Origin of the sequence: Bacillus nitratireducens, assembly GCF_036320425.1 — a bacterium.
Taxonomy (GTDB): domain Bacteria; phylum Bacillota; class Bacilli; order Bacillales; family Bacillaceae_G; genus Bacillus_A; species Bacillus_A nitratireducens.
In genome coordinates, this window is record NZ_JAUMJO010000010.1 from 1 (window position 1) to 57,671 (window position 57,671).

General features: G+C 36.0%; 27 protein-coding genes and 7 pseudogenes (1 of these 34 running past the window's edge). 24 read left to right on the forward strand and 10 right to left on the reverse strand.

Features of this window, described 5'->3' with window-relative positions; all coding sequences use genetic code 11:
* Positions 1-382: 382 nt before the first annotated feature.
* Positions 383-1,729, reverse strand: coding sequence for a SpaA isopeptide-forming pilin-related protein (locus tag Q3V31_RS26450; protein ID WP_097871409.1), 1,347 nt, complete (start codon positions 1,727-1,729; stop codon positions 383-385).
* Between the two features lie 620 nt (positions 1,730-2,349).
* Between Q3V31_RS26450 and Q3V31_RS26455 the strand changes: the two genes are divergently transcribed.
* Positions 2,350-3,279, forward strand: coding sequence for a GNAT family N-acetyltransferase (locus Q3V31_RS26455; protein WP_097871411.1), 930 nt, complete (start codon positions 2,350-2,352; stop codon positions 3,277-3,279).
* Positions 3,280-3,576: 297 nt separating this feature from the next.
* Here Q3V31_RS26455 and Q3V31_RS26460 read toward each other — a convergent pair whose 3' ends face one another.
* The gene (locus Q3V31_RS26460) at positions 3,577-4,521 is read right to left on the reverse strand and encodes a tyrosine-type recombinase/integrase (protein WP_097871413.1); all 945 of its coding nucleotides are present in this window, start codon (positions 4,519-4,521) and stop codon (positions 3,577-3,579) included.
* Positions 4,522-5,052: 531 nt separating this feature from the next.
* The gene (locus Q3V31_RS26465; RefSeq protein WP_000589781.1) at positions 5,053-5,367 is read right to left on the reverse strand and encodes a hypothetical protein; all 315 of its coding nucleotides are present in this window, start codon (positions 5,365-5,367) and stop codon (positions 5,053-5,055) included.
* Positions 5,368-5,596: 229 nt separating this feature from the next.
* On the opposite strand from Q3V31_RS26465, the gene Q3V31_RS26470 reads away from it, so the two are divergent.
* Positions 5,597-5,740 carry a hypothetical protein gene (locus Q3V31_RS26470; protein ID WP_329767514.1) on the forward strand — a complete coding sequence of 48 codons (144 nt, stop codon included), beginning with the start codon at positions 5,597-5,599 and terminating at the stop codon, positions 5,738-5,740.
* Between the two features lie 67 nt (positions 5,741-5,807).
* Positions 5,808-6,041 carry a hypothetical protein gene (locus tag Q3V31_RS26475; protein ID WP_329767515.1) on the forward strand — a complete coding sequence of 78 codons (234 nt, stop codon included), beginning with the start codon at positions 5,808-5,810 and terminating at the stop codon, positions 6,039-6,041.
* A 264-nt stretch (positions 6,042-6,305) separates the two neighbouring features.
* On the opposite strand, the gene Q3V31_RS26480 is transcribed toward Q3V31_RS26475, so the two are convergent.
* Positions 6,306-7,202 (reverse strand): VanZ family protein, encoded by an 897-nt coding sequence (locus Q3V31_RS26480; protein WP_255260657.1) that lies wholly within the window; start codon positions 7,200-7,202, stop codon positions 6,306-6,308.
* Positions 7,203-7,722: 520 nt separating this feature from the next.
* Between Q3V31_RS26480 and Q3V31_RS26485 the strand changes: the two are divergent.
* The 3 genes and pseudogenes from Q3V31_RS26485 to Q3V31_RS26495 all read left to right on the forward strand — a co-directional run.
* Positions 7,723-7,890, forward strand: a pseudogene (locus Q3V31_RS26485) (Holliday junction resolvase RecU); the annotation flags it as partial.
* Positions 7,891-8,493: 603 nt separating this feature from the next.
* Positions 8,494-8,769: an FtsX-like permease family protein gene (locus tag Q3V31_RS26490; protein WP_071734989.1), complete on the forward strand. Its 276-nt coding sequence runs from the start codon at positions 8,494-8,496 to the stop codon at positions 8,767-8,769.
* A gap of 340 nt (positions 8,770-9,109) precedes the next feature.
* Positions 9,110-10,919 (forward strand): annotated as a pseudogene (locus Q3V31_RS26495) (acyltransferase family protein).
* 32 nt (positions 10,920-10,951) lie between these two features.
* Here the strand turns inward: Q3V31_RS26495 and Q3V31_RS26500 are convergent.
* A pseudogene (locus tag Q3V31_RS26500) lies at positions 10,952-11,200 on the reverse strand (hypothetical protein); the annotation flags it as partial.
* Between the two features lie 1,005 nt (positions 11,201-12,205).
* Between Q3V31_RS26500 and Q3V31_RS26505 the strand changes: the two are divergent.
* The 4 genes and pseudogenes from Q3V31_RS26505 to colA all read left to right on the forward strand — a co-directional run bounded on the left by Q3V31_RS26505 (position 12,206) and on the right by colA (position 17,010).
* A complete protein-coding gene (locus tag Q3V31_RS26505; protein ID WP_002094895.1) occupies positions 12,206-12,385 on the forward strand; it encodes a CDI toxin immunity protein in 180 nt (59 codons plus the stop codon).
* Between the two features lie 8 nt (positions 12,386-12,393).
* Complete coding sequence (locus tag Q3V31_RS31025) at positions 12,394-12,606, forward strand: CDI toxin immunity protein (protein ID WP_425332961.1); 213 nt, start codon at positions 12,394-12,396, stop codon at positions 12,604-12,606.
* 58 nt (positions 12,607-12,664) lie between these two features.
* Positions 12,665-13,814 (forward strand): annotated as a pseudogene (locus Q3V31_RS26510) (ABC transporter permease).
* Between the two features lie 292 nt (positions 13,815-14,106).
* Complete coding sequence (gene colA / locus Q3V31_RS26515; RefSeq protein WP_090814168.1) at positions 14,107-17,010, forward strand: collagenase ColA; 2,904 nt, start codon at positions 14,107-14,109, stop codon at positions 17,008-17,010.
* Between the two features lie 37 nt (positions 17,011-17,047).
* On the opposite strand, the pseudogene Q3V31_RS26520 reads toward colA, so the two are convergent.
* Both Q3V31_RS26520 and Q3V31_RS26525 read right to left on the reverse strand, forming a co-directional pair.
* Positions 17,048-17,512 (reverse strand): annotated as a pseudogene (locus tag Q3V31_RS26520) (IS6 family transposase); the annotation flags it as partial.
* Positions 17,479-17,580 (reverse strand): annotated as a pseudogene (locus Q3V31_RS26525) (2-thiouracil desulfurase family protein); the annotation flags it as partial. The pseudogenes Q3V31_RS26520 and Q3V31_RS26525, both read right to left, overlap by 34 nt.
* A gap of 258 nt (positions 17,581-17,838) precedes the next feature.
* Here Q3V31_RS26525 and Q3V31_RS26530 point away from each other — a divergent pair.
* The 4 genes from Q3V31_RS26530 (at position 17,839) to Q3V31_RS26545 (ending at position 22,350) form a co-directional block, all read left to right on the forward strand.
* Entirely contained in the window at positions 17,839-18,606 is a 768-nt protein-coding gene (locus Q3V31_RS26530) for an ABC transporter ATP-binding protein (RefSeq protein WP_090814169.1), read from the forward strand.
* Entirely contained in the window at positions 18,596-20,578 is a 1,983-nt protein-coding gene (locus Q3V31_RS26535; protein WP_097872346.1) for an FtsX-like permease family protein, read from the forward strand. The genes Q3V31_RS26530 and Q3V31_RS26535 overlap by 11 nt, the downstream gene beginning before the upstream one ends.
* Positions 20,579-20,659: 81 nt before the next feature.
* Entirely contained in the window at positions 20,660-21,331 is a 672-nt protein-coding gene (locus tag Q3V31_RS26540) for a response regulator transcription factor (RefSeq protein ID WP_090814171.1), read from the forward strand.
* Positions 21,328-22,350, forward strand: a complete 1,023-nt coding sequence (locus Q3V31_RS26545; protein ID WP_090814172.1) for a sensor histidine kinase — start codon at positions 21,328-21,330, stop codon at positions 22,348-22,350. Before Q3V31_RS26540 ends, Q3V31_RS26545 begins: the two co-directional genes overlap by 4 nt.
* Before the next feature lie 131 nt (positions 22,351-22,481).
* Here the strand turns inward: Q3V31_RS26545 and Q3V31_RS26550 are convergent.
* Positions 22,482-22,751, reverse strand: a pseudogene (locus tag Q3V31_RS26550) (cation efflux transmembrane domain-containing protein); the annotation flags it as partial.
* Between the two features lie 15 nt (positions 22,752-22,766).
* Entirely contained in the window at positions 22,767-23,759 is a 993-nt protein-coding gene (locus tag Q3V31_RS26555; RefSeq protein WP_090814173.1) for a DUF4046 domain-containing protein, read from the reverse strand.
* Positions 23,760-23,984: 225 nt separating this feature from the next.
* Here Q3V31_RS26555 and Q3V31_RS26560 point away from each other — a divergent pair, with 225 nt between their 5' ends.
* The 3 genes from Q3V31_RS26560 (at position 23,985) to Q3V31_RS26570 (ending at position 26,849) form a co-directional block, all read left to right on the forward strand.
* Positions 23,985-25,478: a peptide MFS transporter gene (locus Q3V31_RS26560; RefSeq protein ID WP_097872347.1), complete on the forward strand. Its 1,494-nt coding sequence runs from the start codon at positions 23,985-23,987 to the stop codon at positions 25,476-25,478.
* A 382-nt stretch (positions 25,479-25,860) separates the two neighbouring features.
* On the forward strand, positions 25,861-26,052 hold the full coding sequence (locus Q3V31_RS26565; RefSeq protein WP_090814175.1) for a hypothetical protein: 192 nt from the start codon (positions 25,861-25,863) through the stop codon (positions 26,050-26,052).
* 74 nt (positions 26,053-26,126) lie between these two features.
* Positions 26,127-26,849: a DUF6843 domain-containing protein gene (locus tag Q3V31_RS26570; RefSeq protein ID WP_329767517.1), complete on the forward strand. Its 723-nt coding sequence runs from the start codon at positions 26,127-26,129 to the stop codon at positions 26,847-26,849.
* Positions 26,850-27,849: 1,000 nt separating this feature from the next.
* On the opposite strand, the gene Q3V31_RS26575 is transcribed toward Q3V31_RS26570, so the two are convergent.
* Positions 27,850-28,386 carry a helicase gene (locus tag Q3V31_RS26575; RefSeq protein ID WP_097872349.1) on the reverse strand — a complete coding sequence of 179 codons (537 nt, stop codon included), beginning with the start codon at positions 28,384-28,386 and terminating at the stop codon, positions 27,850-27,852.
* Between the two features lie 334 nt (positions 28,387-28,720).
* Between Q3V31_RS26575 and Q3V31_RS31030 the strand changes: the two genes are divergently transcribed.
* From Q3V31_RS31030 to Q3V31_RS26605, 7 genes are all read left to right on the forward strand, one after another.
* A complete protein-coding gene (locus Q3V31_RS31030) occupies positions 28,721-28,867 on the forward strand; it encodes a DnaB-like helicase N-terminal domain-containing protein (RefSeq protein ID WP_080784409.1) in 147 nt (48 codons plus the stop codon).
* 22 nt (positions 28,868-28,889) lie between these two features.
* The gene (locus Q3V31_RS26580; RefSeq protein WP_090814178.1) at positions 28,890-30,152 is read left to right on the forward strand and encodes an MFS transporter; all 1,263 of its coding nucleotides are present in this window, start codon (positions 28,890-28,892) and stop codon (positions 30,150-30,152) included.
* A gap of 14 nt (positions 30,153-30,166) precedes the next feature.
* Positions 30,167-34,723: a non-ribosomal peptide synthetase gene (locus tag Q3V31_RS26585; protein ID WP_090814179.1), complete on the forward strand. Its 4,557-nt coding sequence runs from the start codon at positions 30,167-30,169 to the stop codon at positions 34,721-34,723.
* 2 nt (positions 34,724-34,725) lie between these two features.
* Positions 34,726-41,196: a non-ribosomal peptide synthetase gene (locus Q3V31_RS26590; RefSeq protein WP_329767518.1), complete on the forward strand. Its 6,471-nt coding sequence runs from the start codon at positions 34,726-34,728 to the stop codon at positions 41,194-41,196.
* On the forward strand, positions 41,193-56,099 hold the full coding sequence (locus Q3V31_RS26595; protein ID WP_329767519.1) for a non-ribosomal peptide synthetase: 14,907 nt from the start codon (positions 41,193-41,195) through the stop codon (positions 56,097-56,099). Before Q3V31_RS26590 ends, Q3V31_RS26595 begins: the two co-directional genes overlap by 4 nt.
* Before the next feature lie 397 nt (positions 56,100-56,496).
* Complete coding sequence (locus tag Q3V31_RS26600) at positions 56,497-57,180, forward strand: 4'-phosphopantetheinyl transferase family protein (protein WP_090814182.1); 684 nt, start codon at positions 56,497-56,499, stop codon at positions 57,178-57,180.
* A gap of 16 nt (positions 57,181-57,196) precedes the next feature.
* Positions 57,197-57,671: the 5' portion of a thioesterase II family protein gene (locus tag Q3V31_RS26605; RefSeq protein ID WP_090814183.1), read on the forward strand. The gene runs 248 nt beyond the window's last position; only the first 475 of its 723 coding nucleotides appear in the window; it begins with the start codon at positions 57,197-57,199; its stop codon lies beyond the right edge, outside the window.

Genomic DNA, 57,671 nt, shown 5'->3' on the forward strand with positions numbered 1-57,671 from the left:
CCAGTCTGTACAAAATCAAAAAGAATTCATCCATCAATTGTTTGGACTTGCAACATAAGATACGATTCCGTTAGGAATATATATGCTTTATTCCCTTGTGTTTTATTTTTGCACCAGAACCCAAAACAGAAGTCTTAAACTAGACTCCTGTCTTTCGACGTGAAGTGAATTACAAAAATTATTTATGGTTTCATAATAGTTAATGCAAAATACTTCATCTAATTTGATAGTAAGAAACTTTGTAACAGAACCTTTTTTAATAGTTGCACATTTAGAAAGCGCTTTCATTTGTGATAGTAGTTATAATCTACATTTTTTACAAAACATTTCTTAGCATATTTAGCTTTAAGCATTGGTAACAAACCTTTATTGTTTATAGATTTTAACCATGATATTTTCTTGTTTTTAATATATAGATTCCTAAAATAATAAATCCTAGTCCTACAAATGGGGGTGTTGGAAGCTTTGTTCCTGCTGATGGCAGGTAATGCTTTTCTTTACTTGCAAGATCCTTTTCTTCTATGTGCTCTTTACTTTGTGTATCATAAGATTGTTTAGCATTTTCATATGTAGCATGCACTTTTTTGATTTCTAGTTCACTTTTTATTTTTCGATTCTTGATTTTTATTTCTGCTATCTCGCCAGTTTTTACTTCTAATTTTTTTATTGTAGGATCAAGTACATATCCCTCTGGAGCTTGAATTTCTTTTATAACATACGTATCAGTAGGAAGGTTATTTAATGTAGCAATTCCATTCTCAGCTGTAGTGATTTCTTTTATGAAATTCCCATTTTCACTTACAACCTCAAACACAGCCCCTTTTAAGACTTCTCTATTTTCTCCTACCTTCATAATTTTTAAAGACCCCAATGTTTCCCATTTTACTACTATATCTGCACTGCTTTTCTCGCTCGTTCTTGGTAATAAGGCAGTTGTATTTTGAACCCTTTGTTGTCCATCAAAGATAACTGCTTGTAAACTCTGCAATTTTGTATTTACTCTTAACTTGAAATTTCCACTTGGTGTGTTTTTCGGAATCAGAACTTTAAAATTTTCCTTGATAGAGAATTCATTCTTTTTTTCACCTTGTTCATTTATAATTTGAACTCCTTCTGGTGCATCCTCTATTTGAACGGAATATACTCCAGATACTGCATTTGATTGAACCATATATAAATTTGTTTCAAAATAGTCTCCATTTTTTTCTACAGTTTGTTTTCCAGTAGGTATTATATTCAAATATGTTTCCTGCACTTCAGTACCTTTAGAAGCTTTTTCTACCAGATGTTTTACAAGGTTATATATCTGTTGGTTTTCTGTTTTTGAATCAGCGAGTTCAATTTTTTTAGATGCAATCCAGATAGCTAATTGAGTTGCATAGTAGGCTTCCTCTTTTGTAGAAACCCCTAATTCTGCTGGCGTTTTTTGAGGGTATCCATAAAGTAAGACACGATATACAAAATCATCCTCTTTTCCAATTTCAGAAAGGTTATCCCCATTAGGTGAATTCAACTCAGGTGATAAACAATACGCAACATCTTTTGATGACGTTCTTAGAAAGTCTGACTTTACCTTTACTTCAGTACCTTTGAATTTAATATAATTCCAGTTCATTTGAAATTTTTCTTGATGTATTATCTCGGCTGCTGCTTGTGGCATAGAAACTCCTAGCAACATAATGATTAAACTTATAATTCCAAACCATTTTGTTAACATCTTGCGGTTCATTTCATTCCCACCATTCATCAAATTTTTAGGATAAATCCTACATATTAATTGTACCCGTTGTAAAAGTAAGTTTATTTTAATTATTCAGAAAATTTAGGGTATAAATAAAGATTATGTTATAGTATCATATATTCTGATGATCTTTATTGTTTAATTGAGTTCATGATATTTGTTAAAGATATTACCCAAGGTACTGGCGTAAATATTATTTTATATTATTAAAAAATGATTCAAAAAATCAATTTTTAAAGTGTGATTTATGTATCAAAAAATAAATACACTTAATAATCTACCTATGAAATAGATGTTTCCTCTATTCCATCTTCTTTCACAAAACGTATATCTGTATTTTCAGAAATTTCGGCTATATTTATATTTATTATATTTAGAAAGTATATGGCTTGCAATCTAAAATTTCATGCAATATTGCATGAAATTTTAGAATTTTTTTATGTTATATTATTAAATTGGTTTTGTTAAAAAGTTTGAAAAGAGTATAAACAGATTGGTAAATGAGGAATAATGTTTAGGAAGTAGCCCAGTTGAAAAATCAAACCAGTTCAGATATGGTAATATAAGGGTTAAAGGCGCCAAATGCTAAGTTTAAAGGGGACGTCTAAATGTCAACGATAAGGATCGAGAAAGCATCTATTACGGATGCTGAAAAGTTAACAGAAATTAAGAAAAGAACTTTTGATGAAGAAGCAAAAAAATGGCTCCCAAATCAAGAGAATATAATCGACTATAATATTCAGCCACCAGGGTACTCTTCAATTGAAATGACTAAGTATATGATTAAGGAGTTAAATTACTTCAAGGTTATATATAACAAAACAATTGTGGGTGGAATTATTGTCACGATTTCCGGTAAATCTTTCGGAAGAATAGACCGTATTTTTGTAGACCCTGACTCTCAAGGTAAAGGCATAGGCTCAAAGGTCATAGATTTGATAGAAAAAGAGTTTCCGAATGTGCGAGCCTGGGATCTTGAAACATCTAGTAGACAGCTAAACAATCACTACTTTTATGAAAAAATGGGATATCAAGCAACCTTTAAAACCGAGGATGAATATTGTTATATAAAGAGAATAGAAACCCTATTAGGGATAGAAAAATCAGTTGAAAATGAGGACATTTCAGGTACTCAATATGAAAACTGTAATATGGCTAAAACGGAGTGTTATCAAGTAACTTTAGAAGGTAGTTCTTTTAGCAATAGTAACTTGATGAGCAGCCACATTAATAATTGTAATCTTAGTCATTCAAAGTTCCACAATATAAATTTTAGAAATACATTGTTTGCCGATCTAAATTTTTCTAATAGTGAAATGGCTTTGGTAACTTTAGAGGGGGTTCGTTTCATTGATACAAGTCTTGGAGATGAAGGTAATCCAATCACATTTGAAAGGTGTAACCTTAAAGGTAGTAAAATAAAGAAAAGTAACCTTAGGAACGTGGAAATACAGCAGAGTGATATTACAGGTATGAAAATAAATGACATTCCTGTGGCAGATCTTCTCGAGCTATACTATCATGTGAATAAAAAGTAAACAATCAGTGCTTCCCTTCAAAATTGGTTCTTTTAAATAATAGATTCATTTTTGAATGATGACCTCTAAATCAAAGAAGCTTACATATTAGATATGCCTAATATGTAAGCTTCTTTATTTCTCAAGGGTTCTCAGAATTTAGGTCTTAATAATGTACGATTTTCTTTTTTTGATAAGGTGACCCCTATTAGAATTAGCACCAACAAAATGTGAACTTCGTACGTTAGACGATTCCTCACATAGAAAAAGCCGATTTCCTGTACGCTAAGGGATAATCGGCTTTTAAGATGAATAGGTCTAATCGATATAATCATAATATCTTTTTAATGAAAGTTTAGATTTAAAACCTACCTGTTTTATAATTTGCCCCTCTAAAACTTCATTTTCGATTAGCCGTAAAATGAAGGTATTCCGTAGATGTTGTGCTGAAATTCCTTTTCGTAAATTCGCTCTTTCAACTTCAAGTCGAATCATTTTTTGAACAGCAATTTCTGTTAAGGCTTTTGGAGCATCGTTGTCATATGACCAATGATAAGTTTTTCGAGTAAAATCGTATGCTACGAATAGTGGATCATTGCTATGATATTTTGGACGAACAGGTTCAGGAATAGTTATATAATAGTTACATAATCGCTTTTTATCATCTTCAGATAAAAGAACCGTCCTCTCTATACCCACTATTCCTGGTACTGAGATTGTATTTTTTTCAAAATGAACGTGCTTCATCTGTAAACCTACAAGTTCTTTTAAGGACAAACCATTATTAATGAGTAAATGCACAATAACAATGTTACGATCCATAAGTACTGGACGAGCGGAGCGTTGTTTTTCTGTTAATCCTTCTAATGAAGTTAATATGTACTTTAGCCGTTTTTCTTCCTCTTTAGAAATAAAGTCTTCATCACGTAACGCCCGATTAGGCTGAATCATGAGATTCATATCTTCTAATGGATTAGGTAGGCCTAAATATTGATAAAGTCTACTTAGGACAATATAAACACGATGTATCGTTTTATCAGAGTAATTTCGTTGCTTCTTTAAATCATTAAAATACTCTTCATAACCCTCGGTACTAAGTGTCGTCCATATATTGGGTAAGGGAAGCTTTTTTGATTTTTGCAACCACTGACCAAAATCTTCAATATCATAAACATATCGTTTAATTGTGGAAGGTTTTCTTCCTTTATCTAATAAGAAAGAAGAAAAATGCTGTATTGTGTCTTGAAATTCTTTTGTTGGCATAGCCTTATCATCCTAATTTTTTCTTTTAGTATATCAAATTTTGAAATTAGCTTTACTTACACTACGTAATACATACTGAATTTATGTAAAAATTTCTCAATATTATATTATTGCTATATGAGCTATAATATAAGTAATTCTTTTTATTATTTATATTTTGTTATTTTCTGTTGCAGAATCCTTATTATAAGGATTCCTTTTTTGAATCAAAAATCTCCAAAGAAAAAAGATAAGATCGGGAACACAATCTTATCTTTGTACAAAGAGAATACAAAAGGGATTACTATCTTATTTATATTATATTGTTTTTTGTAAATTTTTTATATCAAAACCATAAATAACAGTTATACCTATATTGAAAAATTTATTACAAAATTAGCTATAAATGATTCAAGAAGTGAATGTAAACTTTTATACAAAATTTCACATTTTAGAAAGGTAAAAAGAGCCCAATTAATTTAGGACCCTTTTTCGTTTTGGGTAATTCTAAATTCTTAAGTTGATGGATGTGAGTACCCCTATAAAAAACAATTATTTACGACGCCTTCTCTTTGCTTTTTTACGCTGATTTGTATGACTATATTTTTTTATATGAGTACTTCTGTTCTTCTTATAATTAGGTAACTTACATATAAGAACAGTAATTGCACAAAAAATGAAAAATATAAAGTTTGCAATCATCCAAAGGTTAATATCATAGTCATATAGCTTACTAAAATACTTTTTGTCACGAGTAATATGACTTACGTTACTGTCAATTGCTTCGAGGGTGTAAGGAATAATCCAAGAGGAACCAATTAATATAACAATTGTTCCAAGAATGAAACTGAGTATATGTTTTATCAAGTTCTATTCTCCTTTAATTATGTTACGTCAGTAAGCGTGATATCTTCTTTTTGTAAAACTCCCCAAAATGTGTATCTTTCTAATTCAGGAGTAACACATATCATCAGTCGCAAATAACAAATAATAGACAATTAATTTTATAAAAAATGTTGATAAAATCCACTCTTCTATTTTTGACACAATCAATAAAATAATTCATCTTTATATATTATTTTATTGATTTCATAGGGTGAAAAACACGCAAAGCAAAGAAAAAATAATAGCGTTTTCGTTAACGGCAGGATTAGTTATACCTGCTGTGGCATTATGTGATGAAGGTCATGAAGAGGAGAAAGGACAGGTTATTTCTGATTTACCATTTGAATATTACTAGGGTTTTCATAGACTCCTGGGTGCAAAGTGAAAATGAAGTAGATTGGTATTATGTCAATGGGATACTTATGTTTGACCCATCTGCTCCTTGTGATAATAATAGCCCTTGGTTGAAGATAGACGGTAGATGGTACTTATTCAACCCTGGTGGAAAGCTAGTTAGGAAAGAGGGTAGGGAACAGTCGTCTGCTAATGGGAAATGGATGTATTGGATTCCTGGAAATTATGGACTTGCAACAAATGAATCAAGGGTAATTAACGGGGGAACATATTACTTCGATAGTAATGGTTTTATTTTGTAGAAATTACACAATGAATATGAAACTGAAAAAAATGGACATTTGATAAGGTTATAACATACATGTATATAGGAATGGCTATTTTAGGCGCTGCTGTGATCGGTTTATCGTCTTATTTGTTGTTAAGGGATGATAAGGGGTAACAAAACAAACGAACACAACGAACAAAAAACACCTGAGACTATAGCCTCAGGTAAGTTTGTACAATTTGTAGTATTAAACCAGAGATTTAATCCGCTAGTATCTAAACTAGTGGAATTCAATTCATTATTTTTTCCATTCTGTAAGCTTGACATCCCATAGCAATGCATCTGTATCAATAAATTTAATACTAAGTTCATTTGCTTTAGCCAACTCTATCTTAAAGGAACTTGTGGATGTAGATATGCTTTCTTCAGAAAATCGAATGGTTTGTACATCTTTTCCATCAATAGAAAAAATTATCTTACCGGAATGTTTGCTCGCACTATCAGGGATACCGAGATATCCCGAAAGTTTTGCATACTTACCTTTTAGCAAGTATTTAAATTGCTGAGAATTTGTCCCTTTACTACTAAACATATTTAATTTAGGTTCAATTTTTTTATGAGCCACTTCAAAGCTTGTGGAATTGTTAACATTCGGTACATATCCAGTACTTTCGGTCAGTTGATTTAGCGCTATAACGGTTCCATTTTTGGGGGATTGTTGTTCCTTTTCTAATGATTTATTAATTTCACCTACAACTACAAGTACTCCTAATGTCATGATAAATGCTATTACACCTGTAATAATAAAGTTTTTCAAAGTATTATTAGAGCGAAATCCTATTTTATAGGCACAAAATCCTATCGTAGCACCCATTGCATTCACAATTACATCATCAATGTCAAAACCACCAAGAAAAGTAACCATTTGTAGTACTTCTAGTATAAGAATAGAAATACAGAATGAAGTAATAAATCTAATAAAGCTACAACGATATAACATAGGAATTAATACCCCAAAAGGTATGAATGCTGTTAAATTTCCAAAATTAAAAAACCATAGATTAAAATCTTCTCTATCTACCATATTTGGCAAGCTCAAAGGAATACTACTCGGTATTAACTGGAATTCATATTCATGGTTAATATATTTTAATCCCAATCTATCGAAACCAAGGAACATAAAGTAGAGAATCAGAACGGAATATAGTCCTAATATTGCGAGGGTAATGTTACGATGTTTTCCTTTGATAATAAAACCTCCTATTACTAATAATTGTTCGTATTGATAATTTCACAAATTCTCATATTTTAAATATAACAATAAAACTATGTTGGCGTAAGTAGTAATTCGGTTCTGTTGCAAAGTTTTTAAAAGTAAGCTAATCCTTTTACGAAAAAAGGTCCTGTTGTCTCCAACAGAACCTTTCCTAAAATGGCAAAGAGTAACTCTTACCTTACTCTTCTGCTATATAATACACAAAAAACGTATAGCTGTGTATAACAATAAATCCCAATGTAAACATTTGAATAAAGTGTTTAAAAGTATTTTATCAGAGCTTAATATAAGGAATCAAATTACAAATGTTGATTTATCAATAAATATTAATGATGCGCTATTAAATGATAGTTGATAAAGTGATATTACAATAAATAAATAGGGGATATTGCATATTCAATTGAAATAGAATATTACCAGTGGAAAGTGAGGAATAACAATGGGACTAGGAAACCGTGGTATGGCATTTGAAATGCATATTAATCTAGCGAATAAAATGTATCAACGAGGGGGAGTAGCGCTTATAAACAAGCGTCCGACTCCTGTGAAGGTTTTAAAAAGTAAAGGTGGCCGTGTATTAAATGGATTCTATGAAGCAAAAACTACAGAGAATCCTACACGATTAGATAGATAATCTGTTTTATAGGAGTAGCAGATTATCGTTATTCATATTTCCCTGATTGTATCCTTTATTTATCAGGGTCTTTTAAGATAGCCTTTTTTTAGGAGGGAAGTACCAAGCTAACCACTACTCCAGCGTGATCGGACGGCCAAGGAGCGGTTGACGTTCTCTCATGCTGTTCTTCTCCTACCACATCCGCCATAATTGGGTTCTAACCGTTTTTTAACAAAATAAAATCTATTCTTTTGTTTAGAGAGGACGCGGCATTCAATAGATCAGAACCCTGGCAACAGGTAAGTCCTTTTCATTTACCCACCTGTATCCAATCATCTCGAAATCCATCATTGATAAAAAATGTTATTCAATTAGCTATGATGTGATAAGTTTCGATGATATTGTTTCTGTGAACAAAATGCTGAAAGTAAAAGATATAGATAGTAAAATATTTCAAGCGAAGTTGCAGCCTTGTAAAGCACCTTTAATAGCCTTAACCGCCTGTTTTTAATAGTATCCATTCTGATTTTAGCAATAGGTCTCTTTATCAGCATCATTCTGCTTGTTAAGTTGCAAAATTAAAGATATAGAGAATTGGGGTTACTATCTGCACTAGGTTTTAGTAAAGGCGCAATACGAAGAATGATACTCAGTGAAAATGTATTGTTATCGGGAATGGCGTCTGTTTTTAATGCTTTTCTAATTAGTTTCACATATTTTATCAGTATTGCTTTTGATCTTGGTTTAGTTATCACGATACTTCAAATGTTTCTTTCTATTTTAGTAACAGCAATTATTGTTATCGTGATCAGCATAACAGCAAGTTATAAGCTTATTAATACTGAGCCTGCTGAGGCACTAAGAAAGTAAAAAATTCATTAGGGGTACCGCTATATGCCCATTGGGCTAAAATTTTATATCTCTACAGTTATTTATGGGGAATTCAGTTCGTTTTTTTGTTTTTGTAATAATTTATTACTTGTATGGGGCTTATAAGGGACTATTCAGTGTGGGTCGGGAAAATTTAACTACCATATAAAGTGATAAAGTGATAAAGTGATAAAGTGATAGTTGCTGTGCATGTTATTATAAAAAAGAGAGCCTTCCCAAATGATGTTTGTAATAGTCTAGCTTATACGATTTTAGGAAATTAATAGCATTTTATACCGCTATTATTTACCTAATTTCCAAGAAATAGAGGTGATTGTAGGTGACTAAACCTTTTAAAAAAAATAGTCGTTATATGGTTGGATTAGACAGTCTAAGGGGCCTAGCTATACTAGGTGTTATTTTGTATCATATTAATTTTAATTGGATGCCTGGAGGATTTTTAGGGGTTACTGTATTTTTTGTACTCTCAGGTTATTTAATTACAGATATTCTAGCGATGGAGTGGAAGAGAAATAAGAGAATTGATTTGAAGAAATTCTGGCTTAGTAGGGCAAGGAGATTGCTTCCAGCAATGTTTGTTATGCTCGTTATAACGTTGGCCTGGATTACGATTTTTCATAGCTCTTTACTTGAAAAAATGTGTGGAGATTCATTAGCGGCGTTATTTTATGTTAGTAACTGGTGGTATATCTATCATAAATTATCGTACTTTGATAATTTTAACCTCTCCATTGAATCATTTTTGGTCGTTAGCAGTTGAGGAACAATTCTATGTTGTCTGGCCGTTTATCATTAGTTTAGGACTTTACCACATAAAAAAACAATCCCGTATGATTTTATTGATTTGTCTGGGAGCTGTTGCTTCAGCTTTAGCGATGGCAATTTTGTATGAACCTGGAACTGATCCGAGCAGAATTTATTATGGCACAGATACGAGGGCCTTTTCTTTACTTATTGGAGCGGCACTTGCCTTACTTTGGCCAAGCAATAGGCTTGCAAATAAAATTATTCCAAAGGCGCGTCTCATTCTTGATGTAGTGGGAGGAACTGCTCTTATTATTATATTACTTATGTTTTGGAAGACGAATCAATATGATCCGTTTCTATACAATGGAGGAATGGTTCTCTTATCAATTGCAACAGCATTGTTAGTGGCAAATCTTGCTCATCCAGCTAGCCGCATCGCTCAATTTTTACGATTTAGACCTTTACGCTGGATAGGGATAAGGTCGTATGGCATATACCTCTGGCATTATCCAATTCTTACATTGACGACTCCAAAAGTAAATGCTGGAGATTTTTCACTAATAAGAGCAATACTTCAATTTCTTCTAATTATAATGATTGCGCAAATTTCATGGAAGTATATTGAAAAACCAATCCGACAAGGTGCGCTCCGAAATATTGAGTTTAAGAATTTAAGAATTCAAAATGTCGCTTTAGGTGTTAAGTTAGCTTTAATTTGTGCAGTATTCGTTTCGTCGATAGCCGTCTTTGGGTTAACAAAAGTTAGTAAGGCTAAGGAGAATCCTCAACTAGATAAGGCGGAAGCAGTACAAACACACCCTGCGAAACATCCAGTTGCATCTTGGGATAATCCAACTCAAGAGACGCCACAAAATCAAGAAGAATCAAAAGAAGTAAATTCTGCGCAACCTAAAGATGCTCACACCGTTACTGCAATAGGCGATTCCGTTATGATTGATATTGCTCCGTATTTAAAAAATACTTTTCCTGATATTAGGATTGATGCACAAATTGGTCGCCAACTGTCAAAAGCGATTCCTGTAGTTGAACAGTTAAAGAATGAAGGGAATTTAGGAAACTATGTCATTATTGGATTAGGTACAAATGGAGCCTTTACTACTGAGCAACTTGTATCATTAATAAATTTAATTGGGAATGAACGTAAAATGATATTTATTAATACGAGGGTACCACGTCCGTGGGAATCAATCGTGAATGAGAGATTAAAATCGACAACATCTGAATATTCGAATATAACTTTAGTAGATTGGTATGCAGCAAGTGCTGGAAAGGGAGACTACTTTGCACCTGATGGTGTGCATTTAACCAAAGTAGGTGCAGAAGCATACGCAGCACTTGTAGCCAAAGCGGTGAATCAATAATTAGATATATTTTATTAACTTCTTTTGCAAAATTAACTGAAATGTAAAAGATCTATGGTTGAGGAAGACAAATTTTTTGCAGTCATCAATAATTTCTGTAATTCATTATACGTCGAAAAAGCGAAGTTTGGTTGAAGACTCCGTCTTTTTTATACAGGGCATGAATGGTTTCGATGCCGTTTACTATACGTGAGGCATGACGAATGTTTTGAAATCCTGCGGATTTGGAAAAGTGTCTGTCGCTTTACATGTCGCTGGTCCTGTTCTGTGAGATTATTTATAGGAAGAAAGAATGTAACTTCCTAACTTTAAAAATAAGCCCGAAGAATTATTTAATTCTTTGGGCTTATTTTTGGTTCTGGTGCAAAAATGATTACGTAGATAATCCAACATGAATGTTATATTCTCATGAGAACGAGTTGTTCGGAAATCAATATAAAAATCCGTATTTTTATACTTTGTAAAGATTGAACGTTTGTAATTACTCTCATATTTTTGTGTATATTTTGACAGCATTCGAGGTTTGCACCAGAACCCTCTAATTGTACCATCAGCAAGGACAATTTTGTGCAAATTTGGATGAATAGGACATCCATGTAAAGTTAACATAACGTCCCATTATCGGTAGAAAAAATGTTATATCCTTAATTACATAAAGAAAAAGAATCCCTTATGGTTTCTAGGATTCTTTTTCTTGTTTAAAGTTTGCTCACACAAATGATCTGCACATCAATTCATCTTTGATATACAGATCATTTGTATGATAATTCTTATAAATAATTGCTGAATGATAAGCCTACATAAATGCTTTTAAAAGTTCTTGAACGAATGGAAGTACTCCACCTACAAATTTCAAAATTGCCATTGCGATTTCCATAATCATTTCCTCCTTTTTTATATTAAGATATTATGAATCTTTATACTCTCATTATAGTAAGTGCTTATATAGATAGCAGGTTATTTTAATATGCAATATTACATATTAAAAGACGGCTTATATTGTTATGATAGAAAAGTTAAATTCTACAGCATTTTTCGATGTACTGCGAAGCTAATGATTATGAAAGTTCCAGTAGGTAAAAAGGGAGAAGGATTTTTATAATTCTTTTCCCTTTTTATATGTTCACAAACAGAACATATCTATAATAAGAGAGTGGTTGTATACGATTATTTATTTCACTCCCTTTTCCTCATATCTCTTTACAACCCGATAAAAAGGTTCGACTTGAGGGGAACGAAGAAACTTATATATCATTATTAAATTATTTAAACAAGTAGGTGATAGTATGGGAACATTGTTAGAGGAATGTATTGAAATTTTGGGACAGAATATAAGAATCTTATCTAAAGAAGAAAGAGAAATGGTTCTTATAAATTTTGAAACTAATTTTTATATTACACAAGGGGGACGCATTGAATGGTCAAAAATAACTCAGTGCATTGAAATAAATACAATTGATGAATAATTTCATATTTGAATAGTTGTTACGATGAATATAATAAGAAGGTTTATTTAATTTGGAATGAAGGGAGATTACCAATTGGTAAGACAGACTTAGATAAGGTTTTCGAAGTAATAGACGATGTTAATGCGGTTAGCTTTGATACTTGGATATATGGGTTCTGGTGCGAAAATTTCAAGACCATTTCAAGTAATCTCCTAAACTTGGACATACTGATAGTATGATTCTAAAAAAGGTGCGTGATCAGTATGGAAAAATTACAGAAGACAGAAGGTGTGCGGTATGAGTTTACTAGATAGTATCAAAATTTCCCTATCTTCTATTCTAGCTCATAAGCTGCGCTCAGCCCTTACAATGCTAGGGATTATAATCGGTGTAGGTTCTATTATTACCGTTGTTGCGATTGGACAGGGCGGGAAAGCTGCATTAAAATCACAATTTGTTGGTTCTGGAAATAGTGTGATTTCTATTCATTATAAGGCCAACATGAATGATCCATCCGGTATGGAATCAATAGGAAAACCGAAATTGACAGAAGAAGATTTCAGAGAATGCACATGTAATTAAGACAAATTAAAATATGGAAACACTAGATGTTAATGATAAAAAAGAAATGGTAAATATAAAAGGGCTAGACGATGAATACTTTGCTGTAAATAAAGTTAAGGTGAAAAAAGGTCATTCTTTAAATGATACAGATATTGAACAAGGAAATAATGTTGTCATTATTAGCGCGGGTTTAGAAAAAAGGATATTTGAAAAAGAGAATCCCATTGGAAAAAATCATTGAAATGAAAGGCCAACCAATGCAAATCGTTGGTGTATATGAAGCTACAGGTGGATTTATGGGAATGGGAGATTCCGAGGCGTTATTTCATTAACGTTATGGCCAACGTTGTATGGAACAGATGAAATTCAAAGTATTTCTGTCCAAGCGAAAAAAATCGATAATTTAGATGCCGCTGGAAAGAAAGCAGCTGATGTATTAAATAGTCGTAAGCAAAGTGAGTTTACAGGTAAATATAAGGTACTAAACTTAAAAGAAATTCAAGAGGGTATTTCTAAAATGACAAATATCATGACGATGATTATTGGTGGTATCGGTGTTATGAACATTATGCTTGTATCTGTAACAGATCGTACTCGTGAGATTGGGGTACGTAAAGCACTTGGAGCAACGCGTAGTAAAACCTTACTACAGTTCTTAATTGAAGCTGTTATGTTAACGCTTCTTGGAGGATTAATTGGAATTGGCCTTGGTTATGGAGGTGCATATATTGTGTCAACATTTGCAAAATGGCCACCACTTGTTTCATGGCAAGTAGTCGTTGGCGGTGTGTTATTCTCTATGACACTTGGTATTATTTTCGGGTTGATCCCAGCGAACAAAGCAGCAAAATTAGATCCAATTGAAGCCCTTCGTTATGAATAAGTTTATTAGTAGAAAGCTATTTATTTAATGTGGTTCTGATAAAAAGATAAAACAAAAAAGAATTCCTCGTTTCTTTTGGGATTCTTTTTTGTTTGCAAAGGTATGTTTATCTGAACACACATAAATTTACAAGGTTTTTAAACACAAAAATAGGAGGCATTTTATGATTTTTTGTTCAACATTACCGTGTATAGAAATGTACAAAGAAAGAATATGCAATATTGCATTTTACATTACTTCATCGGGATAATATGTTGTTTATTGAATGTAATATATAAATGGAGGAAATGTTATGAACAAGAAATCAAGGTTTACCCAAATGATGCTCGGTATTAGTACAATGGCCTTATCATTTGGAAGTATCCAAACACAAGTATCAGCGGAAGAAAACACACCTTATAATGTGTTACAAAAGAAACCAATTGGGATAGAAACTTCAACATATGAAATTGCACATTCTACAAAAGCAGACGAAATATTGTCTTATGAAGAACGTTTAAAAGTAGGCGATTTTTCACAACGTCCAGCTCCGGTCGTGAAACGAGCAGCGGCAAAACAATTTCAGCAAAAGTATTCTGTGGCAGAGCTGAATAGAATGAGTAATGACGAATTCATCGATACATTGGCAAGTATTAGTTGGAATCAAATTACAGATTTAGATCAATTTAATCAAGAAACAAAAGAGTTTTATCAGAATAAAGAGCGAATACAGGTTATTATTGATGAATTAGGTCGTCGTGGAAGCACATTTACAAAAGATGATACAAAAGGGATTGAGACGTTTGCTGAAGTATTACGTTCCATATCTTATGTAGGCTTTAATAATAAAGAGGTAAGCTATTTAAATGAGAGAAGCTTTCATGATAAATGTTTACCTGCATTAAAAGCAATTGCAAAAAATCCGAATTTTAAATTTGGTACAGATAAACAGGATGCAGTGGTATCTGCATACGGTAAATTAATTAGAAACGCTTCTTGTGATGCTGAAACAGTTCAATATGCGGCGAATATATTAAAGCAATATAACGATAATATTTCCACATATATAAGTGACAAGAAGAAAGGGGACGCCTTGTATGAGCTTATACAAGGGATTGATGATGATATACAGTCTTACTTGTTTGAGACACGTAAAAAAGCGGATGAAACAATATGGTATGGGAAAATTGATGGTTACATAAATGAAGTTAGTCGAATGGCTCTTTTGAACCATCTAACAACAGAAAATAAATGGTTAATTAATAATGGTATATATTATACTGGTCGTTTAGGGAATTTCCATAGTAATCCAAATAAACCTTTAGAAGTACTTACACAAGCAATGCATATGTACCCTCGTTTAAGTGAGGCTTATTTTAATGCGGTAGAGCAAATTTCAACAAACTATGGTGGAAAAGATTATAACGGAAATACAGTAGATTTTAAGAAAATACGTGAAGAAGGCCAGCAGCAGTACTTACCAAAAACGTATACATTCGATGACGGCTCTATTGTATTTAAAACAGGAGATAAAGTTGCGGAAGAAAAGGTTAAGAAACTATATTGGGCTGCAAAAGAAGTAAAAGCGCAGTATCATCGTGTAATTGGAAAAGATGGAGCGTTAGAATCAGGGAAAGCTGATGATGTACTGACAATCGTCATTTATAATAATCCAGATGAATATAAACGAAATAGCCAACTATATGGATATGATACGAATAATGGTGGAATTTATATTGAAGGAATCGGAACGTTCTTTACATTTGAGCGTACACCGCAGCAAAGTCGTTATAGTTTGGAAGAATTGTTCCGTCATGAATTTACACACTATTTACAGGGAAGATACGAAGTTCCAGGATCATGGGGACAAGGAGAAATGTATCAAGATCAACGTTTGACTTGGTTTGAAGAAGGAAATGCAGAATTTTTTGCAGGATCTACTCGTACGAATAATGTTGTTCCGCGCAAAAGTATAATTAGTGGATTATCATCTGATCCTGCGAAACGTTATACAGCAGAACGAACATTATTTTCGAAATATGGAGAAGGAGACGAAAAATGGGACTTTTATAATTATTCTTTTGCACTGCAGTCTTACTTATATACTCATCAATTTGAAACTTTCGATAAGATTCAAGATTTCATTCGTGCAAATGATGTGAAGAATTATGACGCATATCGTGAAGCTTTAAGTAAGGATCCAAATTTAAATAAAGGATACCAAGACTATATGAAGCAGTTAATTGATAATCAGGGTACATATAATACTCCGCAAGTATCAGATGATTATTTAGCTACCCCTTCACCAAAGCCACTAGCTGATGTAAAGAAAGACATTACGGATGTAGCAAAGATAAAAGATGCAACGATTACAAAGCATAAGTCTCAATTTTTTGATACGTTTACATTAGAAGGGACATATACAGGTGGCGTAACAAAAGGAGAATCTGAGGATTGGAAAACGATGAGCAAGAAAATCAATCAATCTTTAGAACAGTTAGCGCAAAAAGAATGGAGCGGCTACAAAACAGTTACAGCGTATTTTGTTAATTATCGTGTGAATGAGAAAAATCAATTTGAATATGATGTTGTATTCCATGGTGTTGCAACGGGAGAAGAAGAAAAACAGACTGTTAAAGTAAATATGAATGGACCGTACAATGAAATATTAAATGAAAAAGTTGAGTTTCATAGCGATGGTACAGAAAGCACAGGTGGAAAAATTGTTTCTTATCTCTGGGATTTTGGGGATGGTACAACAAGTACAGAAGCAAATCCTACTCATGTATATGGAAAAGAGGGAACATATACTGCAAAGCTAACAGTGAAAGATAATAAAGGAAAAGTAGGCCGAGGACAAACATCGGTTACCGTAAAACAGGATGAGCCAGCAGGTCATAACTATCAAAATGCAAAGGTAATTCGTTTTAATAAGCTTTCAAAAGGAAATATGGATCGTCCAAATATGGCGTATATGCACACATTCAATGTCACATCTCCAAAAGAAGTAGATATTTCTTTTATAGATGAACTGGGAATTGGGATACAATGGGATGTATATCACGAATCAGATTTAGAACATCCTGTTATTACGGGCCAAGCGGATGGAAATAATATAAAAGGGAAATTTGAAGCGAAACCTGGGAAGTATTATTTAGTTTCATTTTTTGAAAAGGAAAACGGAAAGGGAACATATTCGGTTCTGTTGCAAAGTTAGAAAAAATATAGAGAGGTCTACAAATTGGAAATAGACTTTAAGCAATCGCTACTAATTGCTGTAGTTCTTTGTACACTGAAAAGACGGAGTCTGATTCAAGACTTCGTTTTTGTTTATATATGGCCTGAATCGTTTCAATCCCTTTTATGGTTCGTGAAGCATGACGAAGATTTTGAAATCCAGCGGATTTGGCAAAACGTCTCTTTACATGCCTATGATCCTGTTCAATCAGGTTATTGAGATAGTTAACGGTACAATGTTTTGTACGTACATAAAAGCCGTTCTTCTTCAGTTTTTTGAACGCACAAAGCAAGGCTGGAGCTTTGTCTGTAGTGAGAACTGTTGGTTCTCCAAAATGTTTTACTAATCTTTTCATAAAGGCATAGGCAGCCTGATGATCCCGTTTTTTACGAAGTTGAATATTCAACGTGTTTCCATCTTTATCAATTGCACGATAGAGATAACGCCATTCTCCCTTAACTTTGATATACGTCTCATCCAAATGACTATGAATCCATGTCTTTTAAATAGAGCTGTTGTTACGCCGTAACCAGTTTGTTTATTTCCACTAATTACATATGTCTTATCGTTTTTGCACCAGAACCGATACCCCTACATTTATCTGCCTCTTTGGTAAGGCATCGAATAATCCTTACTTATACCATCGCGATTTCTGATAACTTACATGTAGAGATATCACTCAATATAACAAAAATGTAATGTTAATGAAATGTAATTCCAGCGATACTATAAATGAAATTATATAAAATGAATTACATAAATGAATGGGAGTTAAAGAATTTTTATAATGAAAAAGGAGAAGTATTAATGCGAAATATATTAAGTGTAGAAAAAATTGAAAAATATTATGGTAATAAAGATAATGTAACAAAGGCTATAGATAATATTAGTTTTAAGGTAGATGAGGGAGAATTTGTTGGGATAATGGGGCCTTCAGGAAGTGGCAAAACTACATTACTTAACTGTATATCAACTATTGATAATGTTACTACGGGAAAAATAATAATAAATAATAGTGACATTACTCGGTTAAAATCAAAGTCACTAGATAAGTTTAGACAAAATGAATTAGGGTTTGTATTTCAGGACTTTAATTTATTAGATACCCTTACTGCTTATGAAAATATTGCCCTAGCGTTAACTATAAAAGGTGAGGAAAGTTCAAAAATTGATGGCAAAATACAAGCAGTTGCAAAATATTTAGACATTGGACAAGTATTAAGCAAATACCCTTATCAAATATCAGGCGGACAAAAACAAAGGGTTGCTTCGGCAAGAGCTATCGTAACAGATCCATCTTTAGTACTTGCAGATGAACCAACAGGATCGTTAGATTCTAAATCAGCTAGATTATTACTCGAAAGATTTGAAAGTCTTAATAGGGATTTAAAAGCTACAATACTTATGGTTACTCATGATGCATTTACAGCAAGCTATGCTCGTAGAATTCTTTTTATTAAAGATGGAAAAATATTTATCGAGTTGGTAAGAGGGAATGATTCCAGAAAAGAATTCTTTACTAAAATTATCGAAGTTATAACCCTTCTTGGAGGTGACGATAATAATGTACTCTAAGATTGCTATTGGGAATGTAAAGAAAAGTTTTAAAGATTATGCAATATATTTCTTAACACTAACACTGGCTGTTTGTATATTTTATAGCTTTAACTCAATAGAATCACAAAAGGCACTTATGGAAATTAACGCTTCAGATAGAAAGTATGTACCTACAGTAATGAACGCTATCTCAAATGTGTCAGTATTTGTATCTGTAATATTAGGTGGTTTAATATTGTATGCAAATAATTTCTTAATTAAAAAACGTAAAAAAGAATTAGGAATATACATGACTTTAGGTATGGGAAGAAGAAACATATCCAGAATATTAGTAACAGAGACATTTCTAGTTGGCGTTATATCTTTAGTGAGTGGACTTATAATAGGTATTGGAGTATCGCAGGGGTTATCTACATTTGCATTAAAGCTATTTGACTTGCCCATCAATAAATATAAATTTGCAATTTCAACAGGTGCTATAGGTAAAAGCGTATTATACTTTGGAATCATGTTTTTATTTGTTATGTTATTTAATGTATATGTTGTTTCTAAATACAAAATAATTGATTTGTTAACAGCAGGTAGAAAAAACGAAGATGTAAAATTTAGAAATCCTCTTATCTATGTAATCACATTTATTATGTGTGTAGCATCACTTGGATATGCATATGTCACTGTACTAAAAATCGGATTGAATTTTACTAATCCTATGCTCGTGGTATCAATCCTTCTTGGTATATTAGGTACATTGCTGTTTTTCTTTAGTTTATCTGGATTTATATTATATGTTGTAAAGAAGAATAAAAAAGTCTATTTTAAAGGTTTAAATATATTTATCATCAAACAAATTAATAGTAAGGTTAATACAAATTTTATATCCATGTCTGTAATCTGTTTAATGTTATGCCTTACAATGGTGGCTTTATCTACAGGAATTAGCTTTAACAGAATGATGGACGCAACAACGAAAGAAGTAACGCCATTTGATGCCAGTATTACGTTGGAGAATAAAGATGAAAGTTACACTATAGAAGAAGTATTAAAGAAAGCTAACTTTAAAATAAGTAATAACGAAAAATATATATCTTATAATGTATATCGAACAGGGATGGAAGTGGTGGACTTTGTACCAGAACTTAAAGATTATAATATGAGTATAGATTTCATTAAAGTATCTGATTATAATAAAATTTTAAATCTTAAAGGTGAAAAAGAAATCACTTTAAATAACAATGAAATTTTACTTTTATCAAATGAAGGCCGATTTGTTAATTCGACAAATGAAAGATTAAAAAATAGCAATAAGATGAATATTAAAGAAAAAGAATATTTGGTAAAAAACACTAAAGTTATACAAGAGAATCTTTACTCTTATGATGTGCGAACTAATTACTTCACAATCGTTATAAATGATGAGTTTTTATCAGGCTACAAAATTACTGAATCCGTACTTAATGTAAATTATTTAGATGGAAATAGAGAAGAATATAATAAAAAATATGATAACGTTGCGCGGGGCTTTTATGACGAAAATGGCCCGAAATTAAATATTAATCGTATAGCAGGCAAATCAAAGGATGAAGTTTATGCAGGAAGTAAGGGATTGAAAACTATCGTACTGTTTATTGGGATATATATCGGTATTGTATTTTTAATAACGAGTATGGCTGTATTAGCTCTTCAACAATTATCAGAAGCCAGTGATAGTATAGATCGATATAAATCTTTGAAGAGAATTGGTTCAAACGGAAAAATGATCGACAAAACGATTTTCATTCAAACTTTCGTATACTTTAGTCTTCCAGTTTTTCTTGCCATAATTCATTCTATAGTTGGAATTTATGTAGTCAATTATTATATTAACACATTTCAACAAACAGACATTATTTTACCAGCATTGATGACGGGCTTAGTATTTCTTGTAGTTTATGTAGGATATTTCTACACGACATATGTCGGGTATAAAAATATTGTAAAAAGTAATACTTGATTTTATAATGCTCATTAAGGCTATTACACCTTGTTTCTCAAGATGTGATAGCCTTATATTCTATATAGGAAGGGAAAAGTCATGAAAAAAATCATACTGATTGAAGATGATGAAATCATCAGAGAAGAATTACAAAATTTTTTTATAAAGTATGGATATGAAGTAAAGGCTCCTACAGATTTTAATCATATTATCGAATATATAGAAAGTGAGAATGCAGATCTTATATTGCTAGACATAAATCTTCCTGTGTTCGATGGCTATTATATATGCAGGGAAATACGTAAAACTTCAGATGTTCCAATCATCATGGTTACAAGCAGAGATAGTGATGTAGATGAACTAATAAGTATGAATTTAGGAGCAGATGATTTTATAACAAAGCCTTATAATACAGAAATACTATTAGCAAGAGTAACAAACATTTTAAGAAGAACATATGGAGATTTAAAGACAAATAATATCTTAATTTATAGAGATTTTAATTTAAATCTTTCAAATGCAACAGTTACTTATCAAGACAAGTCTGTAGAGTTAACTAAAAATGAAGTTAAAATACTCTCTTGCTTAATAAATAATCGCGGAAATATTGTAAAAAGAGATTCACTCATAGAAACCTTATGGAAATCTGATTATTTTGTGGATGATAGCACCTTAACTGTTAATATAAATAGATTAAGAAAAAAGCTTGAAGAGATAGGTATAGAAAATCCAATTGCAACAAGAAGAAGCTTAGGGTATATAATGCCATGAATATAGGTGAATTTATTAAAGATAAAATGGTAGTAATACTATCAAATGTACTGGTATTTATTATACTAGCAGGTATATTGCTGACTGTGAATGTTCAGTTCATTATAATATGCTTTGTCTTTTGTATTTGGTTTTTTCCATTGATTTCATATATGGCTATAGAATTTATAAAATGTAAAAATTATTATAATGAGATTAATGGTATATTAGAAAACTTGGAGAAAAAATACCTACTTCCAGAGGTAGTAAAGGAAGCAAACTTTATACATGGGGAAAAGCTTAACGCTATACTGAAAGAAATAAGTAGAGATATGCATGAAAATGTAAAATATTATAGAGATATGCAAATAGATTACAGAGAATATATAGAGACATGGGTGCATGAAATTAAGACACCGATAGCTTCTACAAAGCTAATAATTGAAAATAATCAAAATGAAGTAACGAATAAAATTGACTCTCAAATGGATCGAATCGAGGGGTTTGTAGAACAGGTTCTGTATTATTCTCGAAGTAATAACGTTAATAAAGACTATATGATAAAGCCAATCAACCTTGATAATGTAGTAAGGAATGTAATTAAAAGAAACTATAGGGATTTTATTCATAAGAGAATAAAATTAGACATACAGGATATTGATGAAATCGTATATAGTGATGGGAAATGGGTTGAATTTATTATTAATCAAATAATAGGAAATTCTATAAAGTACTCAAATAACAAAGAACAAATGATACGTATATACTCAATTAAGAAAGCTAACTCAGTAATACTAACTATAGAGGATAATGGAGTAGGGATAATAACTAAAGATATAAATAGAGTTTTTGAAAAAGGATTTACTGGAGAGAATGGAAGGAGATTTAGCAAAAGTACAGGAATGGGTTTGTATCTATGCGAAAAACTGTGCTCAAAATTAGGAATGAAAATTGGCATTGAATCTGAAGTGAATAAAGGAACTAGAGTTACATTAATATTTCCGTTGTCAGGTATGGTAACTTTTGAGTCTTGTTTATAAAAGAGATGCTGCCATTTTTCCGCGAATATCGTATGAAACTTATAAACAAATGTAAATCGGTATGAAAAGAGTAGAAGTCCTATTCATATCGATTGTATTCTTTATCCATTAAAAACACCCGCGATTGTTCGAGGGTGTTCCTGAATCATTCTCTCGTATTCACTACTTTTCTCAGTGGGTAAACCACCTTCCATTAATATATAGGTAGCTTCTTTCCCCATGCTAATAGCAAGCTTTAAAACAAAAAAGGATACAATTATCCCAGCAAGTGGATCACCATAAGCTGCATAGGGGATTGGGTAAATATTGTTTAACAATGCAATACCGGTTCCAATTACAGCCGTAATGGATGCGTAAACATCAGCAAGATGATTATAAGCAGTTGCGATTAGTCCTTTACTATTTGCATTTCCACTTTAATTATTACAATACCCTTTTAACACACTTTTAGAGAATCGATTTGGATATAAAGAAAAAAGCATTCCATAGGGGCTTCCTTTCCAATAGCGTTGTAAGGGTGTCCGTAATTTTTGTTTTATGAGCCATCGTTGATTAAATACTTTTAATAGCTGTTTTTCATCCAGTTTTTCTTTCTCTTCAATGGTCCATCTTAATGCTTCTAGTGCTTTACATTTGGACCAAAAGCCAACTGGTGTAACTTTAAATTCCCATTCTTTAAAGCGACCTTGATATAAGTCGTTTATCATTTTAAATGGACTATTTCCCCACATTAATTGACATGGAGACGCTAATCTGTGAGTCTTTAACCACTTTATACTATATACATCCAGTATTTGTTCGGGAGTTAATTTTTCTTTTTCTTCAATGGTCCATTTCAATGCTTCTAATGCTTTTTCTTTTGTCCAGAAGTTATTGGGCGTCATGAGAAATTCCCATTCTTTGAAACGACTAGGGTACAGATCGTTAATCATTGCAAACGGACTACTATTCCAGTACATAGCCAGAGGGGCACTAAGTTTGTTTTTCTCCAACCATTTTTTGCCGTATACGCGTAAGAGCTTTTCGTTCGATAAACCTTTTTTTTCTTCAATCATCCATCTCAAAATCGTTAATGCCTTTTCTTTCGTCCAAAAATTTAAAGGAGTCATACCAAATTCCCATTCGTTAAACTCGTTTGGATATAAATCATTTATTGCTTTAAAAGGGCTACTTTCGTATCTATGTTTGAGTAATCCTCGTAATTTATACTTTACAAGTAATTGAGTGTTCCATTTTTTTCTGATATCTTCCTTATCCCATTTTAAGATACTGTGTAATAAATATGTGATTACTCTGCGGGCGAGCTTGTTATCCATATCTTCTTTCCAAGTATTCGGAGGGAATCGTTTCCGTTTTCCATCCAATATTTCTTGATAAATATCTTCTATGGCAACGACTTTCATTGACAATATGTAAATCCTCCTACATTTGTATTTATATTTATACAGTATTAACATTCTAATTAATATATCTATATTATATAATTTAAATGAAATCATCATTAAAAACAATATATAATTTGGTTTTTTCTAAAAAATCTAATCATTTAACTAATTAATATTTGTTTAAATTTTCTATTTTTTGTTATATACTTAATTAGCATCATTATATCTGTATATTAGGAGTGTGTTTTTATGGTGAAGCTTAACAAAAGCGATATTATTCGCACCGTTCCGCAAAATGGTTTCTTTGGACATCCCAAAGGACTATTTACTTTATTCTTTACAGAATTTTGGGAGCGATTTTCTTACTACGGAATGAGAGCAATATTACTTTACTATATGTACTATTCCATTTCTAAAGGTGGCTTAGGGATGGATCACGCCACAGCTGCATCCATTATGGCTATCTATGGTTCATTAGTTTACATGTCTGGCATTATTGGTGGGTGGATTGCTGACCGCCTATTAGGTTCAAGTAGAACAATATTTTGGGGTGGCGTTTTAATAATGATTGGTCATCTCATCTTAGCTCTACCAGGAACGGTTAGTACATTATTTATTTCAATGGTATTTTTAGTACTTGGAACAGGGTTATTAAAACCGAATGTATCTAGTATTGTTGGTGATTTATATAACGAAACGGATACTCGTCGTGATTCAGGTTTCAGTATTTTCTATATGGGTATTAATTTAGGGGCTCTATTATCTCCGTTTGTGATTGGAACACTCGGTCAAAAGTATAACTTTCACTTAGGTTTTGGTGTGGCTGCAATTGGTATGTTATTTGGATTAATTATGTATGTTCTTACGAAAAAGAAAAATCTAGGATTAGCAGGAACGCAAGTACCAAATCCTTTAACAGACAAGGAAAGAAAAAAGGTCCTTATACAGTTTAGTATTGGTATTATCGCAATTGCACTAGTTTGTGTGTTAACAATTCCAACAGGTATTTTAACGATTGATCGATTTACTTTACTTGTAAGTATCTTAGGTATTCTAATTCCAACAGGCTACTTTGTCTTTATGTACCGTAGTCCAAAGACGACAAAAGTTGAAAAATCTCGCTTAATTGCTTACATACCACTATTTATCGCTGCTACAATGTTTTGGGCGATTCAAGAGCAGGGAGCCATCATCTTAGCTAGTTATGCTGATCAACGTACGCAGTTAAACTTTGCAGGATTTGAGGTTCAATCTTCATGGTTCCAATCTTTAAACCCTATTTATATTGTTTTACTAGCACCAGTGTTTGCTTGGCTTTGGGTAAAGCTGAATTCACGCCAACCAAGTACAGCAAATAAATTTGCTATCGGTTTATTATTTGCTGGTTTATCATTCTTAGTAATGATTATTCCTGCATATATCCATGGTACCGAATCCCTTGTTAGCCCAATTTGGTTAAGCATTAGCTTCCTTTTAGTCGTAATCGGGGAACTTTGTTTATCACCTGTCGGCTTATCTATTACTACAAAACTAGCACCAGCAGCGTTCTCTGCTCAAACAATGAGTCTATGGTTCTTAACGAGTGCATCTGCACAAGCTATCAATGCGCAGCTTGTTCGATTATATAATCCTGAAACAGAGATTATTTATTTCGGTGTAATTGGCGGAATATCCATTGTTTTAAGTGTTATTTTATATTTCATGGCTCCAAAGATTCAGGTACTTATGAAAGGGATCAAATAATAGAACTGTGCCAAAAACTTGTTACCATGCAGGTTTTTGTGCACAGTTTTTTTAGTGCTTTATCTTATGTAAAACTAGTTCCTCTTAAACGAAGAAATGGACTAATGTACTTAATGTTTTAGTGAGGAACCGTGAGGGAGAACGTTTGCATTTACGAAAACATTCATGCTAAGAGTTTGCCTAGTATAGGAGTGTATAAAAAATAAATAGAGTTATTTAAAGAAAGGAAATAGGGTTGCTTTGTGAGGATAAAGTTCAATGTTTTCTTACTTCTAATAATGAGTCATAACGTAAATCTTACATATATATCCTATACATTTTAAAATCCCAACAAATTGATTTTTGCAAATGGTAAAATTAGGAAAAGAGAGGTGAACAGGTAATGGACAAAAAATCAGGTTGGTTTTATATCATTGGTTTAACATGGCTTGCAAGCATTGCATTGCTTTGGGCAAACCTTGCCAGGTTGATTCCAAATCAGGTTGCTTCCCTAAGTATCTTTATCGTTATGACTGTCATTGTACTGGGAGCCTGTCTGATGGGGCTTTATCGGCTTAAAAAGAAAAAATATTAAGAGCGGATCATGTCTTTCTCAAAATGGGAAGGGGTTTGCTGTGCAACAAGAGCTTAATTGTAGGAGGAATTCGGATGGATGAAGTACCAAAAAATAAAAATAAAAACAAAAACAAAAACCTGTTGTTATTGATTTATCTTAGTTTAGTATTGAATCTCATCACAGCTCCAATAGCATTATTTATAGGCGGGATGGCAACAGACCCTCCAGACAGTACTCAACTTGATTTTTTGAAAGGATTTCTCTTCATTCAAGCAATACCACTTTTTATACTGTTTATATTTTTGGCATGGTACTCTATCCGTAAGAGTAAATATGCTTATGCTGGAATAGCCTTTTTTTTGTCTGTTATCATACTAGGTACCCCCATTGTTTGGATATATGATATGTATAATTCTTTCGCTAAGAAGGTCTTTTTAATACCTGATGGTTACAAAGGATGTGTGGGTGTCCTTCATAACATCAAGGATTCACCACCTCTAAAAATTGAAGATAAGAAAATTATATATCAAGTAACTAAAGATGGACTATTGAAAACATCATCGAATGAAAGGATTGGTAGGGAAAGTGACCTTGATTCTGGGTGGAATAATGTAGAATTCTATTATGTAGACAAAAGCGGAAACCAAGTTAAGAGGTTAGAAGAAGGAAAAGATATTCACAATGCAGCAGGAATATCGGCATCGGAATTACAAACCTTGCAATTCATTGTAGGAACAAAAAAAGAAGCAGAAGAACATTCACAATTCTCATTTTGTTTTAACGAAGAACAACATCGGCAAATTAATCAGAAGTAAGTCATATATTCATATGGATGATTAGAAGGAAGCATTTGTAGTAGCCTCAAGTCGAGAGCATTCCGTTACTAATATGTTTTATACATCTAATCCTATTTAATAGGGTGGTTTTGAAAGATGGAACTCCCGCATTCGATGTAAATAAGTTGTCCAAATGGGCAGCTTATTGTTTGTTTTTGGATTACTTCAATATCTAAGTTAAATGTCTATGTAGTAGAACTAAAAAAAGACGCCATAAGGCGCCCAAAACTTGGGTTAATGAGGTTTTAGTTTTCCAATCTAAAGAAATATTGTATCAGCTCACAAAGAGAGTATATCATAACATCCAAGAGAAATAATATGCATTCTTACATATCGAAATAAATCTTGTATTCTTGCACTGACGGACCAGAAATAGCAAGATGTGAAGCAAATAAGCGCTGTAAAAATATCAATTCTAGGATGTACTTACTTGCAAGCAAACCCCAAAAATAATACATACATTACAAGTAGAAATCAGATTATGACTCTACCTGCTAGCTAGTATATAGCCGTAGGATATGTGTTTGTTATTGCTTCTTGCAACAAGCATAGGATTATTTTTTAGTATATGAACGAATAAAGCGATTAATTTCTGATATGACATGTTTTAATATCACAAAAGCCTTCATGCAATCATCATTGCGTGAAGGCTTTTTGAAACTGGTGATTTCATCCAAGTGATTCAGACATATCTATTATTTTCGTTATCATTTTATCTAATATTTTCCTTGTTACCCTTATAGGGGTAGCGTCACATCGCTATCAAGCTAATAATTTATAGTACCCCCAGAACGAAATTTTCTACTAACTTGTAACAAAAAAGCTTATTTTTTTGTTTTGGGGTATTTGCTTTTCTTAGCTTGATGGTGATGTAGTGTGCCCTAAAAACAAGGACAATAAAAAAGACCGTCTAACGACGGTCTCATGAAGTAAAGCCCCCCTTTAGTTGAACAAAAGAAGGTAAGTTTCTCATGATTTCTTACTTCTTAAAGTTTTTTTGTTTAACAAAGATAAAGTGGTCTTCAGGCTTCCAAACGTGCAGATTGTCAGCAATGTATCCGCGTAGCCACAACACGCCATTAATTCTTAGATAAAAGCCTTTCGGAAAATCATCGTCTTTAGTTAATATCTCCGATGCTATTGTGATGGAGCCAGATGGAGCTTGATGTTGTTGTGAGGCAGTCCCCAAATAACCTTCAGGCTGCTCAAGATACTCCAGTCTTAGTTGAGGTCCCAGCTCAAGCGGACACAATTCCAAACCAAGTTCGCTAGCTCTTTTAAAGAGCTGATCCGTAGTAGCTCCATCAGGAAAGCCAAGGTCTATAACGGTTAGTTCAACGGTCTTCAGGCTGTACTTTGTATTAGAAGTCATAAATTTATCATCAGCTAACAGTCTTTCTCCATACTCATTCATCAAAATGGAGTACTGTTGCAATTTCTGAATAAGCTGCGATTTCGTAAGTCCGCCAACCTCTACTGTTCTACTAACAATTGGACAATCAGGGTATAATTGCATTTGTAGTCACTCCTAAAAAATTGTGTATAAGAATTTTAAATTAATACATTCTACAATTTTCCATAAATCCCCTTGTTGGAGTATAGACCCATCGCTATCAAGCTAACAAAACTAAATTTTCTTAAAATGAAAAAATACGCTATTCTTTCTGTAGATTCATTGCAATTGTCCTTAAGTTCTTGCACCAGAACCATTCAATCTTAATTTAGTTGTTTTATAGAGATATATCCAGTTTTCAGAAACAATAATCGGAATATTCATTGTTTTCTATATTATTTTTAGAAAATAATCCCATTAATAGGAGTGTTATGATTTAATTGTTAGTCAATATCTCATTTTTAGAACGTTAGTGTCTTTGAGAGAGTCTAAGCAAGCCATTGATTTCATTACCATCACAAACGAACTGCAAAAAAAGAATAGGATTGAAGAGGCGGGAGAAGTCTCGTATCCCACTCAATTAGCTTCTATCGTCCCTATTTAGTAAACTTAAGGAGCTCGTTTTTATGAAAACTACCGAATCAAAAAGTCTATGGAGAAATACAATTTATTTACAAGTTTTCTCTGCATATTCACTGCTTATGCTCGGAGTATTTATTGACATGTTAGCCATTATGACCATTGTTAGTTTTGAATGGGAAGTAGACCCCACCATGATTGGATTAATTCCCGTTGCGTATGCACTTCCTGGAATTATATTTAGTTCATGGGCAGGCGTGATTGCTGATCGCTTTAGAAAAATTCCAATTATGATGTTTTGTAACCTAATGGTTGGTTTATTAACAATTTTTCTTTTATTTGTCCAAAATATTCATTGGCTTTTGTTAGCATTAATGGTTCGGTCCATTTTCACCGTTTTTTATTATCCTGCACAGCAAACACTAACACGACAGATTGTTTCTCCTAATCTGCTTACCAAAGCGGTAAGTATCAATGGGATAGTTGAGCAAGGAACCAAGATACTGGGGCCACTTATAGGGGGAATGTTACTGAGCTGGTTTCAGCCAGAGTTTTGTCTGATTATAAGGGCAATATGCTGTTTACTAGCTGCTTTGGTTCTGTTGCCCACAATAAGGTTACAGGAATCTCTGTCAAGAGAACGTATAGAAAAGAGAAAGCAAAGTACTTGGACTGCTTGGTTACAAGGTTGGGGTTATGTATTATCCAATCGGATGATATTATCAACCATGATTTTCTTTACAATAGCTATGGCAGTATTACAATTAGTAGACTCACAGTTTCCTACTTTATTTAAGAGCTTGTTCCCAAATGATAAGAGTAAAATGGGATACATCATTTCTATTATTGGTCTTGGGGGAATAATTGGCGCATTCTTAACTCAGAAATTAAAACATTTTCAATATGGTTGGGTAATATGTGGAGGTATTGCTTTAATGGGAATTGGCTTCGGGGGGATTAGTCTGATAACTCTGATAAGTCCTGATGGATCCCTCATTTTTGCCTATCTGATTAGTTTTATAGCTGGTATTGGAAGTGGACTTATGTTTGTATCCAATCAAGTCATTCTACAAATAGAATCTCATCAAGAACAGGTCGGAAGAGTATTTGGGATTCAAAGCAGTTTAGCAAATGCAGTCCTCATTATTTCTCCTGCTATGAGCGGTCCACTGGTTCACTTTTTCGGAGTAATTGAACTCTATTTTTATGTGGGTATTGGGCTCATCATCATTGGAGTAATTGGGGTTTCACTACAGAAATATTTATGGGTTACACATAAGCAAGAACCTATAAGAGTAAATAATTTTTGAAGGGAAGATTTTTTATGGCCATTGAGGAATGTTATCCGTTAAGTCATCCACAAAGGAGAATATGGTATACAGAAGTTATTCATTCCGGTAAAGGGATATGTAATTTAAGATTTTTGTTTAAACTTCATAGAAAAATGGATTATTCAAAATTAAACCGAGTTGTGAATCGTGTTATTAGTGAAAATGACGGTCTTTGCATCAGACTAAAAAAAAATGGGCATCAGGAACCTGAACAATATTTTGTTAAACATGAAGAACAAGAATTTGAGTTTTTCGATTTCAGTTCCGTGGAAGATTCAGATTTGCTTGAGAAATGGATCGAACAGAAAACAAAAGAAACGTTTACATTATTTAATTCAGATTTGCACTATTTTGCTTTAATAAAATTAAACGATAATGAATGTGCAATCTTTGGGAATGTTCATCATATTATCATGGATGGTTTATCAATCCAAATATTTATCAGTCAGATTGCAAAATATTATTATGGGATGTATAGCGAGACTGAGGAGGGTGTACTTAGAAATTCATATGTTCAATTTCTGGTCAATGAACAAACATACTTGAATAGTAGTCGCTTTCAAAAAGATAAAAAATTCTGGTTAGAGGAATTTAAAACACTTCCATCTGTGACGGGATTGAAGTCCTATAATACGCACCAAGTTAGTACCAGAGCAGCACGTGAGACGTTTATATTATCGGAGCATTTGAAGAGAAAGATGGAAAAATTTTCCGGAGATTACAAATTTAGTTTATATACTCTTTTTGTCGCTGCATTTTCCTTGTCTATGTATCGGTGGACCTCATCGCTTGATATTGCATTAGGAATGGCTTATGGCAATCGTATGACTAAAATGGAACGGGAATTAATTGGAATGATGGTGAGTACGGTTCCCTTAAGAATGGATATCGATCCAGAAGAAGAAGTGCTTTCATTTATTAGTAGAGTGTCCAGAAAACAAAGTAAATCATTACGACATCAGAAATACCCATTTGATTTGTTATTAAAGCAGATTAATAAAGAGAATAACAGCAATGTTAGACTTTTCGGAACCACTATTGATTATAGAGATCGTGATGAAAGTGGTGACTCACTATGGATTCCAAACTGTGAAGAAGTACAAGATTTTGCAGTGCATATTGAGAATTTGATTGATATAGACTCTTTACATGTACATATTGATTATCGTGAAGAGTTATTTTCTAATGAAGAGATAAAACGTTTTTTCAAAGTTATGTTAGCAATAATAGAAAATACGTTTGAAAATCCAAAGCAGAAGGTATCTGAAATTGAAATCATTTCTGAAGAAGATAAAAGAAAAAGTTTAGTAGAGTTCAACAATCCTAAGCTTGATTTTCCACCTCAAGTAACTATTCATGAATTGTTCGAACAGCAAGCGATGATTTATCCAAACGCAATTGCAGTTAAGTATGAAAAAGAGAGAGTTACCTATAGGGAGCTAAATGAACGTGCAAATCAGTTAGCTCATTATCTACAGAAAAAAGGAGTAGGACCTGATACTTTAGTTGGACTGTGCGTTGAACGTTCTCTCGAAATGATTGTAGGTATTTTAGGGATTTTGAAGGCTGGTGGAGCTTATGTTCCACTTGATCCAACATATCCAGAGCAGCGACTTCAATATATTTTAGAGGATGCTAGCATTCAGTTATTCTTAACGCAAGAAAGTTTAAAAGAATTGAAATGGTTACCAGAAAATATTAAATTGATTTGCCTGGATCGTGAACGAGCTGAGATTGGGCAAGAAAGTAAGTCCTTGCCAGTTTCTGATGTAAGTTCCCAAAATCTAGCTTACGTAATCTATACTTCGGGATCAACAGGGAATCCAAAGGGCGTTATGATAGAGCATCACAATGTCATTCGTTTATTTAAATCAACAGACTGTTGGTATCAGTTTAATGAAAAAGATACGTGGACGCTTTTTCATTCTTATGCATTTGATTTCTCAGTATGGGAAATTTGGGGAGCATTATTATATGGTGGGAAATTAGTTGTTGTTCCGTACTGGATTAGTCGATCGCCTAAGGATTTTTATCAATTATTGGTAGAGGAAGAAGTCACAGTTCTAAATCAAACACCTTCCGCATTTCGACAATTAATACAAGTGTGTGAACAAGAAGATGAGAATAAAAACTTGCAGCTGCGTTATGTGATATTTGGTGGAGAGGCATTAGAAGCTATTAGCTTGTTACCTTGGTTTCAAAGGTATGGGGAGAAAGAACCGCAGTTAATTAATATGTATGGAATTACAGAAACTACCGTTCATGTTACATATTATCCAATTACTCAAGATGATGTGCAGCATGCTTCAAGAAGTAATATCGGAAAGCGGATTCCAGATTTAGAAGTGTATATACTAGACGCCTATCAACAGCCTGTACCTATAGGTGTAGATGGTGAGCTTTATATTGGCGGGTCAGGGCTTGCACGTGGGTATTTAAATAGACCTGAATTAACTGCAGAGCGCTTTATACCTCATCCATTTAGTAGTGATCCGAAAGCAAGATTATATCGGACAGGAGACTTAGCGAGGTATTTACCGGATGGGAATCTTGATTATCGTGGAAGAATTGATCATCAGGTTAAAATACGTGGCTTCCGAATTGAGATTGGGGAGATTGAGTCTACTTTACATGCACATGCATCTATAAAGGAGGCTGTTGTGATTGTTCGAGAAGATCAACCAGGTGATAAACGATTAGTAGCATATGTTGTAGGAGATGGAAAAGTAGGTGAGTGGAGAGAGTATCTTAAAGCGAAATTACCAAGCTATATGGTTCCTTCAGGGTTTGTGACGATGGAGGCCATTCCACTAACTGCTAACGGTAAAGTTGATTGTGAGGCCTTACCTATGCCGGAGGAAAACCAGATTAACATTGAATGTGTTGTCCCTCGAAATAGTAACGAAAAGATACTGGTTACCATTTGGAAGCAAGCATTAGGTGTTAAAAAGGTGGGAATCTATGATAACTTCTTTGAAATTGGTGGCGACTCGATTCTCAGTATTCAAATCATATCTCAAGCCAGTCAAGTGGGATTAAAACTTACTCCAAAGCAAATGTTTGAATGTCCGACCATTTCCGAGTTGGCACAAGTGGCTATAGAAACTCAGGGAGTAGAAGCGGAGCAGGGAATTGTGACAGGAGATGTGCCTCTTACTCCAATTCAGTATTGGTTCTTCGAGCAAGAACATCCACGTTCGGAGCATTGGAATCAATCGATGCTTTTAAGAGTGAAAGAGAGATTGGACATGAAGTTACTAGAGGGATCCATATTAAACTTACTGAAACATCATGATGCTTTACGTTTCCGGTACGAACAGTTAACAAATGGAACGTGGAGGCAGAGAAATGAAGGGACTGATGAGCAGTCTGTACTTCGTGTGGTAAAAAGGAACAATGCTAATGAACAAGTGTGGAATAAAGTAATACAAGAAGAAATGAACATTACTCAAGCTAGTTTCAATTTAGTTACAGGTCCGTTAATGGGAGTAGTTTACTTCGAGGATACCTTGAATGGAAATGATCGATTATTCTGGGTTATTCATCATTTAGTAGTAGATGGAGTATCGTGGAGAATTCTATTGGAAGATTTACAGGCGGTATATAACCAGATGAAACAAGGTCAAAGAGTTCGCTTACCTGCGAAAAGTACATCTTTTAAAGAGTGGTCGGAACGACTACAGGCATACAGTGATTCTGGTATTTCAAAAGAAGTACAAGATTATTGGAATGAACGGGTAGAAAAAGAAACGATGAAGATTCCAATGGACTACCCGAGACAAGAAACAACGGAAGAATCGGTTGATCAAGTGACGAGGACTTTAGGAGTAGAAGAAACCCATGCGTTGTTACAAGAAGTTCCAGTGACTCATAAGACAAGGATTAATGAGGTACTATTGACGGCATTAGGACAAGCTATCGTTGATTGTACAAATCAGCAAACCGTTTCCATTCATCTAGAAGGACACGGGAGAGAAGAGATGGTTGAAGGTATGGATCTATCACGGACAGTGGGCTGGTTCACGAGTATTTATCCTGTTCATTTGAACTTTCAAGGAACTAAAACACCTATTGAAGGATTAAAGGCTGTAAAAGATCAATTGCGTCAAATTCCGAATCGCGGAGTTGATTATGGTATTTTGCGTTACTTGAAAAAAGGATTACTTCCATTTTATCAGCAAAAGCCTTCAATAAGCTTTAACTATTTGGGCCAATTTGATCAAGTGTTTTCAAAGGAATCTTTGTTTATGCAAGAGGTAGGGTTTACATTTTTAGATCATGCTCCAGATTCCAAGCCATCGCATCTAATTGATGTTATCGGTATGGTAAAAGATGAGAAGTTCCATTTTGTTTGGATGTATAGTAGAGAACAGTTTTCTAGATTAAAAATTCAAGCGATAGCAGATGGTATGTTGAGGCATCTTCGTCAACTTATAAATAAACCAACAACAGAGTCTGCTTTTACAGTATCAGATTTTGCTGATGCGGAGGATCTTACGGAAGAAAGCTTGAGCAAAGTATTACTTAAATTAACAAAGAAGAGGGTGTAAAGATGGGAGACGTTATAGATATATATGGATTATCACCTTTGCAAAAGGGAATATTGTTTCATACTTTATACGATCAAGATGATGAACATTCTTTTTCCTACATTGTACAAGTAGGCTTCTTGCTCGGGGGGCAATTGGATGTTGCTACTTTTGAAAAGGCTTGGGAATATGTTATTCATCGACATGAAGTTCTACGTTCAGTATTTGTGTGGGAGGAAGTAGAAAAACCTCTGCAAGCAGTTTACCAACGTCTTCCTTTTACTATTCATCAAGAGGATTGGAGTGCCCATTCGCATGAGGAGATGGAGAAGAAATTACACCAGTTTTTGACTGCAGATCGTAGAAAAGGATTTTCATTGGATGAAGCACCGTTGATGAGAGTCACTACGATTAAAGAAGCAGAAGAGGAAACGAGAATCATTTGGACACATCATCATATTTTGCTAGATGGGTGGAGTGTGTCATTGGTCTTTAGTGAAGTGATGGAAGTTTATCTCAAGATGATAAAGGGAGAATTGTTGAACCTTCCTAAATCTCTTCCTTATAAAAAATATATCCAGTGGATAAATAAACAAGATCAAAGTCAAGCAGAGGAATTTTGGACAGAAGAATTAAAGGGGTTTTATGCACCTACGCCATTAGCGATGGAAAGGAAGGATCAAGAACAGGAGAAGGGCTATGGAGAGTGTGTTTATCAGGTATCTGAGGAACTCACTGAGAATTTACAAGAGTGGGTACGAAATAGTCGATTAACATTGAATACGTTAGTACAAGGCGCATGGGCCTATTTGATGAGTAGGTATAGCGGGGAAAGTGACATCGTATTTGGCGTAACTAGCTCTGGACGTCCTACTGATTTGATAGGGGCAGAGAATATGGTAGGTCTATTTATTAACACATTACCTACTAGAATTCGATTAACGGATGATACATCAGTAGTAGATTGGCTTCGTAAAATACAGATGAAAGAAATGGAACGAAGACAATATGAGTATAATTCGTTGGTTAATATTCAAGGGTGGAGTGAGGTTCCGCGGAATAGCTCCTTATTTCATACCTTGTATGTGTTTGAAAATTATCCAATTCAAGGTGAGAGAAATGATGATTTAAGATTACTAGATGTTAAAAGCGCGGAACAAACAAATTATCCTTTAACACTCATTGTAATGCCCGGTAAAAAAATTACTTTAAAGTTGATGTATGATCGAAGCTATTTTAATGAAGAAACAATAAATCGGATTCAGGGTCACTTATTGCAAACATTAGTTCAGATGACAAAGAGCCTAGATTCAAAGCTCTCCGAAATTACTCATTTAACAATGGAAGAGCAGACACAGTTACTAGAGGAATGGAATAATACTCAAGTAAAATATTCAGCTGAGGGCATGATTCATACGGCATTTGAGGAGCAAGTTAAGAAAACGCCAGGAGCAATCGCAGCTATTTACGAAAATGAACAAATTACCTATAGAGAGTTGGATGAGCGTGCTAATCAGTTAGCACATTATTTACAAAAGCGTAGTGTAGGTCCAGAATCTCTTGTCGGAGTATATATGGAACGTTCATTACAAATGATGATAGCGTTATTAGGTATTCTAAAATCAGGAGGGGCATATGTTCCACTTGATCCTACTTATCCAGAGAGTCGGCTTCGTTATATATTAGAGGATGCTGGAATTGAAGTACTAGTGACGGAAGAGAATTCAGAAAATTTATATATATCTGAAGGCGTTGAAACGATTTGTATGAATCAGGATTATACTGCAATTGAAAAAGAAGAATCAACCCCATGTATAAGTGGTGTAACAGGAAGAAGTTTAGCGTATGTTATGTATACCTCAGGATCTACAGGGAATCCAAAGGGAGTGATGATTGAGCATCATTCAGTAATTAATTATCTAGAATGGATGCAACATCAATATCCACTTTCTGAAAAGGATGTGGTCTTGCAGAAAACGCCATTCTCATTTGACGTATCTGTTTGGGAGTTATTTTGGGGTATTCACGTGGGAGCAGGTGTATCTTTCCTGCCTCCAGGTGGAGAAAAAGATCCTTCCATTATAGCTGAAGTGATTGAAAAACATCAGGTTACTATTGTTCAATTTGTACCTTCGATGTTATCTGTTTTCTTAGATCACTTCAATCATATTGAATTGAACATGAATTGTTCGTCCGTACGTCATGTGTTTTCTGGTGGGGAAGAACTAAGCTCAGGGTTGGTTAGACGATTTCAACAGCAATGGAATCATAGCGGACAAGTAAAATTAACCAACTTTTATGGACCAACTGAAGCCACTATTTATGTAAATGCATTTGACTTGCAACCTAATCAAGAATTTGTTTCTATTGGGCAGCCGATACAGAACACGCAATTATATGTATTAGACCAAAATCAACGCTTGCAATCAATAGGGGTAGAAGGTGAGTTATATATTGGTGGTGCCGGCTTAGCGCGTGGATATTTAAATCGTCCGACTCTCACTGCCGAAAAATTCATTTCGCATCCATTTCGATTGGGAGATCGACTATATCGAACAGGAGATTCAGTAAGATATCTAACTGATGGAAATTTAGAATTTATAGGGAGAATGGACCATCAAGTAAAAATGCGTGGTTTTCGGATTGAACTAGGAGAAATTGAAGCGACTTTAGAAAAATGTTCGTTTATTAAAGAGGCTGTCGTATTAGTTAGAGAAGATCGTCCGGGCGATCAGCGATTGGTGGCATATGTGATAAGCAATGGAAATACCCGAAAGTGGCGAGAGTATCTACAAAACCAATTGCCAAATCACATGATTCCAGCGCACCTTGTAGAGTTAGAACAGTTCCCGCTTACTCCGAATGGGAAAATCAATCGAAAGGCCTTACCAGCACCTGATGAGCGACCTATAGGGAATTTAAATGTTCTACCTCGGACGCCTTCGGAAGAGCTTATTGCCTCGGTTTGGAGTCAAGTGTTAGGAACAGAAAATATCGGTATTCAGGATTCCTTCTTTGAACGGGGTGGGCACTCACTACTCGCTACTCAAATCGTCTCTCGATTACAAGAATTGTTCCAGATTAAAATCCCGCTACGTGAACTTTTCAAGCACGATACAGTGGAAGCATTAGCGAAACGAGTAAATCAGTTGCGCAAAGAAGATAAAAAGCGAGAGGTTCCATCCCTTGTACCTATGATGCGGGAAGAATTTATTCCACTTTCCTATGCACAGAAACGCCTATGGTTTATTGATCAATTAATGCCAAATAGTGCGATGTACAATATTCATGCAGCGTGTCGTTTAACAGGAAAATGGTCAATTGAAGCATTGGAGGCCGGATGGAATCAGTTGTTGAAACGTCATGAATCATTACGGACGATAATTCTAGAACAAGAGGGTGAACCTTTTCAACAGGTTCAATCTCATGTATTCAGACCCATCCCTCAAACGGATCTAACAGACCTCTCTTCGGAAGATAGGGAAAGAGAAATGAAACGGCTCATTCAAAACGAAGCGGAGGAGCCATTTCACTTTGGACAAGGTCCTCTGATTCGAACACGAATATTGAAAGTGGACAGGGAAGAATGGATTCTCCTTTGTACGATGCATCATATTATTTCGGATGGGTGGTCAATGGGAATCTTACTTGAAGAATGGATGGCTTTTTATGAAGGAGCACTAAGTGGAAAACCGGCGGAACTGAAGGAGTTATCTGTCCAATATGCAGACTTTGTCATGTGGCAGAAGGCATGGCAAAATGAAGAGAATTTGGATCAGCACCTCCAATATTGGAAGGAAGAATTGTCTGGGGAGCTACCGGTTTTACAATTACCGATGGATCGTCCTCGACCTGCGGTTCAAACCCACCGTGGTGCGAGTCAGTCCTTATTAGTGGCGAATTCCCTACTGGAAAAGCTCAAAGATTTAAGTCTGCAAGAAGGATCCACTTTATTTATGACCTTGATGGCAGCGTATCAGAGCTTCCTTTCTCGTTATTCAGGACAAGACGACATCTTGGTTGGGAGCCCAATTGCAAATCGAAATGTTAAAGAGATTGAAGGATTAATAGGTTTCTTTGCAAATACGTTGGTTTATCGAGCTGATTTCAGTGGAAATCCGACGTTCCAAGACCTTTTGTCGCAGGTACGAAAAAAAGCACTAAAAGCATACGAGTATCAGGACATTCCATTTGAGAAAGTGGTTGAATCCGTAAAACCGGAACGGAATACAAGTCATTCACCGATATTTCAAACTATGTTTACTTTACAGAATACGAAACAAGAGTTTCCTCAGCTATCTGAAAGACACATGGAACTCATGGGAAGTCATGCTTCTGTTGCGAAATTTGATTTGAGTTTATTTGCTTCTGAGACGGAAGAAGGATTATCACTAACCTTTGAATATAATACTGATTTGTTTAATGATACAACCATTGAACGTATGGCAAGTCATTTTGAACATTGGTTATATCAAATTGTATCTTATCCAAAAGATTTATTATCGGAAATGAATATGTTATCGAAAGCAGAATATAAGCAACTACTAGAGGAATGGAATGAAACAGGTGTTGTAGATATACGAGAAAGTACGATTCATACATTGTTTGAAGAACAAGTGAAACAAACACCAGAAGCAATTGCAGCAGTGTGCGAAGATGAAGAACTAACATATCGAGAATTGGACGAACGCTCGAATCAGCTAGCACATTATCTACAGAAAAATGGTGTAGGATGCGAGTCATTGGTTGGGATTTGCGTTACACGTTCATCCGAGATGATTGTCGGCCTCTTAGGAATCATGAAGGCAGGAGGAGCATATGTCCCAATTGATCCAGCGTATCCGGAAAGTCGACTGCAATATATTTTAGAGGATGCTCATATAAAGGTACTGGTGACACAGGAAAAGTTACAGCAAAAAATGGTTTTACCTAAATCTGTTGACGTAATTTGTATTGATCGTGATCGAGCAGAAATAGAACAAGAAGTAACTACGGTGTGTACAAGTGGAGTGACGAGCAATAACTTAGCCTATATCATCTATACTTCAGGTTCCACTGGAAATCCAAAGGGAGTAATGATTGAGCACAGAAATACAGTAACAATGATTCATTGGGCGCATCACACATATTCCCGAAAAGATTTAACAGCAGTGTTGGCTTCAACTTCGCTATCCTTTGATTTATCCGTATTTGAAGTGTTTGTTCCCTTGACAATGGGTGGTAAGGTGATTGTCGCTGAAAATGCTCTACACCTAGACAGGCTGTTTACCAAGGGTGTGACTCTGGTCAATACTGTGCCATCAGCAGCAAAGGAACTGGTTCGAGCAAATACAATCCCTTCTTCGGTAAAGGTGATGAATTTGGCTGGAGAACCATTGCCACATGCACTTGTTCAAGACTTATACGAGAGAAGTCCGATTGAAAAGGTGTACAACCTATACGGGCCATCCGAAGATACTACGTATTCCACATATATGGAATTAGAAAAGGGTGGCATGCATAGGGTACCACCAATTGGTAAACCAGTCTTTAATACGGAAGTATATGTACTGAGCGCGGAACAAAAATTGGTTCCAATTGGTGTAGTCGGTGAACTTTACATTGGTGGATCAGGATTAGCACGTGGATATTTAAACCGCCCTGACTTAACAAAAGAGCGTTTTATACCGCATCCGTTTAAAGATGGAGAGCGAGTATACCGGACTGGAGATCTAGTAAGGTATCTGCCGGATGGGAATTTGGAGTATCTTGGCCGAATCGATCATCAGGTGAAAATTCGTGGGTTCCGGATTGAACTAGGAGAAATTGAAGCGACCTTACAAAAGCATGCATTAGTTAACGAAGTCATTGTGATGGTGCGGGAAGATTATCCTGGTGATCCACGTTTGGTTGCTTATGTTGTGGGAGATGGGGATGCTCATACGTGGCGTGATTATCTCAAGGCCCAGTTACCACATTACATGGTTCCAGCCTATTTTGTCGGATTGAACGCATTTCCACTCACCCCAAATGGGAAAATTGATAGGAAGGCCTTACCAGTACCAGAGAGACAGGAGATAGCGAGTGGTTATATTGCCCCTTGTACGTCTACGGAAAAAACAATCGTTTCAATATGGCATCAAGTTTTAGGTGTAGAAAATATTGGAATCCAGGATTCGTTTTTTGAAATCGGTGGCCATTCATTACTTGCTACACAAGCTGTTTCCAATCTTAAAGAGGCTTTTGGAATCGAGTTACCACTGCATGATTTATTTACGTTTCATACGGTGCAGCAATTGGCAGAACAGATTGATCAATTGCTCTATAACAAAAATCAAGAAATGCAGAATGATAGTAAGGAGAATGTAAGTCTTCAAGACTATATTCAAAAAGAAGCAGAAGTGAGTAATGATGAAGAATTACTTGAACTTCTTAAGCAATTGGAAGAGCTATCAGAGGAAGAAGCACAAGGGATATTCGAGAGTAATTTGGTTGAGGAAGGGGTAAAAAAATGAGAAGTGATTTACTTGCAAAGCTGAGTTCGCTTTCTCCTGAGAAGAGAGCTTGGCTTCAGAAGAAAATGCAAAAAAAGGAGAATAAAGAAGCACTCCCATTGTCTTATGCACAACAACGTTTGTGGTTTATGGACAGATTTAACCCAAACAGTTCTTTATATAATATTCCAACGGTATGGCGTCTAAAAGGAAATTGGATTCCTGAAGCATTAGAAAAGGGATTCAATCGACTCATTGAACGTCATGAATCATTACGAACCGTTTTTAAAGAAGTAGGAGAACAACCTGTACAACATATTGTCGATTTCCTTCCTAGCACATTACCTGTAAGGGATTACTCTCACCTTCCTCTAGAAGTAAAAGAAAAAGAGGTAGATAGTTTAATTGCGAGAGAAGCACAAGAACCATTTGATTTAATGAATGGCCCTTTAATTCGTAATCAGCTTGTTCAATTAGGAAAGGATGAATGGTTATTACTGTGTACGATGCATCATATTATTTCTGATGCTTGGTCCATCGGTATATTCATGAATGAATTACTTGCTTTCTATGAAGAAGAGACGGGCGGGCATCCTGCTAAATTAAATTCACTATCCATTCAATATGCAGACTTTGCGAAGTGGCAAAAGGAGTGGTTGCAAGGTGATGTGTTAAATCGTCAACTTACGTATTGGCAGGAAGAATTGTCTGGGGACCTTCCTATATTACAACTGCCAGTGGACCGACCTCGACCGGTTACGCAAACTTACGCTGGGGATACGCATCACGTGATTTTTCCTTATAGATTACTCAATCAATTAAAGGATATAAGTCGACAAGAAGGATCTACCTTATTTATGACTTTAATGGCTGCATACCAGAGCTTTCTTGCTCGTTATACGGGGCAAAAAGATATTCTAGTCGGAAGTCCGATTGCAAATCGGAATCATAAGGGAGTAGAAGGATTAATCGGTTTCTTTGTTAATACGTTGGTTTACCGATCAGATTTGAGTGGCACTCCTACTTTTCGGGAGATTTTGAATCAAACAAAGGAAAAGGCGTTAAAAGCTTACGAATATCAAGATATACCATTTGAAAAAGTGGTAGAATCTGTGCAACCTGAACGAAGTATGAGTCATTCTCCTATCTTTCAGACCATGTTTACACTACAGAATATAAAACAAGAACGACTAGATTTGCCTGGTAGAAGTATCGAAATGGTAGAAAGTAATATGTCTATTGCAAAATTTGATTTGAGTTTAACTGCCTACGAAGTGGAAGAAGGCCTATTTGTCTCATTTGAATACAACACGGATTTATTTGATAGTAGTACCGTTGCACGTATGGCAGGCCATTTTGAGAACTGGTTAAATGAAATCGCGTATCATCCAGATGAATCATATACAAAGCTGTCAATGTTATCGGACACTGAGCAGAAAAAACTCCTAGAGGAATGGAATGATACGGACGTAGTTTATGGTCATGATTGTATGATTCATGAGCTATTTGAGCAGCAAGTTGCACGTACACCTGATGCAGTGGCAGTAGTTTATGAGGGTGGAAAGCTGACGTATCAAGAACTCAATGAAAAATCGAACCAAGTGGCACATTATCTACAAAAACGAGGTATAGGACCTGAATCATTGGTCGGTATATGTGTTGAACGTTCTCCTGATATGATTATTGGTCTCTTTGGGATTTTGAAAGCAGGTGGGGCTTATGTCCCACTGGACCCAAGTTATCCCGAAAACCGCTTGAGATACATTTTGGAGAATTCACAAATTCAAGTGTTGTTAACAAAAGAGGCACTACAGGACTGGTTACCTAAAGATATCCAAGCAATTTGTTTAGACCGGGATCAGGTAATGATTTCTAAAGAGAGTAATTTGGCTCCGGTGAGTGAAGTGACAGCAAATAACTTAGCCTATATCATATACACTTCGGGTTCAACAGGGAATCCAAAGGGAGTAATGATTGAACATCACTCGGTAATCAACCGCCTACAGTGGATGCAGAAAAAATACCCATTATCTGAGGAGGATGCAATTTTACAAAAGACACCTTTTTCGTTTGATGTTTCTGTCTGGGAATTATTTTGGTGGTCATTTGTAGGAGCACGTGTTTGTTTACTTCCACCTGGAGGTGAGAAAGATCCTGCGATGATTGAGGAGTATATCGAACGATATCGCGTGACCACGATGCACTTTGTTCCGTCGATGTTATCTACTTTCTTGGATTATATGGAACAATATAAATCGAAAAGAGATGTATCGTCATTAAATCAGGTTTTTACTAGTGGAGAAGCATTAAACACTGAACAGGTTCGCCGGTTTAAGGGGGTATTTTACGATGTTCAGCAAACGAAGTTAATTAACTTGTATGGCCCTACCGAAGCGACTGTGGATGTGACTTATTATGATTGTGATTTAGAAAAAGAACCAATGCTTATTCCAATTGGTCGTTCAATTGATAATACTGAGTTGTATGTATTGGATCAACATCAACAGTTGGTACCGATTGGTGTGGCGGGGGAACTTTACCTTGGTGGAGTAGGCTTGGCGCGTGGCTACTTCAATCGATCAGATTTAACTACTGAACGTTTTATTCCGCATCCCTTTAAAGAAGGGGAACGATTATATCGAACGGGTGACCTAGTGAGATATATGAATGATGGTAACTTGGAGTATATTGGAAGAATAGATAACCAAGTCAAAATCAGAGGGTTCCGAATTGAACTGGGAGAAATCGAAGCAGCTTTACATGATCACTTATCTGTAAAAGAGGCTGTCGTGTTGGTGAAGGAAGATCAACCAGGAGATAAGCAGTTAGTAGCTTATGTAGTGGGTGAAGGGGATACTGGAGAGTGGCGTGAATATCTCAAGAAGCAACTGCCACATTATATGGTTCCGGCATACTTTTTCAAAATTGAAGGGATGCCACTCACTCCAAATGGTAAGGTGAATCGGAAAGCCTTACTGGAATTGGAAGCGCAGTTCATAAGTGAAGATATTACTTCATCACGAACACCAGTGGAGGAGCTCATCGTCTCCGCATGGAGCCAAGTGTTAGGTATAAAAAATATTAGTGTTCAGGATTCCTTTTTTGAAATCGGTGGTCACTCGCTACTAGCTACTCAAGTAGTGTCACGTTTACAGGAAATCTTTCAGATCGAATTACCGGTACGTGAACTATTTGAGTATGCAACGGTGGAGTCACTGGCAAAGCGATTAGATCAGTTACGTAAAGGAGATAGAAAACGAGAGATTCCGCCACTAATGCCGATGAAACGAGGGGAAACTATCCCACTATCTTACGCCCAACAGCGCTTATGGTTTATTGATCAATTTACACCTAATAGTGCTCTTTACAATATGCCAATGGTATGCCGCCTTACAGGGAGTTGGCTGCCTGAGGCACTAGAAACGGGATGGAATCAACTATTAGAGCGTCATGAATCATTGCGGACGGTCTTTCATGAAGTGAACGGTCAACCAGTACAGCAAATTGAACCGTATGCTTTTCAATCAATTCAGAAAACGGATTTAACTATGTTTTCTCCAGAAGACCGAGAAGAAGAAGTTAAACGTTTAATTAAACAAGAAACAGAAGTGCCATTTGATTTAACAGAGGGTCCACTAATCAGGACAAGTATTTTGCAAGTAGGAGAAGAAGAATGGATTCTCCTTTGTACTCTCCATCATATCATTTCAGATGGATGGTCAATGGGAGTCCTACTTGAAGAATGGATGGCATTCTATGAGAAAGCAACGGATGGAAAGGTAGCAGAACTTGAACCATTACCGGTTCAATATGCCGACTTCGCTCAGTGGCAAAAAGGATGGCTGAAGGAGGAGGTGCTTGATCAACAACTCCAATATTGGAGGGAAGAATTGTCTGGGGAGCTTCCTGTACTCCAACTTCCTAAGGATCGCCCGCGTCCTGCAATACAAACTCATCGCGGGTCGACATACACTCTGGTTCTGCCAAGCACGCTACATGACAAATTGAACGAATTTAGTCGCCAGGAAGGGGCTACACTCTTCATGACGCTGTTGGCTGCATATCAAAGTTTTCTATCTCGTTATACGGGACAAGAAGATATTCTGGTAGGAAGTCCAATTGCTAATCGAAATTATAGAGAAATTGAAGGACTAATTGGTTTCTTCGTCAACACGCTGGTTTATCGAGCTAATCTAAGTGGTAGACCGACATTTCAGGATGTTCTGTCTCAGGTTCGTCAAAAGGCATTGAAGGCGTATGAATATCAAGATATCCCTTTTGAAAAAATTGTAGAAGTTGTACAACCAGAGCGGAGTACAAGTCATTCGCCAATCTTCCAGACTATGTTCATCTTGCAAAATATGAAACAAGAGTTCCCGGTGTTGTCTGGTAGAAGTATTGAAATGATAGAAAGCCATAGTCCAATCGCAAAGTTTGATTTAAGTGTAATGGTAGCTGAGACGGAAGAGGGATTAGTTTTTACTTTTGAATACAATAAGGATTTATTCAATGCTACAACTATTGAACGGATGGCAGGGCACTTTGAGAAATGGCTACACGAAGTTTCACATCACCCGCAAAATCCGTTGCATAGTCTGAGCATGCTATCGGAATCTGAGTGTACTTTGTTATTAGAAACATGGAATGACACTGTAATGGAAATGTCCCTGCAAGGTCTTATTTGCGACAGATTTGAGGAACAGGTAGCAAGGTGTCCTGATGCAATTGCGGTAGTTGATCAAACAAAAAAATGGACTTATGGTGAACTGGATGCACAAGCAAATCAGTTGGCAAATGTTTTACAGCGAAAAGGAGTCGCTCCAGAGTCAGTCGTGGGAGTTTATCTTCCGAGATCAGCTGAGCTCATGGCAAGTTTACTAGGCATTTTAAAAGCTGGTGGAGCTTATGTTGTTTTAGATCCGTTGTATCCAAAATCAAGGTTAGAATACATGATTGAAGATGCAGGAATTCAAATTGTAGTGACAGCTGAAGGACAAGAAGATCGTTTTGAACACGTCGAAATGGTGAAGTTAGAAGAATTAACGGAGGAAAGTATAATTGCGCCTACACGGCAGATAAATCCAGCTAACTTAGCTTATATCGTCTATACCTCTGGTTCTACAGGAAAACCAAAGGGTGTCATGGTTGAATATCGCTCATTAATGAATATGGTCACTTGGCATCAAGAAGTTTATCGTATCACAGCACAGGATCGTGCGACTCAGATTGCGGGGATTGCTTTTGATTCGGCTGTCCAGGAGATTTGGCCGTATCTAACTGCTGGTGCAGCACTCTACTTGTCAACAGAGGAACTGAGAATTAATCCGGAAGCACTAAGAGACTGGCTCATTGATTCACGAATAACAGCTAGTTTTGCACCTACGCCTATTCTGGAAAGACTATTGAAATTATCTTGGCCAGATAAAACGGATCTTCGTTTTATCATTACTGGCGGGGATCAATTAACGCAGTATCCATCTAACGATATTCCTTTTGCGGTAATCAATCAGTATGGTCCATCGGAAAATACCGTTGTTACCACGGATTGTTATGTACCTGTAGGAGTGACAACCGGTACGCCATCGATTGGTCGACCGATTGCGAATACAGAAGTTTATGTGTTAGATTCTCATCTTCAGCTAGTACCAATTGGTGTAATTGGAGATCTCTATATTGGAGGGAAGAGTCTTGCACGTGGATATGCTAATCGTCCGAATCTCACAAAGGAAAAATTTATTCCACATCCTTTCAAGTCAGGAGAACGTCTCTATTACACAGGAGACAAAGCAAGTTATCTTTCTGATGGTAATCTCCAGTTCCATGGTCGTATAGATGACCAAGTAAAAATTCGTGGTTTCCGAATTGAATTGGGAGAAATAGAAGCTGTTTTGCAGGCGCATTCTTCTGTGAAAGAAGCAGTTGTATTGGTACGAGAGGATAATCAAGGTGACAAGAGATTAGTAGCTTATGTAGTTGGTGAAGGAAGTGTCCATGAATGGCGAGAACATCTACAAACACATTTACCAAATTACATGGTTCCAACCAACTTTATTGAGATGGAATTTTTACCACTTACACCGAATGGAAAACTTGATTTGAAGGCATTGCCTATACTTAGTGAACAATCCACTGAAAATACTGTATACCCACGAACTCCGCTGGAAGAACTTATCGCTTCAGTGTGGAGTCAAGTGCTAGGAATAGGAGATATTGGTGTTCAGGATTCTTTCTTTGAGCTTGGTGGTCACTCTCTACTTGCTACACAAGTGGTCTCACGCTTACAGGAAGTCTTTCAAATCAAATTGCCAGTACGTGAACTGTTCGAATATTCAACGGTCGAGGCATTATCGAAACGAATGGATCAGTTACGTAAGGGGAGCGAAAAACGAGAAATTCCACCATTGATGCCGATGGAACGCGGAAATAATATTCCACTATCTTATGCCCAACAGCGTTTATGGTTTATTGATCAATTTGCACCTAATAGTGCACTTTATAATATGCCAATGGTATGCCGTCTTTCAGGGGATTGGTTACCTGAAGCATTGGAGTTGGGATGGAATCAGTTGATAGAGCGTCATGAATCTTTGCGGACGGTATTTTATGAAGAGGATGGTCATCCTCTTCAGCAGATTCAACCGTATATTTTCCGTCCTCTTCCGCAAATGGACTTAACTAAGCTTTCATTAGAGGAGAGAGAAAGAGAGTTGGAGCAATGGATTCAAACTGAAGTCGAATCTCCATTTGATTTAGAACAAGGGCCATTGTTCCGTGGACAAATCGTAAAAATTTCAGAAGAAGAATGGGTTCTTCTATGTAATATGCATCATATTATCTCAGATGGATGGTCGATGGAAATCTTGCTCCAAGAATGGATGGCATTTTATGAGGAAGCGATTGGTGAAAAACCAGCAGAGCTTGTACCACTACCAGTTCAATATGCTGATTTTGCTCAGTGGCAAAGAGAATGGTTGATAGATGAAGTACTAAACCAACAGCTTGCATATTGGAAGGAAGAATTATCTGGTGAGTTACCAGTCTTAATGTTGCCGATGGATCGTCCGCGTCCTCCAGTACAAACCCACCATGGATTAACTCATAATGTGTTGTTGTCACGCTCATTACTGGATAAATTAAATGAACTAAGTCGTCAAGAAGGGGCCACGCTTTTCATGACCTTATTGGCATCGTATCAAAGTTTCCTTGCCCGTTATACAGGACAATCGGATATTATTGTTGGCAGCCCAATTGCAAATCGAAATTATAGAGAAATTGAAGGGTTGATTGGTTTCTTTGTCAACACGTTGGTTTATCGAGCTGATTTAAGTGGCGCACCGGCATTTCAAGAGTTGCTGTCTCAAGTGCGGATAAAAGCATTGAAGGCATATGAGTACCAAGATGTTCCGTTTGAGAAAATTGTGGAGGTTATCCAACCTGAACGAAGTACAAGTCATTCTCCGATTTTCCAAACCATGTTTACTTTGCAAAATACGGGACAAGAGCTACCACAGCTACATGGACGAAGTATAGAAGTAATAGACAGCCACGCTTCAATCGCCAAATTTGATTTAAGTTTAACTGCCGCAGAAGTGGAAGAGGGCTTATTGCTTACTTTTGTTTACAGGACTGATTTATTTGACAGTTTAACTATTGAATCCATAGCCGAAAATTTTGGGAACTGGTTGAATTTAATCGTGGAACATCCTGATAAATCATTAGCTAAGTTGCCGATACTGTCAGGATTACAGCAAAAACAGTTAGAAGAGTGGAATAATAATGCTGTAGCATATCCACAGGAATTTGGGATTCATCAGCTGTATGAAGAGCAAGTAAATCGTACACCTGACGCGGTGGCAGTGGTAGATGAAAAACAGCAGTTAACCTATCGAGAGCTGAATGAAAAAGCAAACCAATTGGCACATTATCTCCAGAAATGTGGGATTGGGAGCGAGTCATTGGTTGGTCTCTGCTTCCAGCGTTCAGTTGAGATGATTGTCGGTCTTATGGGGATCTTGAAAGCTGGGACAGCCTATGTCCCGTTGGATCCATCGTATCCAGAAAGTCGCCTACGATATATTATGGAGGACACAGGGATTCAAGTTTTGGTCACGAACGAAGCATTAGAAGGTTGGATACCTGAAGAAATCAAAACAGTTTGTTTGGATCGGGATAAAGCGATGATCTCGCGAGAAAGCACCCTTTCACCAATATGTGAAGTGACAGGAGAAAACTTGGCGTATGTAATCTATACTTCGGGATCAACAGGGAATCCGAAGGGAGTTATGGTAGAGCATCAAAATGTGATTCGTTTATTTAAATCGACGGAATGTTGGTATCAGTTTGATGAAAAAGATACTTGGACGCTTTTCCATTCTTATGCGTTTGACTTCTCGGTATGGGAGATTTGGGGGGCATTACTCCATGGTGGAAGATTGATTGTTGTTCCTTACTGGATTAGTCGATCGCCCAAGGATTTCTATCAACTGTTAGTAAAGGAAAAGGTTACGGTTCTTAATCAGACACCATCCGCATTTCGACAATTGATACAAGTGTGTGAACAAGAAGATGAGAAGAAAGACTTGCATCTGCGCTATGTCATATTTGGTGGGGAAGCACTCGATCCTACCAGCTTGGTACCATGGTTTCAAAGGTATGGAGAGCAGGAACCACAGTTAATTAATATGTATGGAATTACAGAAACCACCGTTCATGTTACGTATTATCCAATTACTCAAGATGATGTGCAGCATGCTTCAAGAAGTAATATAGGAAAACAGATTCCAGATTTAGAAGTGTATGTACTAGACGCTTGTCAACAACCTGTGCCTATTGGCGTAGCTGGCGAACTATATATTGGTGGAGCAGGACTTGCACGTGGATATTTAAATAGACCCGAATTGACTGCAGAGCGTTTCATTCCTCATCCATTCAGTAGTGACCCAAGAGCGCGATTATATCGGACAGGAGACTTAGCGAGATACTTACCTGATGGAAATCTGGATTATCTTGGGCGGATTGATCACCAGGTGAAAATCCGTGGTTTCCGAATTGAGCTCGGGGAAATTGAATCTGCTTTAAACGCACATGTCTCCATAAAAGAGGCTGTTGTAATTGTTCGAGAAGATCAGCCGGGTGATAAACGGTTGGTGGCATATGTCGTGGGTGACGGGAATGTAGGTGAGTGGAGAAATTATCTCAAGGCGGAACTACCAAGCCATATGGTTCCTTCAGGATTTGTGATGATGGAAGCCATTCCACTAACTGCTAACGGAAAAGTTGATCGTGAGGCCTTACCTGTACCAGAGGAGAGGAAAATCGAAAGTGAATGTGTTGCCACGCGGAATGGTAACGAAGAAACACTGGCCACCATTTGGAAGCATGTATTAGGGATTAAAAAGGTGGGAATCCATGATAACTTCTTTGAAATTGGTGGAGACTCAATTCTCAGCATTCAGATTGTCTCTCGTGCGAAGCAAGCAGGTTTGCAATTGACGCCAAAGCAAATGTTTGAACACCAAACGATTGCCGAGTTGGCGCAAGTAGTCAATGAAGAACGGGGTGTACAAGCAGAGCAGGGAGTTGTAACTGGAGAACTGATCCTTACACCAATCCAGCAATGGTTTTTTGCACAAGATCATCCAAACCCACACCATTGGAATCAATCCATGTTTTTTAGAACAAAAGAGCGACTGGATATAGTATTACTGGAGAAAGCTGTGAGTACCCTTCTAATCCATCATGATGCTTTGCGTTTAAGATATGAACGGTTACCGAATGGAGCTTGGAAACAGCGGAACGAAGGGATCGAAGAACAATCGACGCTGACCGTTATTTCATTAGACGAAGTGCCGCAAGCAGAATGGCATCAAGTGATTCAAACGGAGATTGACACTGCACAAGCAAGCTTGCACTTACATGCAGGACCGCTAATGAGAATGGTGTATTTTGATGAAGGTGAGAAAAGAGCCGGCCGATTATTCTGGGTGATTCATCACTTAGCAGTGGATGGTGTTTCTTGGCGGATTTTACTGGAGGATCTGCAAACGGCGTATAATCAAGCGAGTCAGGATCAGATGATCCAATTACCTACAAAGAGTACATCCTTTAAAGCGTGGTCGGAGAAATTGCATCATTACGCTGAAGCTGGGATTGTGCAAGAAGTGCGTGATTACTGGGAGCAGCAATCCGAACAAGAAGTGGCTATGCTACCAGTGGATACCACCCTCGAAGTTCCAGCAAACACAGGAAACGAGGAGATTACCGTGGTGCTGGATGAGAAAGAGACCCGTACGTTATTGAAAGAGATTTCAAGCACTCATCGTGTCCAAATCAATGAAGTACTATTGACAGCATTGGTACAGGCTACGGCAGCATGGACAGGTCATCCGACGCTGACCGTGGATTTGGAGGGGCATGGTCGGGAAGAGATTATCGAAGACGTTGACCTATCTAGAACCGTGGGGTGGTTTACAAGTATTTATCCTGTTCACTTAAATATTACCGGTGCCGACACGCCAATTGCAGCACTAAAAGCAGTTAAAGAACAAGTGCGTAAAATTCCTAATAAGGGTGTTGACCATGGGATTTTGCGGTATCTGAACACAACAATGTGTGAACAATGGGGGTCTCAACATACACCGTCTATTAGTTTTAACTATCTTGGACAATTTGACCAAATGTTTTCTGACGATGCAATACTTATTCCAGAGAACGGATTTAAGCGCTTAGATCATGCTTCTGGTTCCAAGCGATTGCATTTAATTGATGTAATTGGAATGGTAACGGATGGGAAGCTTCAGTTCACTTGGGTATACAATGTAGGACAATATGCGAAATCAACGATTCAAAGTATTGCAGAGAATATGCTCCATCAACTAAGTAAATTGATTCAATCTGCGGATGGAGAATCTGCACTGACCGTTTCAGATTTTGTGATGGCTAATCTTGACCAAGCCGGTTTGACAAAAGTATTAACAAAGATGAATCGTGGAAATAATTATCCGATTACCGATTTATATCCACTATCGCCTTTGCAAGAAGGTATGATTTTCCATACATTGCATGACCAAGGGGAGGAACATGTAGCGCCGTATATAGTGCAATTAAGTTTCGTGATTAGAGGAGAATTGGATATTGCTACTTTCGAACAGGCGTGGAAATCGGTAATCCAGCGGCATGAAATTTTTCGCTCAGCTTTCCTTTGGGATGAAGTTGAAGAGCCTTTACAAGTGGTGTATGAGAGTGTTCCATTTAAGGTGAATGTAGAAGATTGGCGTACGCTGACTGCTGAAGAAAAAAAAGAGAAAAGAAAAGCCTTTTTGGCATTGGATCGAAAAAAAGCCTTTCTTTTTGATAAAGCGCCATTGATGCGGGTGACTGTCATTCAAGAAGGTGAGGAAGAATATCGAATTGTTTGGACACATCACCATATTCTGTTGGATGGATGGAGCCTACCACTGGTCTTTAACGAATTGCTTACAGTGTACCAGAAGAGAATGAATGGAGAAGCCGTGCATTTACCTAATTCATCGCCATACAAGAAATATATTCAATGGCTAAGAGAACAGAATCAGGAGCAGGCGGAGCAATTCTGGAGAGAGAAACTTAAAGGTTTTACAGCTCCAACCCTGCTGGGCTTAGAAAGTAAAGAGCAAGAAAAAGGTTACACAGAGAAGGTAACTTATTTATCAGAAGAGCAAACCCAAGCGTTACAAAACTGGGCGAAGCACAATAGGCTCACTTTGAATACAGTAATTCAAGGTGCGTGGGCGTATCTCATGAGCCGGTATAGTGGAGAAGATGACATTGTCTATGGTGTAACTAGCTCAGGACGCCCTACGGAGATTATTGATGTTGAAAACATTGTAGGTCCTTTTATTACCACATCACCGACGCGAATTCAGTTGATAGATAATATAAAAATAATGGATTGGTTGCAGAAGATACAAGAGGAAGAGATAGAAAGAAGACAATATGAATATGCTTCTTTGACAGAGATTCAAGGATGGAGTGAAGTTCCTAGAGGAACCCCGCTGTTCCATAGCTTGTATGTGTTTGAAAACTACCCAGTGAAAGAGGAGCCCACAGGAAATCTAGAAATTGGTGGGTTGGAAGGAGTAGAGCAAACTCATTATCCATTAGGATTGACAGTTGTCCCAGAAAGCCAGTTGTTGTTAAAGTTGAAGTATGATCGTAGCAAGTTTAATGGCCTCACCATTGAACGGATGCTGGGTCATTTAAGCCAGGTGTTAAAGCAAATGATCGAGAACGTTGATCAAACTCTGTCGGAGCTGGTGTATGTTACGGAAATAGAACAGAAACAACTACTGGAAGAATGGAATGATAATGCAGCAGCGTATCCACGTGAAAGTGTGATCCACAAACTTTTTGAAGATCAAGTGAATCGTACACCTGATGCGGTGGCAGTGGTGGATGAAAATCAGCGGTTGACGTATCGAGAGCTGAATGAGAAGGCAAACCAATTGGCCCATTATCTTCAGAAAATGGGGATTGGGACGGAGTCATTGGTCGGGCTTTGTTTCCAACGTTCAGTTGAGATGATTGTCGGTCTCATGGGAATCTTGAAAGCTGGATCAGCCTATGTTCCGCTGGATCCATCGTATCCAGAAAGTCACCTACGATATATTCTGGAGGACACAGGAATTCAAATATTGGTTACGAACGAAGTATCACAAGGTTGGATACCTGAAGAAGTTGAAACAGTTTGTTTGGACCGAGATCAAGCAATGATTTCGCAAGAAAACACCCTTTCGCCAATATGTAAAGTAACAGGAGAAAACTTGGCGTATGTTATCTACACTTCAGGTTCGACCGGGAATCCAAAAGGGGTTATGGTGCAGCATCATTCGGTATTAAATCTATCCTATGGTTTACAGAAAGAGGTTTTTTCACATCGGGCACATGATAACATGCGCGTTGGTCTAAATGCCTCAATCGCCTTTGATTCATCCGTTAAACAATTACAAATGCTTTTGTATGGTTCTTGTTTGTATATTATTTCAACAGAAGTTCGCAGTGATCCTCAACAGTTTGTATCTTATATTCGGGAGAATAAGTTGGAAATGTTCGATATAACACCTTCACTACTCCAATTACTCATAGATGAGGGGTTGTTAGAAACAAACGATAGTGTTCATGTTCCAAGCAAGGTACTGGTCGGTGGAGAAGCGATTATGCCATCACTGTGGGAACAACTAGTAGAGAATGACCATATCCATTTTTATAATGTATATGGTCCTACGGAATGTACGGTTGATGCGACATGCTATCGTATCAAAAAAGATAGTAAGAGAGTAACCATTGGGCGTCCGTTGCCAAATGTTCAAGCCTATGTATTGGATGAGAAGTTGTTACCTGTTCCAGTTGGTGTAACGGGTGAACTTTATATCGGTGGAGCAGGCCTAGCGAGAGGATACTTGAATCGTCCAGAGTTAACGTTAGAACGTTTTATTCCTCATCCATTTAATGAAGGGGAACGGTTATACCGGACGGGAGATCTAGTCCGTTATTTAGCTGATGGCCATTTGGATTATCTGGGAAGAATCGATAATCAAGTGAAAATTCGAGGATTCCGGATTGAGCTTGGAGAGATTGAAGCCAATTTAGAAAGTCATCCATCGGTGAAAGAGGCGGTAGTCTTGATAAGAGAGGACCAACCAGGAGATCAGAGATTGGTTGCCTATGTGGTGGGTGAAGGAAGTATGCATGAATGGCGTGAGCATCTCAAGAGGCAAGTACCGAATTATATGATTCCTGCACACTTTATTGAGGTGGATGCGATTCCGCTTACAACAAATGGGAAGGTTGATCGAAAGGCACTGAACAGCTTAACGATTCAAAGAGAAAGTACCTTTTCTACACCAATCATCCCACGGGATGAAATCGAGTATCAGCTGATTACAATCTGGCAGGATTTGCTACAGTTAGAAGATATCCATGTAAACGATGATTTCTTCAATATAGGAGGTCACTCTCTCCTTGTAATCAAATTGATTTCAAAGGTCAGAGAGAAATTTGGAAAAGAGATTAAGGTGCCCGCACTAATTAAGAACCCGACAGTGGAAGGAATCGCTTGTCTCATCCGTGAGAATCATCGTATGGAAGAATCATTATCGGTTCTGGTTCCATTACAAGAATCAGAGAAAAGACCTTTCTTCTGTGTTCACCCGTTTATGGGTAATGTACTCTGTTACATTCAGCTAGCAAGGTTACTCAAGGATCACTGCTCATTTTATGGTCTACAGAATCCTCTCGTAGAGAAAGAAGGAATGAACGGGTTGATTTTATCGGAAGTAGTTCAACTCTACATCGAGGAAATGAAGCGGGCTCAGCCAGAGGGGCCGTATCGTCTGGGAGGATGGTCTCTGGGCGGTGCCATCGCCTATGAAATCGCAACTATGCTACGGAACCAGGGAGAAGAAGTTGAGGTGTTGGTACTATTGGATACCAAGGTGCCTTCAGAACGGGATTACAAGACAGAGGATGAAATGCTATCTTATATATTGGAGCATTTCATCAATATAGAGTTAGTGGAGCAGGAAGAAGAGCTTGTTCATCAACAGGACATGCTTGTTGAGCAATTAATTGTGGAAGGAGTGCTCCCGCCTGATGCAAATCTTGCGAATTTGAAGCAAATTATCAATGCTCACAGGAAATGTCTGAATTTAATGGCAGAGCAGGATTTAACACCATATTTTGGGGAAGTCATTTACTTTAGTGCTGAGGAAGGTAAAGAATTGTTTACGGATTGGAAGCCTCTATTAAAAGGAAGAGTGAATATGTATTCGGTCCCTGGATCACACGAAGAAATAGTAGCTTCCCCCGCAGTTGAAAAGTTAGCTAAGTATCTACTAAATGAATTAGAAGGAATAAAAGAGACGTCCCTTTCACTAACGGAAAAGTAGAGAGTACAAAATAGGCAACTTTATAAACGAACATTGTTATTATTAAAGTTGTTATTTGTGAGTAGTAGTGTAAATGAAGAGAGCAGTCCAATAACTGCACATCAAGTGTAGGGGATTATGTATATATCAAGAGCATTACTTTTTAAGGGGCTATAGGGACATAGAAACATATATGAGCTGTTCATAGTATGCTGTAAATTATCTGAAGTTTTTGTACCAGAAGCGAATGCTTTGATGATATTGCTGAGGAAAGGTGTATATTTTCATTGATATGTTAATATGCACCTTTTCTATTATATTTGCACTTGAATAGATGCAAGTTAGAAAATGAAATTGAATTTCTATAACGTATACATAGGAAGCCATCCTTTTAAAAAGGAAGTGATTTATCATACAAATTCATGCTGCGAAAATACCAAAGAATATTGGAAATCATTTGTTTAATCAATTTAGTAACTTGATTTCAAATGAGAAGAGAGAACGAATGAAGCGTTTATTAAATTTATGTGATATTAATAGGACTTTAATAGGAGATTTGTTAATCCGATCTCTAGTCTGCCAAAATTATAAAATTAGTAATGAAGAAATTAGATTTATATATAATGAGTATGGAAAACCTTTTGTTGAAAATTTTTCTGACTTTCATTTTAATATTTCACATTCAGGAGAATGGGTGGTTTGTGGCACTGCTAATTCTAATGTAGGGATTGATATAGAGAAAGTTTCAGAAATAGAGGCTCTTAAATTAGCAAATGAGTTTTTTTCAGATGAAGAATTTTATGATATATCTAGTATGAATTCTGATGAACAAATTAATTATTTTTATGATATATGGACATTAAAAGAAAGCTATATAAAAACGATTGGAAAAGGGCTTTATATCCCGTTAAATTCATTTTCTATAAAAAAAGAGTCACGAACTTTAATCTCATATAAGAATATACCTAAAGACTTTTACTTTAGACAATATAGCATTGAGGCGAATTATAAGATATCTGCTTGTGCAACAAGGGAAGAATTTCCACAGGATATAATAATTAAAGATATTTATACGATTTGCCAAAATATAAACAAATTTTAAAGTAAGGAGAAAATCAATGCAGAAGACTAAACTTTTTTGTTTTCCACATGCTGGGGGATCTGCGTTTAGTTACGCAAAATGGAAAAATTACTTTAATCCATATATTGAAGTAGTTCCAATAGAGTTAGCTGGTAGAGGGTATAGAATTGAAGAAAGCTTGTGCCAAAGTATGGAAGAGGCCGTAAATGATGTCTACACTAGTATAGTTAAGCAGATAGAGCATTCGCCCTATATTCTATATGGGCATAGCATGGGAAGTTTGATTGCCTATGAAGTAGCCAGAAAAATACAAGATTCTAAAAACGTATTGCCTGAATTTCTTGTTTTGTCCGGTAGAAACCACCCAAATAGTAAAATGAAAAATATCCGACATAATCTTCCTAACGAACAATTTAAAAGAGAAGTTATTGCAATGGGAGGTACACCGTCCGGGGTACTTCAATCAGAAGAATTAATGGGAATTTTCCTCCCAATTCTAAGAGCAGATTTTA

Bases quoted from the DNA above. Each gene is read 5' to 3' on its own strand.
- Q3V31_RS26450 (WP_097871409.1), bottom strand. From the start codon at position 1,729: ATGAACCGCAAGATGTTAACAAAATGGTTTGGAATTATAAGTTTAATC.
- Q3V31_RS26455 (WP_097871411.1), top strand. From the start codon at position 2,350: ATGTCAACGATAAGGATCGAGAAAGCATCTATTACGGATGCTGAAAAG.
- Q3V31_RS26460 (WP_097871413.1), bottom strand. From the start codon at position 4,521: ATGCCAACAAAAGAATTTCAAGACACAATACAGCATTTTTCTTCTTTC.
- Q3V31_RS26475 (WP_329767515.1), top strand. From the start codon at position 5,808: ATGTTTGACCCATCTGCTCCTTGTGATAATAATAGCCCTTGGTTGAAG.
- Q3V31_RS26505 (WP_002094895.1), top strand. From the start codon at position 12,206: ATGGGAACATTGTTAGAGGAATGTATTGAAATTTTGGGACAGAATATA.
- colA (WP_090814168.1), top strand. From the start codon at position 14,107: ATGAACAAGAAATCAAGGTTTACCCAAATGATGCTCGGTATTAGTACA.
- Q3V31_RS26530 (WP_090814169.1), top strand. From the start codon at position 17,839: ATGCGAAATATATTAAGTGTAGAAAAAATTGAAAAATATTATGGTAAT.
- Q3V31_RS26535 (WP_097872346.1), top strand. From the start codon at position 18,596: ATGTACTCTAAGATTGCTATTGGGAATGTAAAGAAAAGTTTTAAAGAT.
- Q3V31_RS26540 (WP_090814171.1), top strand. From the start codon at position 20,660: ATGAAAAAAATCATACTGATTGAAGATGATGAAATCATCAGAGAAGAA.
- Q3V31_RS26545 (WP_090814172.1), top strand. From the start codon at position 21,328: ATGAATATAGGTGAATTTATTAAAGATAAAATGGTAGTAATACTATCA.
- Q3V31_RS26560 (WP_097872347.1), top strand. From the start codon at position 23,985: ATGGTGAAGCTTAACAAAAGCGATATTATTCGCACCGTTCCGCAAAAT.
- Q3V31_RS26565 (WP_090814175.1), top strand. From the start codon at position 25,861: ATGGACAAAAAATCAGGTTGGTTTTATATCATTGGTTTAACATGGCTT.
- Q3V31_RS26570 (WP_329767517.1), top strand. From the start codon at position 26,127: ATGGATGAAGTACCAAAAAATAAAAATAAAAACAAAAACAAAAACCTG.
- Q3V31_RS26575 (WP_097872349.1), bottom strand. From the start codon at position 28,386: ATGCAATTATACCCTGATTGTCCAATTGTTAGTAGAACAGTAGAGGTT.
- Q3V31_RS26580 (WP_090814178.1), top strand. From the start codon at position 28,890: ATGAAAACTACCGAATCAAAAAGTCTATGGAGAAATACAATTTATTTA.
- Q3V31_RS26585 (WP_090814179.1), top strand. From the start codon at position 30,167: ATGGCCATTGAGGAATGTTATCCGTTAAGTCATCCACAAAGGAGAATA.
- Q3V31_RS26590 (WP_329767518.1), top strand. From the start codon at position 34,726: ATGGGAGACGTTATAGATATATATGGATTATCACCTTTGCAAAAGGGA.
- Q3V31_RS26595 (WP_329767519.1), top strand. From the start codon at position 41,193: ATGAGAAGTGATTTACTTGCAAAGCTGAGTTCGCTTTCTCCTGAGAAG.